This is a genomic window from Streptomyces omiyaensis, from assembly GCF_014650895.1.
Taxonomy (GTDB): domain Bacteria; phylum Actinomycetota; class Actinomycetes; order Streptomycetales; family Streptomycetaceae; genus Streptomyces; species Streptomyces omiyaensis.
Genome location: NZ_BMVV01000035.1, coordinates 1 through 56228 on the forward strand (window position 1 = coordinate 1; position 56228 = coordinate 56228).

Here is a 56228-nt window from a genome sequence, read left to right on the forward strand (position 1 = left end):
CCACCCGCGCCGACCTCGAATCCCAGGCCTTCCTCGACAAGCCCTTCCCCTACTTCGGCGGCCAGCAGGCCAACCGGATCTTCGCCGAATCCGCCCGCAACGTCGGCGAGGACTGGTCCTACCTGCCGTTCCAGGTCTACGCGAACTCGATCTTCAACGACACCGTCGGCAAGGCGTACGTCTCTCCGACGAAGCTCGACGACGGACTGAAGGCCTGGCAGGACGCCAGCGTGAAGTACGGCAACGACCAGGGCTTCACCGTCAACAAGTAGGCCTCACCACCCCGGGGCGGAGCCCAGGCGCTCCGCCCCGCGAGCCTCCGGGAAGGGCTTGCCACACCTCTCATGTTTGCGTAAACATAAGAGGTGACGCCTCGACCCCACACGCCTTCACTTACAGGAGCAAGCAGCGCATGCCCCTTCTCCAGACAGACCAGACCGGATTCCTACTCGACGGAAAGCCCTTCCGTTTCCTGTCCGGCGGGCTGCACTACTTCCGGGTCCACCCCGAGCAGTGGCAGGACCGGCTCCGCAAGGCCCGGCTCATGGGCCTCAACACCGTCGAGACCTACGTCCCCTGGAACCTCCACCAGCCGCGCCCCGACCGCTTCGTCCTCGACGGCGGGCTCGACCTCCCCCGCTTCCTCGACCTCGCCGCCGCCGAGGGCCTGCACGTGCTGCTGCGCCCGGGCCCGTACATCTGCGCGGAATGGGAGGGCGGCGGTCTGCCCTCGTGGCTGCTCACCGAGCCGGACATACGGTTGCGTTCCCGCGACCCGCGGTTCCTGGCGGCGGTGGACGACTTCTTCCGCCGCCTGCTCACCCCGCTCCGGCCGTACCTCGCCTCCCGGGGCGGCCCGGTCCTGGCCGTGCAGGTGGAGAACGAGTACGGAGCGTACGGCGACGACAGCGCCTACATGGAGCACATCGCCGACTCCTTGCGCGCCTGCGGCGTCGACGTCCCGCTCTTCACCTGCGACCAGCCGGTCGACCTGGAGCGGGGCGCCCTGCCCGGCGTCCTCGCCACCGCCAACTTCGGCAGCCGCTCGGCCCACCACCTGGCCGCCCTGCGCGCGCAGCGCCCCGAAGGGCCGCTGATGACCACGGAGTTCTGGATCGGATGGTTCGACCGCTGGGGCGCCCGGCACGTCGTCCGCGACGCCGACGACGCCGCACGCGAGCTCGACGAGGTCCTCGCCGCCGGGGCGTCGGTGAACTTCTACATGTTCCACGGCGGCACCAACTTCGGCTTCACCAACGGCGCCAACGACAAGCACACCTACCGCCCCACCGTCACCTCCTACGACTACGACGCGCCGCTCGACGAGGCCGGGGACCCGACGGAGAAGTACACGGCCTTCCGCGACGTCATCGCCAAGTACGCGCCCGTTCCGGACGCCCCCGTACCCGCTCTGGGCGCCAAACTGTCGCTCCCCGCGGTCGCGTTGACGCAGAGCGCCGAGCTGCTCCCGAGCGCGGATGCCCTGACCTCACGGATCGCATCGCGCCGGCCGCTGACCATGGAAGAGCTGGAGCAGGACTTCGGCTTCGTCCTGTACGAGACCACCGTGCCCGTGCGCGGCCCCGCCCTGCTGGAGATCGAGCACGTCCGCGACCGCGCCCAGGTGTTCGTCGACGGGCAACCCGTGGGCGTCCTGGAGCGCGAGAACCACGAGCACTCCCTGGCCTTCACGGCCCCGCGGGCGGGCAGCGTGCTCTCGATCCTGGTGGAGAACCAGGGCCGGGTGAACTACGGCCAGGGCATCCACGACCGCAAGGGACTGCTCGGCTCGGTCCTGGTCGACGGCGTCGAACCGTCGGCGTGGACGAACCGGCCGCTGCCGCTCGCCACGCTGGAGGACGTCCCCTTCGCGGCGACCACGACGACCCCCGTGGGCCCGGCCTTCCACCGGGGAACCTTCGACGTCACCGACCCGGCCGACACCTACCTGCACCTCGACGGATGGACCAAGGGCAACGCCTGGGTCAACGGCTTCCCGCTGGGCCGGTACTGGTCCCGCGGCCCGCAGAAGTCGCTGTACGTCCCCGCTCCCGTCCTGCGCGCCGGTACGAACGAGATCGTCGTTTTGGAGCTCCACGCCGGCCCCCGGAGCCGTACCGTCGACTTCCGCGCGACGCCCGACCTCGGGCCGACCGAGGAGTAGACCGCCAGAACCGCCCGGCGCCGCCGGGATCGGGCCCGTCCCCCGCGCGCCCGATCCCGGCGCCTCTCCACCCCAGCCCTCCCGGCTTCCGGGAGGGCTTTCGCCGTTTCACCAGGCCGCCCGCCGGGCGCACGCGTACGGTGGGCGGCCGCGACCGGCTATACCGGGGGGGGACGCCCTCCTCGGAGGACCCCCATGTCCGAGTACGCCATCGGGGACGGCGGTCGGCGGGCTCCCCTCACTCGGGTGACCGCGACAATCGCAGGCCGGTGGCGACGGGGGCCGGCGACGTCACCCGGGCAGCCCGGAGACCGCGTGGCCCCTCCTCCGCGCCGATGCGCGGCCGGAGCCGCGGGTTCGGATGTACGACGTGTCCACCACGCCCTTCGCCTCCGCCACCGGCCCCGCCCTTCCGTCTCCTCAACGCCGCGAGGCCCGCTCCCATCGAGGGAGCGGGCCTCGTCCGGGCGCGGACGCACCGGTGTGGCGGGACGGGTCAGTGCGGGAGGCCGACCGCCCGTTCGCCGTTGCGGCGCTGCTGGATCACCACGGCGGCCACGAGCAGGGCGCCCTGAGCGACGTTCTGCCAGAAGGTGTTGATGCCCTCGACCGTGAGACCGTTCTCCAGGGCGCCCAGGAGGGCGACGGCGAGGAGGGTACCGCCGACGCCTCCCTTGCCGCCCTTGAGGGCGCAGCCGCCGAGGGCGGCCGCGGTGATGGCCTTGAGTTCGAGGCCCTCGCTGCCGGAGACGGGCTGCCCGGAGCCGGTGCGGGCGGTGAGCAGGATGCCCGCGACGGCGGCGACGACGCCGATGAGGGCGTACACCGCGACGAGGTACTTGTTGATGTTGATGCCGGCCAGGCGTGCGGCGGTGTCGTTGCCGCCGATCGCGTAGAGGTTGCGGCCGATGTCGGTGTATTTGAGCATCACGTGCACGGCGATCGCGACGACGATGAGGATCCAGACCATGACGGGCAGTCCGGCGATCTTGCCGCGGCCGAGGAAGACGAAGACCGGGTCGTTGAGGACGTACCCCTGGGCACGGCCGTCGGACAGGAGCTGGGCGAGGCCCTTGTAGGCGGCGAGTCCCGCGAGGGTGGCGATGGTCGGGTTGACGCGGCCGTAGACGATGACGAGGCCGTTGAGGGCGCCCACCAGGACGCCGACGCCGACGGCGGCGAGCATGCCGACGAAGGCGCTGGAACCGGTGCTGGTGAAGACCATGGCGCTGACGACCGAGGCGACGCCGACCTGGGAGCCGACGGAGATGTCCAGGCCGCCGCAGATGATGACCACGGTCTGCACGATGGCGAGGAGGCCGGTGATGGTGGCGGCCTCGGCGATCACCTGGAGGTTCGAGAGGCTGAGGTAGTTCTCGTTGAGGGCGCCGAACAGGCCGAGGACGACGACGAGCGCACCGATCAGGCTGAGGTTCTGCCCGCCGAGGGCGGCCAGCGGGGAGCGCTTGCGCGCCGCCGGCGGAGCCTTCTCGGCCTCGGCAGGGGAGGTGGTGGCGGTGGTCATCGGGGGCCTCCATGGGTGGAGTCGGTACGGGGCCGGGCGGCGGCCGGGGTGGGGGCGGGGTCGAGGGGCGCGAGGTCGTCGGCCATGGCGAGGTTGAGGATCGCTTCCTCGGTGGCCTCGGCGCGGCCGAGTTCGCCGGTGACGCGGCCGCCCTGCATCACCACGATCCGGTCGGCGAGACCGAGCACCTCGGGGAGCTCGGAGGAGATCACGAGGAGGGCGACACCGTCCCGGGCGAGGTCGGCGATGATCCGGTAGATCTCCGCCTTGGCACCGATGTCGATGCCGCGGGTCGGCTCGTCGAGGATCAGGACCTTCGGCCGGCGCAGCAGCCACCGGGCGAGGACGACCTTCTGCTGGTTGCCGCCGGACAGTTTGCGGACCTCGTGCTCGATGGACGGGGTGCGCACCCTGAGCCGGTCGGAGAAGTCCTGGGCGGCGGCCTGCTCCTGGCCGCGGCGGACGAAACGCATCCGGCGCAGGCGTTCCAGGCTGACCAGGGAGGTGTTGTCGCGGATGGACCGGTGCAGGAAGAGCGCCTGAGCCTTGCGCTCCTCCGGGGCCAGGCCGATGCCCGCCCGAATGGCGTCCTTCGGGCTGCGCAGCCGCAGCGGACGGCCGTTCAGGGTGATCCGGCCGGAGCGCAGGGGGCGGTCGCCGGCGAGGGCGAGCCCCAGCTCCGAACGGCCGGCGCCCATCAGGCCGGCGAGGGCGACGACTTCTCCGGCCCTGATCCGGAGGCTGATGTCGGTGACGTCGTCGGTGGTGACGCCGTCCAGTTCCAGGACGACGTCGTCGCGGGCGACGTCCTGGCGCACGAAGAGCGAGGAGAGGTCGCGGCCGACCATCATCCGCACGACTTCGCCCTCGGTGGTCGCGGCGGCGTCGAGAACGCCGGCGGAGGTGCCGTCGCGGAGCACGGCGATGCGGTCCGCGAGCCGGAAGATCTCCTTCATGCGGTGGGAGACATAGATGATCGCGATGCCCTGGGCGCGCAGCCGGTCGATGAGGGCGAACAGCGCCTCGGCCTCGTTCTCCGCGAGCGAGGAGGTCGGCTCGTCGAAGGCGATGACCTTCGCGTCGCCGGTGAGGGCGCGCAGGATCTCCACCAACTGCCTCTGTGCGGGTGTCAGTTCGGACCCGAGCTGGTTGGGGTCGATGACCTTCTCGAAGCCGAGCCGTGCCAGGTCCGAGGTGATCCTGCGGTGCAGTTCGGCGCGGTCGAGGCGTCGGCCGGCCTTGCGGGGCAGTGATCCGGCGTAGACGTTCTCCGCCACGGAGACGTGCGGGATGATCTCCGGCTCCTGCGGGATGATGCGGATCCCGGCCCGGCGGGCGTCGTGCGGCGAGGCGAAGGAGACCGGCGCGCCGGCGAGGAGGAGGCGCCCTTCGGTGGGCTGGTGGTCGCCTGTGAGGATCTTCAGCAACGTGGACTTGCCGGCGCCGTTCTCGCCCATGAGGGCGGTGACCTGCCCGGGAGGGAAGGTGAGGGTGACGCCGCTCAGGGCCTGGACGGCACCGAAGCGCTTGGTGATGTTCTCGACGGCGACACCGACACCTGGGGTCGCCTGTGTGGGGGGTGGGGTGCCGGGTGTGGTCATGCTGGCCTCACGTGCTGGAGGGACGGGGAGGGGCCGGTGCGGCGGGCGGGGGCTGTGCGCCGCACCGGCGTCGGGGGGCGGCGCTCAGCCGCAGGTGACTCCGGCGGACTTCCAGGTGGCGGCGTCGACCATGGTGGTCGGGGCGAATGCCTCCTTCGGGAACTCCTTGCCGTTCTTGAGCTTGTCGTACATGGTCTGCACGGCCAGGGCGCCGACGTCCTCGCCGTTGATGAACAGGGCGGCCCTCATGCCGGACGGCTTGCCCGAGCTCCAGTTCTTGCAGGCGAGGTAGGCGCCGAGGCCCACGCCGATGACGTCGTCGGCCTTGAAGCCGGCGTTCTCCAGCGCGGTCACCCCGCCTTGGACGTTCTCGTCGTTGCAGCCCCAGACCACCCAGTGCTTGACGTCCGGGTTGGCGGTGACGGTGGCCGCGATCTTGTCCTGCGCGCCGGTGGGGCTGTTGTCCGTGGGGACGTCGATGTTCTGCACCTTGGCGCCGGCCCCGGCGGCGAAAGCGTCCTTGGCCGCCTTGACGCGGTCGGTGCAGACGGTCACGTCCTGCTTCCAGGCGGAGATGGTGCGGGTCTCCGCCGGGTTCCAGCCGGCCTTCTTGAACTCGGCGGCGGCGCGCTTGCCGACCTCGCCGCCCATCTGGGCACCGCTGAAGCCGATCCGGGGGACGAGGGCGTCGGGGGGACACGAGGACGGGTCCGGTCCGGTCGTGCAGATCTGGTCGTCGGAGGTGAGCAGGGCAACCTTGGCATCCTTGGCGATCTGGGCGACCTGGGGGCCGACGGCCGGGTCGGGGACGACGACGATGAGGCCGTTGCTCTTCTGCGAGATCGCCGACTGCGCCTCGCTGATGGTCTTGTTGGCGTCGGTACCGAGGTTGACGACCTTCAGGTCGATACCGAGTTCGTCCGCCTTGGCCTTGGCGCCGGCCGCCTCTCCGACGAAGTACTCCTGGTCGCCCTGCTTCTGGAGGTACGTCAGCGATATCTTGCCGTCGACCTTGGCGACGTCTCCGCCGCCCCCCGAACCCGACGCCTGCTGGCCACTGGAGCAGGAGGCAAGCGCAAGGACGGTGGCCAGCCCCAGTGCGGTCGCCGCGATCGGGCGCCGGTGGTATTCCGTGAACATGTCATTCCCCTTGCCTGGCGGCCGCGCGCGGCCGACCGATGCGGCGTGGATCAGGTGGTGTCGCAGAGGTCGCCGCGAGGAGAAGGGAACGACGGTTCCGGTCTGGGCGGACGGCCATGCGAGTGAGCGACTGGGGCACTTCAGAAACGTTGAAGTCACCGCAGCGCACCATTAATCAACTAGACACACCACAGAAAAGCGCCGACCTCACCAAAAGTCAACATGCGAGTCCAGGCCCCCCGGATCGATACTGCTCCGTTACCAGGGCCGACATGGGGGGCAACGGCACGCCACCGCCCGCTTGCTCAGCGGCTCAGGGCGCACTGCGTTCACCATGAAGATGTTGAAATTTGTTTGTTCGGCCTCTCGGGGCGGGACGGGCCTCGCCCCTCAAGCCGAAGGCTGGGGCACGCCCCACCGGCGCCGGGCGACGTCGGCGAGAGTGGACGGGAGCCTGCCCGTCACCCGCGCCCCTCGGCGCGGGCTTTGACCCCACGCGTACGGCTCACCGGGCCGAAGACCTCACGGTCGTTGAGGAAACCCTCGAAGGCCAGGGCGGCCGCGCCCCGGCTCACCGCGTCGTGCGGCAACGAGCTGAGCCGAAGCGTGACGGCGCGGAGGGGCTGGGCGAGGGTGTGGCCGGCCAGAGCCGCCCTCGTCTCGGCGAGGAGACGTTCGCCGAGGTGCGCGGCCACCTGGTCGCCGAGGACGAGGGTCTCGGGGTTGAGGAGGTTCACCAGGTTGCCGAGTGCCGCCCCCAGATAGGCGGCGGTCCGCCTGATCACCGCGAGAGCGATCGGATCACTCTCGGCCGCCCTGGCGGCGAGGCCGGTGAGCAGCGACGCCGCGGCGCCGTCGGCCTGGGCGAGCAGGGGGTCGTCGGGGGCCAGCGCACGGAGGGTCTCGGCGATGCCCGCGGTCCCCACGTACGCCTCGACGCAGCCGAGGTTTCCGCAGCGGCACCGTCGGCCCTCGAAGACCAGGCAGCTGTGCCCCCACTCTCCCGCGCTGTTCGTGGCACCGCGGTAGAGCGTGCCGTCCAGGGCGAGACCGGCCCCGACTCCGGAGCGGAGCATGACGACGACGAGGTTGTCGACGTCCCGCCCGGCACCGAACCACATCTCGGCGAGGGCACTGGCCTTGAGCGGGTTGTCCAGGTGGACCGGGAGCTCGAGGCGTTCGGCCAGACGGTCCCGCATCGGCACGTCCCGCCAGGCCCAGTAGGGGGAGTAGGTCGAGACCCCTCGCTCCCGCTCGACGAGCCCGGGGAGACTGATGCCGGCCCCCAGGACACGGGAGCGGGGGGACTCCGCTGCGGCGAGGACGGCGCCCGCGCCCGCCTCGATCAGATCGGCGATCTGATCGGGGGTCACGTCCTCGGGGGTGACGGGCCTTTCGTCGACGGCCATCTTCCCTAGCGCCAGGTCGAACAGCTCGGTGCGGACGGAGGTCTCTCCGACGTCCACGCCGATGAGGGTGCCCCGTTCCGCGTTGAGGGTGAGCAGCGCACGCGGGCGGCCACCGCCGGACTGTGCGTGTCCCGCCTCGACCAGTACGCCCTCGCCGATCAGCTCGGAGGTGAGATTGGAGACGGTCGCGAACGAGAGTGCCGTCTCGGAGGCCAGGTCCTGCCGCGTCCGAGGCCCGCTGGAGGCGTGGAACCGGCGCAGCACCTCGAATCGGTTGAGGCGTCTGATGTCCTGAGCACTGCGGTTGGCCACGACCCGCCCTCTCCGGGGCCACGCCCTCGTGGCCTTCCTCCAACGGTTGCACAATGTACTCCATCCACTATTTACAACAGTTAGAGGAACCGTTAGCTTTCCCAGCGGAAGGGACTCCTCACATGCACCGAACAACAGCCCTGCCCTGTGCCCCCGCCCCCGGACGGCTTTCCGAGGGCCCGGTCTGGGACCACCGCTCGCAAGAACTCCTCTGGGTCGACATCACCGCCGGACTCGTCCACCGCGGGGTCCTCACGCAGCGGGGCGACGACAGCGGTCTGCCGGACATCGCCGTCCGCGACTCCCTCGACCTCGGCGTCACCGTGGGCGCCGTCCTTCCCTCCTGGAACGGCACGCTGCTCGCCCCGGCCGGCACCTCGATCCTCGGCGTGGGGCCGAAGGGGACCGCGACGATCGCCACGCTGCCGGAACGCACCGACCACGTCCGGCGGCGGTTCAACGACGCCGCCTGCGACCCCTTGGGCCGGCTCTTCGCCGGAACCATGGCGCTGAGCACCGATCCCGGCGCGGGGACGCTCTACCGCCTCGACCGGACCGGACTCACTCCCGTCGTCGACCCGGTCACGATCTCCAACGGTCTGGGGTGGAGCCCCGACGGCCGGCTCCTCTACTACGCCGACAGCCCCACCCGCCGGGTGGACGTGTACGACTACGACCTCGTCACGGGCACCCCCTCGAACCGCCGGCCCTTCGCACGTCTCGACCGCGGTGTGCCCGACGGGCTGACCGTCGACGCCCGCGGGAACGTCTGGGTGGCGGTCTGGGGTGCCGGCGAGGTCCGTGCCTTCGCCCCGGACGGGGCCCTCCTCACGGTGGTCGAGGTCCCCACCTCGCACGTCTCCAGCTGCGCCTTCGCCGGACCCGCGCTGGACATCCTCGTGATCACCACCGCGCGGGAGGAACTCGCTCCGGACCAACTGCGCACGCAGCGGGACGCCGGACGCCTCTTCGTCTGCCGGCCCGGCGCCGTCGGCCAGACCCCGCACCTGTACGAAGACCTCACGACGGAGCACACCCCATGACCTCGCTCACGACCGCCCTCGCCGCGACTCCCGTGGTGGCGATCCTCCGATCCGGTTCCGCCGCCCGCTTCCCGGAAGTCGCCGAAGTCCTGTGCGCGCAAGGCGTGCGGGCCATCGAGTTCACCCTCACGACCCCGGGGGTCCTGGACGTGTTGAGGGAGTTCGCCCAGGACCTCCCCGACGGCCTCGCCCTGGGGGCCGGCACGGTCACCACGCCCCGGCAGGCCGAGCAGGCCGTCGCCGCCGGCGCCCGCTATCTCATCACCCCCGCCGTCTCCGCCGACGTCATCAGGGAGGCCCGCCACCTCGGAGTACCGGTCCTCCCGGGAGCCGTCACCCCGACCGAGATACTCGGGGCCTGGCAGGAAGGCGCCACGATGGTCAAGCTCTTCCCGGCCTCCTTCACCGGCGGTCCCGCGTACGTCCGCGCTCTTCGGGCTCCTCTGCCCCACGTGCCCCTCGTGCCCACCGGGGGCATATCGGTCGAGGAGGCGGCTGCCTACATCGCGGCCGGTGCCCAGGCCGTCGGCATGGGCAGCCCCCTCGTGGGCGACGCGTGCGAGGGCGGCGACCTCGGCGCCCTCCGCGAGCGCGCCGCCCGCCTCGTCTCGTCCCTCGCGGGAGCCCGGCGATGACCGACCTCGTGACCCTGGGAGAGGCGATGCTCGCCGTCTCCCTCAGTGAAGCGGGTCCCCTCTTCCCCGGAGCGACCGCTCGCCTGTCGTTCGCCGGAGCCGAGGCGACCGTGGCCATCGGAGTCTGCCGCCAGGGCCACCGCGCCGCCTGGACCGGCGTCGTCGGCGCGGACGCGGCGGGGACGATGATCCTCACCGCCCTGCGCGCCGAGGGCGTCGACGCCACCCACGTGCGCGTCGACCCCTCCTTGCCCACCGGCCTGATGCTCCGCCAGCGCCGTACCTCCGACCGCATCCTGGCCGCCTACTACCGCAAGGGACAGGCCGGAGCCGGCCTGAGCCCCGAGGACGTCGACCCGGACCTCATCGCCGGCGCCCATATCCTGCACGTCACCGGCATCACGCCGGCGTTGGGACCCGGCCCGCTGGAAGCGGTCCGCCACGCCGTGGCCGTCGCCCGGACCGCGGGGACGACCGTCTCGCTGGACGTCAACTACCGCAGCACGCTGTGGTCTCCCGCAGAGGCCACGGCGGTCCTCCGGCCGCTCGCCCAGGAGGCGGACATCGTCTTCGCCGGTCTCGACGAGGCCGGGCTGCTGGTGGAGGCGACGGGCGCCGCCCACACCGCCCGAGCGCTCGCGGAGCTCGGCCCACGGCAGTGCGTGATCAAGCTCGGCGCCGACGGCGCCCTCGCCCTCGTCGACGACGAGGTCTTCGTCCAGGCAGCCGTCCCGGTCACAGCCGTGGACCCCATCGGAGCGGGTGACTCCTTCGTCGCCGGCTACCTGTCGGGTCTCCTGGACGGCGCCGCCCCTGCCGAGAGGCTGCGTACCGCCGCGATCTGCGGCGCGTTCTCCGTGTCCGTGCCCGGCGACTGGGAGGGACTGCCCCGCCGCGCGGAGGGCTCTCTCCTCACGGGAGACGACATCCGGCGCTGACGGTGTCATCCGTCCGCCCCGGTCCAGAACAAGAAGGGACCATTCCATGCAACGCTTCGCTGGCACCACCGCGGTCGTGACCGGCGCCGCCTCCGGCATCGGCGCGGCCAGCGCGCGCCGACTGGCCTCCGAGGGCGCCACGGTCGTCCTGGCCGACATCGCCGACGACGCCGGAGAAAGAGTCGCCGACGGCATCCGCCGGTCCGGTGGCTCCGCCCTCTACGTCCACTGCGACGTCTCCTCGGAGACGGACTGGCTCCGGCTGCGCGAGCGGACCCGGGCCGTCCCCGGCCCGGTCGGCATCCTGCACAGCAACGCCTTCATGCACCGTGACGCCGCGGCACAGGATCTGGACGCCTACGGGTGGGACCGCGAACTCGCCGTCAACCTGAAGGCGCTGTTCCTCGCCGTCCGCACCTTCCTGGACGACCTGCGCGAGACGAACGGCGCGTTCGTCGCCACGTCCAGCGTGCACGCCCATTTCGGTCTGCCCGGCTATCCCGCCTACGCGGCGTCCAAGGGCGGGGCGTGCGCGCTGATGCGCCAGCTCGCCGTCGAGTACGGCCCCGACGTCCGCTTCAACTCCGTCCTTCCCGGCCCGATCCTCACCGAGGTGTGGGACACCGTGTCCGAGGAGGACCGACGGCTCTCCGCGGACGCCACCGCGCTGCGCCGTCTCGGCGCCGCGGACGAGGTCGCCTCTGCGGTGGCCTTCCTCGCGTCGTCGGACGCCGCCTACATCACCGGTACCGAACTCGTCGTCGACGGCGGCTGGTCGGTCAAGAAGGAGTCGAAGTGAAGATCACCTCCCTGCGCACCTACCTCGTCGCCCCCCGCTGGTGCTTCCTGCGGATCGACACCGACGAGGGGATCACCGGCTGGGGCGAACCCGTCGTCGAGGGCCGCGCCCACACCGTCGCCGCCGCCGTCGACGAACTCTCCGACTACCTGATCGGACAGGACCCGATGCGGATCGAGGACCACTGGCAGGTCCTCACCAAGGGCGGCTTCTACCGGGGCGGACCGGTCCTCTCCAGCGCCGTCGCCGGCATCGACCAGGCCCTGTGGGACATCAAGGGCAAGGCGCTCGGCGTCCCCGTCTGGGACCTCCTCGGCGGACCCGTCCGCGACCGGGTCCGCGTCTACAGCTGGATCGGCGGCGACCGCCCCGAGGACGTCGTGGAGCAGGCGCTCGCCCGGAAGGCCGAGGGCTTCACCGCGATCAAGATGAACGCCTCGCCGCAGCTGGAGTTCATCGACACCCCCGCGGCCGTGCACGGCATCGTCGAACGGGTCGCGAGCATCCGGGAGGCGGTGGGCGACTCCTTCGACATCGCCGTCGACTTCCACGGCCGCCTCACCCTCCCGATGGCCCGCCGGATCCTGCCGCTCCTGGAGCCGTACCTGCCCTTCTTCGTGGAGGAACCGGTCGTCCCGGAGATGAGCGACCACATCGGCGAGGTCGTCCGCTCCACCTCGATCCCCGTCGCCACCGGCGAACGCCTCTACTCCCGCTGGGACTTCAAGAAGGTCCTCGGCCAGGGCATCGCCGTCGCCCAGCCCGACCTCTCGCACGCGGGCGGCATCTCCGAGACCCGCCGGATCGCCGCGATGGCGGAGGCGTACGACGTCTCCCTCGCCCCACACTGCCCGCTCGGCCCCATCGCCCTCGCCTCCTGCCTCCAGGTCGGCTTCGCCACGCCCAACCTGCTCATCCAGGAGCAGAGCCTCGGCATCCACTACAACACCGGCTCCGACCTCCTCGACTACCTCGTCGACCCCTCCGTCTTCCGCTACGAGGACGGGCACGTCGCCCTCCTCACCGCACCCGGCCTCGGCATCGAGGTCGACGCGAAGGCCGTGGAGCGGGCAGCCGAGACCGGCCACCGCTGGCGCAACCCGGTCTGGCGTCACAAGGACGGCTCCTTCGCGGAGTGGTGACGAAGACTCGCGAAAAGCTCCGTTCGTCGGCAACAGGGCCTTCAAGCCGCCGGTGCCCCTACCGGCGGCACCGCGGCCCCCTACCAGCCACACAACGGAGACCGCTCATGGACCGTTCTCACGCTACGCAGATGCCTCCCCCTATGGCTCTCCCCGCGGCGCAATCAGGCTGCTTCCCAGAGGCCGGCGTCGAGGATCCGGGCGGCCTTGGTGATGCTGCCCGGCATCAGGTGCCGGTAGGTCAGGTTCGTCTCCTCGACGGACTCGTGCCCCGCCCACTCCGCCACGTCGGTGATGGGGATGCCGTTCCCGAGGGCGTTCGAGGCGAAGTGGTGCCGGAAGCCCTACGTCCCCACCCCCTCCTCCGGCGGGAGGTCCGCGAAGAGCCTCCTCACCCGACGCCGCTCCATGCCCTCGGTGAAGTAGCCGCCGGGGCCGCGCAGCAGGTAGCCGTCCTTCGTGGTTGCGTGCTTCTCCGCGTACCGCTCGATCGTCTCCCGCACCGATCGCGGCAACGGCACCTCCCGGCACTCCCCCGCCTTGCGGTGCTTCAGCTTCGCCGGCCTCAACGTGTTCGAATGAAGAGAGTGCATAGCGCGGTGAACTCCTCTGAGACGACTCCCTGCCTGCTTCGTGCAGGTCAAGGGCGGTTCCGACTGCACACCGGGACGCACCGAACGATCTTTGTGAGGAACGTCGCTCCGGTCAGGCGATACGGTCCCCCACCTGTGCTTTCGCGCCGTCATCGGCGGCCGCTCGGGCAATTCCGAGGGAACGCACTGCGGCCCATGCCGACTCACCTGATGAGCCATCAACCGAGCGAGCTCCTCTGCCTGTCTCCACCCCGTAGACCTGTCGGACACCGATTTCGCGCCATTCGGCGCAAAACGACCCCTTGGCCCGTCGACCGGTCCAGGGCCGCCCCTTGGCGACGCCCGGCAGATGCCGACCGCGGTCCGTGCCTCGTGAGCTCAGCTCGGGGCGATCGTCACGATGTCAGGGGCGATGTCCAGCACCAGGAGCGCCGCCGCCACATGGGTCGGGTTGTCCTCCACCTTGACGGCCGAGAGTTCGTTGGCGCGTGAGACGCGCCGTTCGACGGTGTTGCGGTGCGCGTAGAGGTCGGCGGCCGCCCGGGTGGTGCTGAAGCCGCACTGCACGTAGGTGAGCAGTGCCTGCCGCAGGGCTGTGTCGGCTTCGGCCAACGGCCCGAGGGTGTTGACGACGAACCGGCGTGCGCCGGGCCGGTCCTTCGTGAGCGCGTCGATCAGCTCGACGTCGGCGTAGGCGGTGAACCGCCGCTCGGACCCCAGCCGAATCACCAGCGCCTGGGCCGCGAGGGCGTCCTGGTGGCTGGAGCGGAATCCTTCGAGTCCGCGCCCCGACCTCCCCACCGCCGCGCGCACTTCGTCGGTCGCCGCGAGGTCCTTCTCGACATGGTGAAGGTCCGGGACGGCTTCCCCCGAGAGCCAGATCCACCGCGACGTGGCGCTGGCGCGCGCCACCAAAGCGCTTCGGCCTCCGGCGGAACAGCGCACGGCGGCGATCGCCTCGTCCAGGGCGTCGGCCTCCTGGGGATCGTCGACCCAGAGGACGAGGCCCACGTGCCACCGCGCCATCCGGTAGCGCAGGCGTCCTTCGGCGAGGTCCTCCGCCATCGGCGCCCCACTGGCGATCAGCTGGATCAGTGCGATCCCCTCGGCATCCGTGTTTCCCATCGCCGCGGCGAGGCCGGCCTGCCGCAGGGCCGCGACGGAGTCGAGGGCGTACTGCACCAGCGACTGCGCCGTCACGTCCAGGACCCCCACGAGAAGATCGGGGTCCGCGCAGTCCGCCACGCATTCCTCCAGCCATCGCCGCCAGCCGATCCCCAGGGCCACGCGCCAGGCACCGGCGAAGTCGGGCGCGATGCCCCGGGAGACGAGGTCGTTGATGTACGCCGTGGTCCTCGGGCTGACGTAGGGCTCCACCCTCCGCCCCGGTTGCTGGACGTTCGCGGTCAGCCATTGGACCACCTCGGAGCGGTTGAGCGCGCGATCCTCCTCGACCAGTGAGGCGTCCGCGAGGAGAGCGGGATCGTTCTGGGCGACGAGAGAGGGCCTTGCGAAGGCGTCGATCAGGGCGTCCGTCTCCGTCAGCAGGCGCTGGCACAGGGACCTGATCGCATCGGCGACCTCACGCGAGGGCGGGGGCCACAGCTCTTCCATGTTCTCAGTGTCCCTCTGCTCTCGGGGAGGCGAGGCTCCCGACATGCCGTGTTCCAGACCGATGAAGGGCTCGTCGGCGGCCTGGCCGACGGCGAAGGCGTCGCCTGCCCCCGACCGCTGTTTACTCCCACTAAACGGCGGCAGGTTTACCACGCCCTCGACGGCGCCACAAGGGGCTGGACGCCCCCCTCCCCCTCTGCGAGGGCGCACCGACCGCCCCTGGGGCGCATGCCTTAGCCTCGTGCCACGGAGAGGACTCGTCCGGGTCGGCCCGTCACCTGACAGGCACACGACCTCGGCCTCGGGACGGGCGGTGAGCACACCATGTCCATCGGTGACGACGGGACAGCAGAAGGAGCGGAACGCGGCGCCGCCGCCCTCGAAGCGTCCACGGGTGCGCGGCTGCGGAAGATCAGGCTCGACCGCGGCCTGTCGTTGACGGAGGTCGCGCACCGGGCAGAGGTCACCAAGGGCTTTCTGAGCCAGTTGGAGCGTGGGCTCACCAGCGTGTCCGTCCCGACGTTGCTGCGCGTCTGCGAGGTGCTGCGGATCGGGGTCGGGGAGCTTTTCGCGTACCCCGAAGAGCACGTCGTGGACGGTGGGAACCGGATCGACATGGGCGGTGAGGGCGTGGCCGAGTACCTGCTCACGCCCGCCGGCACCACGGCGTTCCAGGTCTTCCGTTCCGTGATCGAGCCGGGCGGGGGCACCGGAGGGCCCTATCGGCTCGACACCGCCACGGTCTTCGCGATGGGGCTGAGCGGCTCGACCCGTCTGATCGTCGGGGGCGAGACCCGGATGCTGTCGGCGGGGGTGTCCACGTCGTTCTCCGGGCAGACGCTTCACCAGTTCGACAATCCGGGTCGGACGGTGAGCGAGGTCCTCTGGGTCCTGTCGCCTCCCCTGCCGCGCGCCGCGCGAGGGCCCGCCTAGATCCTGTCGTCGCATGCCGGGCCCGCGTCGGGGGTGGTGCGGGGGCGGCGGCCGTTTCGCAGGACCCGGCGGTCTCGTCGTCACGGGTGGCGATCTCGCGCCGCGCCGTCACGGAGCAGGCGTCGCCCGAACCCTCAGGAACCCTCGCGCCTGCCACGGCGGAGCGCCCGCCGGGCCCGTGTCCTGCTGCCGTTGAAGAAGTCGTTGAACCGGTCCAGCCCCCAGACGGCCCGGAGGACGAACGGCCGCAACAGCAGCGACATCGACGACGAGTACTTCGAGGCGTCCGACCAGATGCCGGCGAGGTCGTCCGACATCTCGCCGTCGACGATGTAGTCGGCGAGCTGATGGGTCACGTACGGCACCTGGCAGAGGCCGTGGCCGTTGCAGGCCATCGCGTAGAAGACGTTGTCACCCACCTGCCCGGCGACCGACAGCCAGTCCGGGCTGATGCCGATCCAACCGCCCCAGGCCCGCTCGATGGCCACGTCGGACAGCGACGGGAACCGGTTGGCCAGGTCCTTCCCCATGTCCCGCACGACAGCGGGATCCGGGACCCGGTCCGGGAGCGGGTAGGTCTGGCCTCGCTGCGCTTTGCGGACCCCGCAGACGATGGTGTTGCGCTCGGTGAGCCGGTAGTGGGTCATCAACTGGTGCTGGGTGATGATGCCGGACCGACTGGTCCAGCCGAGCGCGGCGAGCCGCTCCGGCGCGATGGGTTCCGACTCGATCTCGATGACGTACAGCGGCGTCGCGAGGTTCTTGGGCGTGATGTCCCACTCGCCGCCGTAGACGCTGGTCGCGAGCAGCACCTTGCCGGCCCGCACGGTGCCGTGCGGTGTCGTGATCTCGACGGTGCCGCCCGTGCGCCGGACATCGCTCACCCGCGTCCGCTCGAAGACCTTGGCCGGGGACGCGAGCAGTGCGCGGCGCACACCACGGGCGAGCTTGCCCGGGTTCAGCATCCCGCCGATGGATTCCCGCATCCCGCCCACGAAGCCGGCGGGGAGGCCGAGCTCCTCTCTGCTGCCGACGGTCCCGCCCCCACCGAAGGCGCGCAGGATCGCCGCCTGGGTACGCACCCTGAGCATCATGAGGGGGGAGACCGCACCCCACACCAGGCCGTTCGCCACGTAGTCGCAGTCGATGTCGTGCCTCTTGATGAGGTCTTCCACGTAGCGGCCCGCGTGCTCCGCCAGTCTGGCCATGACCGGCATCTTCTTCGGGGACTGGAGGCTGAGCATCCGCAGGTCGCCGCCCGGCGCCCCGGCGATCTGACCGCCGTTGCGCGAGGCCGAGCCGTAGCCGCAGAACTCGGCCTCCAGCAGGACGACGTCCTGGTCGCGCTCCGCGAGGCGCAGCGCGGCCGCCATGCCACCCATGCCGCCGCCGATGACGGCGATGTCACAGGTGAGGTCGCCGTCCAGCGCGGGCTGCACGTCGTCCGGCGGGTCGATCCAGCCGGTGAAGCCGGTGTACTTCGTGCTGTCGGTCCTCATGCTGTCCCGATCTCCTTCCAGGTGGGGCGTCCGCCCCACTTCGTGCTCTCTCAGTCCTGAGAAGTCGTGGCCCCGAGTGAGGCCCGGTCCGCTCGCCGCTCTCCCTTGGCCGCGACCGAACGGACGGGCAGGTCCCCCATCGTCAGGAGACCGGGACGCGCCTCGACGACCGCGGTGGAGGCGTTGACCGCCGCCGCGACGGTGCTGAGGAAGGAATCGAAGCCCACGGAGGAACGGAGGTCGACGACCTGCTCCTCTCCGACGATCCGGTAGTCGTCGCCCGCGGCCACCTCGTCGGCCGGCTCGAAGAACCCGAACGTGATCTCCAGATCGATCACCACCTCGCCCTTGAGCACGCCCCGGGCGGCGTGGGTGACCGCCGCGATCTGCCCCGGTTCGATGCGCAGGTGGTCCCCTACGCGCGGCGAAGTCGTCACGACAGCGGGTTCGACCTCTCCCACGTCCACCGAGTCGAGATCCCATCCGAGCCCTGCCGCGAGCGCCCCGATGGCCTGCTCGAAGCCGTGGTGCCCGACGACCTCGCCCCGGCTGCGAGCCGTCGCGAACTCGCGCATGGTCAGACCGAGGCCGAACTTCGACAGGATCGCGCCGTAGCGTGACATGTTCGTCCGCCGGCGGATCCGCACGCTCTCCACGCGCTGGGTCAGTGCGGTCAGGAGGAGAGGAAGGGTGTCCATCAGGACGCCCGGGTTCGCCCCGCTGCCCAGGACGGTCACACCGTGCGCCTTCGCCGTGTCGTCGAGCCGCCGGGCCAGACCGGGGTGGCTCCGCCATGGATGGGCCAGCTCTTCGCAGATGCTCAGGACGTTGTACGAACGTTCCAGCAGCGGCAGCAGGACGTCGGCCGCCCTGTGCAGATCCGAGACGGTCGCCACGATCGCGAGGTCGGCGGCGGGCAGCTCGGCCGGGTCGCTCACGACGACGACACCGTTCGCGACGCCGCCGAGGAGCACTCCGAGGTCCTGACCGACCACGCGGGGGTGCCGGTCCGCCGCTCCCACGATCTCCACGTCCGCGCGTCGCAGCAAGGAAGAGGCGATGGCCCGGCCAGTGGCACCGAGCCCCACCACGACAGTCCGATTCTTCAACGTCACTCCCTCGGGCGCCTCGGTCGGCCCGCCCGCGACACGGTGCTCGGTGAAACCGGACTTCGCCGGTGGCGGTTGCCTGGTACCCCACTGTCACGGGCCACGGCCGTGGTGAGAACGACACTGGGCACCGGCTTCCTCCGGGGGCGGTGCACGGTGCACAGACCGGCCGCGCCCTTGCGGCTCATGAGCTGACCGGCACGTCGCTCAGAGGCGCTCGTAGACATCCGGTCGGCGCGCGCGCAGGACGAGGGCCTGCACCGCGCCGGCCACGGCCGAGAGGGCGACGAGGCCGCCGATCACCCAGGCACCCGTGGTGGTGCCGACAAGAAGCGGGAAGTTGGCGACCATCATGCAGACCACGCAGGCCAGGCCGAGGAAGGCGACGGCCGGGGCCACGACCGTCCGCCACACCGACGGCCGCCCGTCGGTGCGCCGGAAGAAGCCGACGACGGCGAGGCTGGTGGCCGCCATCAGCAGGACGATGCCGAGCGTGGCGGCGCCGGAGAACCAGGCGTAGAGGTCCCCGATCGGGTCGAGGCCGAGCGAGGCGACGACGAGCGTGGTGACGAACGCGACCGCCGAGGCGACGGCCGAGGACGCCGACGGTGCGCGGTGCCGGGGGTGGACGACGCTCAGCGACGCCGGAAGCGCGCCGGCCCGGGACAGCGCGAACTGGTAGCGCGTCACGACGTTGTGAAAGGCCAGTACGCAAGCGAACTGGCTGGTGATCAGCAGGAGTTGCATGGCGTCGGCCCAGACGGACCCCACGTAGCTCCGCGTCAGCGTGAGGACCAGGCCCTCGGGGTCGGCCTGCGCGGCTCCGACCACCGAGTCGACGCCGGCCCCCACCACGATCGCCCACACGGTGAACGAGTAGAAGGCTCCGATCACCAGGATCGCGATGTACGTCGCCCGCGGGACCGTGACGTCGGGGTCCTTCGCCTCGTGGCGGAACACGGCCGTCGCCTCGAAGCCGATGAACCCGAAGAGGGCGAACATGACGCCGAGGCCCAGGGAGCCGGTGCCCACGATCGAGGGCGACACCGGCTCGGCCGTCAGTCCGTGGGCGCCGCCGTGGCCCACGATGCCGAGGTCCAGGACCAGGAGCAGCAGGGATTCCAGCACCAGCACGGCACCGAGCACCTTGGCGCTCAGTTCGATGTCGCGGTAGCCCAGGAAGGCGATGACGCCCAGCGAGACGAGCGCCCAGGCCCACCACGGGGAGCCGACGTCGGCGTACCGCTCGATGACGTTGCTCGCGGCGACCCCGACATAGGCGTTCACCCCGACGAGAAGCAGCGTGTAGGAGAAGAGTGCGAGGGTCGCTGCCGAGAGGCCGGGTATGCGGCCGAGCCCCGCCTGGACGTAGGCGTAGAAGGCGCCCGCGTCGCGTACCCGTCCGGCCATCAGTGTGAAGCCGACCGCGAAGACCAGCAGAAGCACGGTGGACAGCGCGAAGTACAGCGGCATCCCCGGGCTGCCGCTCACGGCGAGGGCGAGCGGCACCCCGCCGGCCACGAGGCCGAGCGGTGCCGCCGCGGCGACGACCATGAAAACGATCTGCGACACGCCGAGCCCACGGTGGAGCGGGTTGCCCGATCCCGCTTCACCGCCGGGTGCTTCGGCGTGCCCTGTCTTGGAGAGGTCGGTCATCGCGATCACCTTTCGGCTCACGGGCCGGTACCGGCTCGTCATGGGTGGGTGAAGGAGTGCGTGGAGCGGTACGCCTGCGCGAACGAACGGGTGCGGGTCCCTCGCGGTGGCTGGGCCGGGGCGGCAGGAGGTGGCTCCTCCCGCCCGAGAAGACGCGGCCCCGTATGGGTTCCGGGTCGCCGGCCGCTTCCGCTCGGCCGCGATCGGGGGAGTGACGGCGGCGATCCCTCTCCAGCTCGATACGCCTGTGGGCCCCGCTACGCGGCGAGGTCGTGACGACAGCGGGTTTGACCTCTGCACATGACCTCGACCCCGCTGTTTAGTACCACTAAACAGCGGGAGCAAACCTCACCCCCTCGGCCTTGCTCCCGCAATGGTGCGCCAGCAAGACGCCGCTGGACGGTCGTCTCCGACCGCCCTCCCGGAAGGGCCGGGCCGCAGGCTCGACCGGGGTCTCCGCCCGAACGTCGGACACCGTACGGGCGCAACGGCCCGGTCCGCCTGTGCATCGTGCACCGAGCCCTGGCGAAGGAGGTGCCCGCTGTCGTTCTCGCAGGCGGTCGCGGCTCGCGACAGTGAGGTAACCGCCACAGGAACAGCGAGGAAACGCCATGACAGCTGAGGTGTTGGACGCCGTCGAGGAATTCGACGTGGTGATCATCGGAGCCGGAATCTCCGGGATCGGCGCGGCCACCTATTTCAGCCGGGAGCTGCCCGACAAGTCGCTCGCCGTACTGGAAGCGCGCGACGACATCGGAGGCACGTGGGACCTGTTCCGCTATCCCGGCATCCGCTCGGACTCCGACCTCCACACGTTCGGATACGCGTTCAAGCCCTGGCGCCACGAAGCCGCGATCGCCGACGCTCCCCTCATCAAGGAGTACCTCCACGAGACCGTCGAGGAGAACGGCCTGGAGCGCGTCCTCAGGCTCGGCCACCGGGTCGTCCGCGCGGAGTGGTCCACGGCGGACTCACGGTGGACCCTCACCGTCCAGACGTCGGACTCCGCCACGGGAGCGACCCGGACCAGGACGATCCACGCGGGATGGGTCTTCGCCGCCACCGGCTACTACCGGTACGACGAGGGGTTCTCCCCGGAGTTCCAGGGACGGGAGGACTTCGAGGGCCGGATCGTCCATCCGCAGCACTGGCCCGAGGGACTCGACTACAGCGGCAAGAAGGTCGTCGTCATCGGCAGCGGCGCGACCGCGATCACTCTGGTGCCGGCCATGACCACCGGGGCGGGCGCCGCCCGGCACGTGACGATGCTGCAGCGCACCCCCACCTACGTCATGGCGCTCCCCCGCGTCGACAAGGTCGCCCTGGCGCTCACGAAGCTGCTCGGGGAAGAGCGCGGGTACGCCGTGACGCGGTTCAAGAACATCTGGACCGAACACGCCGTCGTGAAGGGCCTGCGGACCTTCCCCGAGGCAGGACGGGCCTTCATCCGGCGCGAGAACGTCAAGCGCCTTCCCAAGGGGTTCGACGTCGACAAGCACTTCAACCCGCCGTACGACCCGTGGGACCAGCGGGTGTGCGTGGCACCGAACGGCGACTTCTTCGACGCGATCAAGGACGGAAGGGCCTCCGTCGTCACCGACGCCGTGGCGCGGTTCAGCAAGCGCGGCATCGTCCTGGCGTCGGGCGAGGAGTTGGAAGCCGACATCATCGTCACCGCGACGGGGCTGAACCTGCGGCTCTTCGACGGCATGCCCCTCGTGGTCGACGGGCACCAGGTCGACATCGCGGACGCGCTCTGTTACCGCGGCATGCTGCTGAGCGGGATGCCTAACTGGGCGATGGCGATCGGCTACACCACCTCGTCCTGGACGCTCAAGGTGAGCCTGATGTGCCGTTACTTCATCGATCTCGTCAGGCACATGGACGCCCGCGGATACGACACGGTGGTTCCGGTCGCGCCGCCGGGAACGGACCGCAGGCCCGTCATGGACCTCCAGGCCGGGTACGCCAAGCGCGGCGAGAAGCTCCTGCCCAAGCAGGGCCCCGAGAAGCCCTGGCGGATGGCGATGTCCTACCCCGAGGACGCCAGGGCGCTGCGCGGCCCGGTGGCCGACGAGAACCTCCGGTTCGGCGCCCGCCGGGCGGCCGCGCCGGCGTCCGGCGGGAGGCGAGCCACCCGTGCCTGAGACGAGCGCCGTCGAGAGCGCCGACCAGTACGCGACCCTGCCGTCCGGGATGACGATCTGCTTCCGGGACCACGGCGACAAGGACGACCCCGTGATGCTGCTCATCGCGGGCCTGGGCGAAGACCTCACCTTCTGGACCGACTCGTTCGTCGGCTCCCTCGTCGCCCACGGTTTCCGGGTCGTCGCGATCGACAACCGTGACGCGGGCCAGTCGACGTTCGTCGCCGCGCCCCCGCCCGGGACCTGGCGTCAGATCGCCGCGCGTCCGCGCGGCGACGCGTACACGCTGGCCGACATGGCCCAGGACGCCGTCGGCGTACTCGACCACCTCGGGATCGCGCGGGCGCACCTGGTCGGACGGTCGATGGGAGGGATGATCGCGCAGACGATCGCGGCCACCGCACCCGAGCGGGTCCTGTCGCTGGCCTCCCTCTACTCCACGACCGGGGCGCGCAAGGTCGGTCAGCCGGCCCTGTCGACGATCCGGCTCCTCGCCGCCCCGCCGGCGAGGAACAGGACCGCGGCGGTCCGTGCCCACCTGAGGCTCACCCGGCACGTCGCGGGAACGGACCACCCCATCGACGACGCGGCCGAGGCGGCCATCGCGGCGCGCGGCTGGGACCGCAGCGCCGGCGACCCGGCGGCCGGCACGGCGCGCCAGATCCAGGCCATCCAGCGCTCCGGGGACCGGACGGCCCAGCTGAGCCGGATCACCGCCCCGACGCTGGTCGTCCACGGCGCCCGGGACCCGCTGGTGCACCCGAGCGGTGGCGCCGCGACCGTCAGGGCGATCCGCTCGGCCCAGCACGTGGTCATTCCCGGCATGGGCCATCACCTCCCCGAGTCCCTCGTCGGCCCCGTCACGACCTACATCGCGCAACACGCGAACCGCGTGGGTGAAGGAGGCAGCCATGTCCGGATCTCGTGAGCCCCGCTCCGGGAACACCACGGTCGACGTCGTGGTCGTCGGTGCCGGTTTCGCCGGTCTGAGCGCGGCGGAGCGGCTGGTGAGCACGGGGCGGTCCGTCCTGGTCGTGGAAGGCCGCGACCGGGTCGGAGGCCGCTCGCTCTCCGGCGAGGTGGCCGGCGTGAAGGTCGACCTCGGAGCGACCTGGGTGGCCCGGCGCCACACCGCCGTCCGGGACCTCGCGAGCCGGGTGGGGTGCACCACCACCGACCAGTTCGCCCAGGGGCGCAACGTGCTGTGGATGGCGGGCCGGCGCCGCACCTACAGCGGCACCATTCCCAAGGTCTCCCCCGCGGCCCTGGTGGACATGGCGCGCATGCAGGCGGCGGTGAACAAGCTGGTCGCGACCGTCGACGTGGACGCGGCGTGGGAGACGCCGGGGGCCGGCCGCCTCGACGCCCTCTCGTTCGGCGAGTGGCTCGACCGGAAGAACGCGCTGCCCGGCACCCGCGCGCTGATGACCGTCATCAGCAAGGTGCAGTGGGGCTGCACCCCGGGAGACGTCTCCCTGCTGCACGCACTGCGCTACATCCGTTCGGCGGGCGGGCTCGACCACATGCTGGACGTCGAGGGCGGCCAGCAGCAGGACCGGATCGTCGAGACCACCCAGGAGATCGCCCGGCGGGTGGCGGAGCGGCTCGGCGACCGCGTGCGCCTGGAGACACCGGTGCGCCGCATCGCACAGGACGACGACGGCGTCACCGTCCGCACCGACTCCGGCGAGATCCGGGCCCGGTACGCGATCGTCACGGCCTCGCCGGCGCACCGCGCCGCCATCGCCTTCGAGCCCGCTCTGTCCGAACGGGGCGAAGGGCTCACGCGGACCTGGCGCATGGGCGTGCTGAGCAAGGCGTTCGTGGCCTACGAGAGGCCGTTCTGGAGGGCGGAGGGCTGTTCCGGTGAGGCGGTGACCGACACCGGGACCGTGTTCATCACCTTCGACGTGTCCCCCGCCCCCGGCGGACCGGGCGTCCTGATGGCCTTCTGCGATCCGCGCGTCTTCGACGGCTTCGGCCCCGGGGCCCGGCGCGACCGGGTGGTCCGGCAGCTCGCCGACCTCTACGGTCCGCGGGCGCTCGCCCCGATCGACTACGTGGACCACTGCTGGGGAGCGGAGCCCTTCGCCCCGGGCGGCCCCAATCCCGCCGTCGCCCCCTACGCGACCACGAGCTTCGGCAAGGCGCTGAGCGAGCCCCACGGGCGCGTCCACTGGGCGGGCTCCGAAACCGCCGGCGAATGGGCCGGAACCATGAACGGCGCGGTTCTGACGGGCCAGCGCACCGCCGAGAGCGTCCTCACCCTGCTGACTCGCGACGTCCGAGAGGGGGCGTCCCGATGAAGGAGACGCTGTTCCTGCTGGCCGACCTGTGGATGATCTTCGCCGGTTACTTCTACGGCTGGAGATTCATCCGCCGCTACGGCAACTACCTCCTGGGCCTCGAATGGATGGTCGTCGCCACGTCGGGCACCAACTTCCTGCTCTGGTCGCTGCTCGGGGCCAAGAGCGACAGCGTGCTGTACGACGTGGCGTACTTCTTCGACGCGTTCTCCAGGTCGGTCGGCATCACCCTCATCCTGGTCCTGGGCCTGATGAAGGTCACCCATCGCTACAAGCCGAGCCGCGGCGTCGACGTCGCCGTGTTCGGGGTCGCGATCGTCGCCGCCCTGTTCCTCCGCCCCTTCCACGGCGCGGATCTCCACGCCGACCGCGGTGCGTTCTGGGTCTCCGCGTTCTACGTCGTCGTCAACCTGCTCACGGCCGCGTTCCTCTGCTTCTTCGTCAAACGGCTCTGGAGCGCGGGCGCGAGGTGGCCGGCGGTCTGGACCGGACTGGTCACGGCCGCCGGGACCACCATCGCGGTCACGTACGACTTCTTCCCCCTGCCGTTCGACGACGTGAACCGCACGATCTTCTACACCGCCGCGCTGGCGACCTGGGGCACCCAGGGATTCGTCTACTTCCGCGCCTACCGCGCGCTGCACGACCGCGACGCGGCTCTGGACCCGTACCCGGCCCGCACGGCCGGGGCCCCCGCATGAACCCGAACCACGACGAAGGAGTCAGCATGGCGAAGAGGCACGTGTACGCGGTGGTGGACCCCGCCAGCGGCAAGCTGGTCAAGGAGTACCCCACCGCGACGGACGAGACCGTCGACGCGGCGCTCGACGCGGCGGCGGAGGCCTACGCGCAGTGGTCGAGGCAGACCTCCGTGGAACAGCGCGGCCAGCTGTTGCACGCCGTCGCCACCCTGCACGACGAGCGCAGCCGGCAGCTCGCCGAGATCATCCACCGGGAGATGGGCAAGCCGGTGGAGGAGGCCGTCGGGGAAGTCGAGTTCAGTGCCTCGATCTACCGGTACTACGCCGAGAACGCGGAGAAGTTCCTCACCGACGAGCCGATCGAGCTCCTGGAGGGAGAGGGCACCGCCTTCGTCCGCCGCCAGCCGGTCGGCGTGCTGCTTGGGATCATGCCCTGGAACTACCCGTACTACCAGGTGGCCCGGTTCGCCGCGCCCAACCTCGCGCTGGGCAACACCATCGTGCTCAAGCACGCGTCGCAGTGTCCGGAGTCGTCCGCGGCTCTCCAGCAGCTGTTCACGGACGCCGGCTTCCCCCAGGGCGCTTACGTCAACGTCCACGCCACCGGGGAGCAGATCGGCCGCGCCATCGCGGACCCCCGCGTGCAGGGCGTCTCCTTCACCGGTTCGGAGCGGGCCGGCGCGGAGGTCGCCGAGAAGGCCGGGCGCAGCCTCAAGAAGGTGGTGCTCGAACTGGGCGGCTCGGACCCGTTCATCGTGCTGTCGACCGACGACCTCGACGCCACGGTCCAGGCGGCGGTCGAGGCGCGGTTCGAGAACGCCGGGCAGGCGTGCAACGCCGGGAAGCGCTTCATCGTCGCCGATGACGTCTACGACGCCTTCCTCGCCATGTTCACCGAGAAGGTGCTCGCGCTGACCGACGGACTGGCGCCGCTCTCCTCGGTCGCCGCCGCCGAGTACGTCGAGGAGCAGGTCGGGCGAGCCGTCGCCGAGGGGGCGACCTTCGTCTCCGCACGGCAGCGCGAGGGGGCGTACTTCCCGCCCGGCGTGCTGACGGGCCTCTCCCCGGCGTCGCCGTCGGCCGCCGAGGAGCTCTTCGGCCCCGTCGCGACCGTCTACCGGGTCGCCTCCGAGGACGAGGCCGTCGAGCTGGCGAACGACACCCCGTACGGGCTTGGCTCCTACGTGTTCACGACGGACGCCGAGCAGGCGCTGCGCGTCGCCGACAGGATCGAGGCCGGCATGGTCTTCATCAACGGCGTCGGCCTCGACGGCGCGGAACTGCCTTTCGGTGGCGTCAAGTTGTCCGGCTTCGGCCGCGAGCTCGGCCGGGCGGGAATCGACGAGTTCGCCAACAAGAAGCTCATCCGCACCGCTCGGACGTGACCGCCCCACCACACGGAAGGAAGACTTTCATGACGATCGAGTTCGACGCCGCCGTCTTCAGGACGCCGAACGAACCGCTGACCATCGAGCGAGTGACGATCCCCTCGGCGCCTCCGCCCGGCGAGGTGCTCGTGCGGCTCCGGGCGAGCGGGGTGTGCCACAGCGACCTCCACGTCCTCCTGGGCGAATGGGAGGTTCCTACGCCGATGATCCTCGGCCATGAGGGAGCCGGGATCGTCGAGAGCGTCGGCGAGGGCGTCACGACGCTCAAGAAGGGCGACCACGTCGTGCTGTCCTGGACGCCCTCGTGTCGCCGCTGCCGCTACTGCATCAGCGGCAGGCCCGTCCTCTGCGACATGGTCAGACAGCACTCGGCGAACCACCTGTCGTTCGACGGCCGGTCCCGGATCACGTCCGCCGACGGGGGCGCCGTGCTCAGCTTCGCGGGCCTCGGAACGTTCGGCGAGTACGCCCTCGTGCCCGAGTCGGGTGCGATCGCCGTCCGGGACGACGCCCCGTTCCCGCAGGCGGCTCTGGTCGGATGCGCCGTCACGACCGGTGTCGGCGCGGCCGTCAACACCGCCAAGGTGCGGCCGAGCGACACCGTGCTGGTCCTCGGCTGCGGCGGCGTCGGCCTGAACGCGATCCAGGGGGCCCGGCTCGCCGGCGCGCGGAGGATCATCGCCGCGGACATCTCCGACGAGAAGCTGGAGCAGGCGCGCGTCTTCGGTGCGACCGACCTGATCAACAACGGTCGCGAGGACTTCGCGGACCGGGTGCGACAGCTCACCGACGGACGCGGTGTGGAGATCGCCATCGAGGCCATCGGGCTGCCCCGCACCATCGAGGCGGCCTACGAGGTCCTGGCCCGGGGCGGCACGGCGGTGGTCGCCGGGCAGGTGGCGGACGGCCTGAAGGTCTCCATCGACCCCTTCGTCATGTCCGATCAGGAGCTCTCGCTCATCGGCTCGAACTACGGCTCCAGCAAGCCTGCTTCCGACTTCCCGCTGCTGATCGACCACTACATGAACGACCGCATCGATCTCGACTCCCTGGTGACGAGCGTGATCGGTCTGCAGGACGTCAACGAGGCGTTCGACCGGATGAAGCGCGGCATCGGCATCCGCTCGGTGATCACGTACTGAAAGGCAGGGGCGATCTCATGGCCCTGGAATCATCCCGCTCGGCCTTCGAGCGAGCCCGCCGCAGCGTCGGCGGGGGTGTGGGATCGGGCCTGCGCGCCGCGATGCCACCCCATCCGCTCTTCGTGCGCGAGGCGCGGGGCGCACACGTCTGGGACCTGGACGGCGACCGGTACGTCGACTACGTGATGGCCTGGGGGCCGCTCGTCCTCGGTCACGGTGACCCGCGCGTGCTGTCAGCGGTGTCCGAGGTCGCGACGAGGATGCAGGTCGTCGGCACCGGCCACCCGCTGGAGTACCTCGCGGCGGAAGCGGTCCTCGAAGCCGTGCCGCACGGCGAGCGGCTGCTGTGGAGCAACACGGGGACCGAGGCGGTGCAGGTGGCGCTGCGCCTCGCGCGCGCCGCCACCGGACGGCGCCGCGTCCTCAAGTTCGCCAAGAGCTACCACGGCTGGCACGACACCGTGTACGCCGGGATGGCCGAGGACGACTGCGATCGCCCCGCCACCCCCGGTGGGGCGGGACAGTCGGCCAGCGTCCTCGACGACCTGGTCGTGGCGCGCTTCAACGACGTGCGGCTGGCCGAACGTCTGCTGGGCGAGGCCGTCGAGCGCGACATCGCGGCCGTGCTCGTCGACCCGGTGATGAGCAACGCGGGCGTCGAAGCGCCCTCGCCGCAGTTCCTGTCGACACTGCGGACCCTCTGCGACCGGCACGGCGTCGTCCTCGTCTTCGACGAGGTGATCGCCGGGTTCCGGATCGCCCGGGGAGGGGCGGCCGAGAAGTACGGCGTCCTTCCCGACCTGTCCGTCTTCGGGAAGGCGATGGCCGGCGGCTTCACCCAGAGCGCCGTCGTCGGCCGGTCCGATCTGATCGACCAGGTGACCTCCGGTGTCGTGCACGCCGGAACCTTCAACGCCAACCCGATCGCGCTGGCGGCCGTCACGGCGACGATGCGCGTCCTGGCCGATCACGCGGTCTACGAGCAACTCGAAGGGGTTTCCTCCGAGTTCGAAGCCCTCGTCGGCGCCGTTCTCGGTTCGTCGCCCGACTTCGGCAGCTTCAACCGGGTCGGCTCGCTCCTCCAGTACGTCCCCGCCGGTGGCGCGACGGGGCTGCACGGAACGAGCGGGCTCTGGGCGGTGATCCTCGAAGGGATGCTGCGGCAGGGCTTCCTTTTCATGCCGTCCGGCAAGGTCTTCCTCAGCACGGCGCACACCACCGCCGACGTCGAGGCGACGGCCGAGGCCCTCGACCGGCTCCTGCGGACGCTGTGACGTCCGCGTCGAGCCACGCGTAAACCCCCACCCGCTCCGGGCCAGGCCGCGTGTTCTGTTCCTCCGCGGCCTGGCTCGGCCCACCTTCCCGGAAATGACACCATGCTGAACCTCTCGGTCCTGCTCGAGGACTCCGCCCGCACGCACCCGGACCGGGACGCGGTCGTCCTCGGCACGACGCGTCTCACCTACGCCCAGATCGACGCCGCCGCCAGCCAGGTCGCCAACCTCCTGGTGGACCGAGGCGTCTGGCCCGGCGACAAGGTCGCGCTCAGTTGTCCGAACGTGCCCTGGTTCCCGATCGTCTACTACGGGATCCTCAAGGCCGGCGCCGTCGTCGTACCGCTCAACGTCCTGCTCAAGGGCCGGGAGGTCGCCTACCACCTCGCCGACTCGGGGGCTAAGGCGTACTTCTGCTTCGAGGGCGGCGAGGGCCTGCCGATGGGTGCGGAGGGCCACGCCGGGTTCGCCGGGACCCCGGGCTGCGAGCACTTCTTCCTCATCACCGCCGATCCCGCGGCGGAGAGCCCGATCGAGGGCGTCGAGACCATGGGCGCCGCGCTGCGGGGCACCGCGGCGACGTTCGACAGCATCGGGACGTCGGGGGACGACCCGGCCGTGCTGCTCTACACGAGCGGTACGACCGGGCAGGCGAAGGGCGCCGAACTCAGCCACGCCAACCTGGTACTCAACGCCCTCGCGGTCAACCAGCTGTTGGAGAACCGGCCGGCGCTGGACACCCATCTGGTCGTGCTGCCGCTGTTCCACTCCTTCGGCGCGACCGTGCAGTTGAACGCCGGCTTCTCGACGGCGAGCACGCTGGTGCTGCTGCCGCGGTTCGACGCCCGGCAGGCGGTGTCCCTGATGCAGCGGGAGGACATCACCGTCTTCGCGGGTGTCCCCACCATGTGGTGGGGCCTGTTGCAGGCGCTCACCGAGGACGTCGACGTCGAGAGGATCGCGAGGAACCTGCGCGTCGGCGTCTCCGGCGGCGCCGCGCTCCCCGCGGAACTCATCAAGCAGGTCGGGGAGCGACTGGGCGTCCAGGTCCTGGAGGGCTACGGCCTCTCCGAGACCTCGCCGGTGGTGACCTTCAGCGATCCGGCGCGGGAGCCCCGTCCCGGGTCGATCGGCGTGCCGGTCTGGGGCGTCGAGGTCAAGCTCGTCAACGCGGACTGGTCGGAGGTCGAGGACGACGGCACGGGCAGCGCCGTCGGGGAGATCGCGGTCAAGGGACACAACGTGATGAAGGGCTACCACGGCCGCCCCGAGGCCACCGCCGAAGCCCTCAGGGACGGCTGGTTCCGCACCGGCGACCTGGCCCGCAGGGACAAGGACGGCTTCTACTACATCGTCGACCGGGCGAAGGACCTGATCATCCGCGGTGGCTTCAACGTGTACCCGCGCGAGATCGAGGAGGTCCTGATGACGCACCCGGCGGTCAGCCTGGCCGCGGTCGTCGGCGTGCCGCACGAGAGCCACGGTGAGGAGGTCAAGGCGTTCGTCATCCTCGACCGCGGCGCCGAGGCCCGTCCCGACGAGCTGGTCGCCTGGGGCAAGGAGCAGATGGCCGCCTACAAGTACCCGCGCATCGTGGAGGTCGTGCAGACCCTGCCGATGACGTCCACCGGAAAGATCCTCAAGCGCGAACTCACGTGACCGGCGCGCCGAGCGCGTGGACGCGGATGGGAAGGACAGCAGATGACAGTGGATGACGGCGGGCGGCGGGACACGTCCCCCGACGGGTCCGGTACGGGGCCGGACACGACACCCGGCTCGCTCGTGGCCGCCTGGAAGGCTCGCGTGGCGAAGAACCCGGACGGGATCGCGCTGCGCTACTTCGACGGCGTCCTGTCGGCGCGCGAGGTGGACGCGGCGTCGGACGCCCTGGCCGCCGCGTTCGAGGCCCGCGGAACCGGCCGGGGCGACCGCGTCGGGGTGTACCTGCAGAACGTTCCGCAGTACGCGCTGGTGCTGCTGGCCCTGTGGAAGCTGGGGGCCACGGCCCTGGGACTCAACCCGATGTACCGGGGCCGGGAACTCCGCCGGATCATCGAGGACTCCGGGGCGGTCGGCGTCGTCTGCGCGGACGAGGACGTCCACGAGACGCTCGGCACACTGGCGGGGAGTTCGGTGCGGTGGCTGATCAGCACGTCGGCGCTGGACTGCCAGTCGAAGAACGACCCACGGGTCTTCGCGACGACGGAACGCCACGCCCCGGCCCCGGACGGCGACCTGGTGGCCCTGATCGGCGAGTTCGCGGGCCGCGGCCCCTCGCCCGTGGAACCGACCCGCGACGACGTCGCGTTCCTGACGTACACCTCGGGAACGACGGGCCCGCCGAAGGGCGCCATGAACACCCACGGCAACGTCCTGGGCGTGGTGGCGACCTGCGCGTCGTGGATGGGCGTGGGCGACGGGGACGTCGTGCTCGCCATGGCCCCGCTGTTCCACATCACCGGCGCCGTGGTCAACGCGACGATCTCCCTGCTCACCGACACCACCCTCGTCCTGGCGGGCCGCTTCCACCCCGAGGTCGTCCTGGAGGCGTTCGCCGAGCACCAGGTGACCTACACGATCGGCTCCATCACCGCGTACAACGCGATCTACGAGCTGCCGCAGGCCGGACCGGAGCACTTCGCGACGGCCAAGGCCCTGTACTCCGGGGGCGCGCCGATCCCGCCGGCAACCGTCGAGCGGTTCCGGGAGCGGTTCGGCGTCTACCTCCACAACGGCTACGGGATGACCGAGACGACGTCCGCCGTCATCGCCGTGCCGCCGGGTGAGCGGGCGCCGGTGCACCTGCCGAGCGGGACGCTGTCCGTCGGCAAGCCGCTGCCGCACCTCACCGCGCGCGTCGTCGACCTGCACGGCGATCCAGTGCCCTGCGGTCAGCAGGGTGAGCTGGAGCTGAGCGGGCCGCAGGTGGTGCCCGGGTACTGGGGCAAGCCCGAGGCCACCCGTCGGGCGATGCCGGAGGGCCGGCTGCGTACCGGTGATGTCGCGGTGATCGACGAGGAGGGCTGGGTCTACCTGGTGGACCGGCTCAAGGACCAGATCAACGTGTCCGGGTACAAGGTCTGGCCGCGCGAGGTCGAGGACGCGCTGTACGAGCATCCGTCGGTCCTGGAGGCCGCGGTCGTCGGGCAGCCGGACGCGTACCGCGGTGAGACCGTCGTCGCCTACGTCTCGCTCAAGGCGGGTCTGAACGCCACGGCGGAGGAACTGATCGCCTTCTCCCGCGAGCGGCTGGCCGCCTACAAGTGCCCCCGCACGGTCCATTTCCTGTCCGACCTGCCCAAGACCCAGAGCGGCAAGATCCGGCGCGCCGAACTCCGCGACGTGGACGGCACCGGGCCGGATTCTCCTTCGAAGGACTGATCCATGAGCAAGAACCACACCGGCCGATTCTCGGGACGCACCGCCGTCATCACCGGGGCGAGCCGGGGCATCGGTCTCGCCGTCGCCGAACGGCTCGTCACCGAAGGGGCGCGCGTGTGTCTGACCGCGCGGAAGGCCGGTCCCCTCGAAGAGGCGGCGGCCTCCCTCCCCCCGGGCAGCGTCGTCACCGTCGCCGGCAGGGCGGACGATCCCGACCACCGCCGCGAGGTCCTGGACACCGTCGCGCGCGAGTTCGGCGGGCTCGACGTCCTCGTGAACAACGCGGGCATCAACCCTGCCTACGGCCCCGTCGTCGGCCTGGAGCTCGATGTCGCCCGCAAGGTCCTGGAGGTCAACGTCCTCGCCACCCTCGCCTGGGTGCAGGACGCGGTGGCCCACCCGAAGCTCGGTTTCACCGAACGTCGGGGCGCCGTCGTGAACCTCTCCTCCGTCACCGGCGACACCCCGTCACCCGGCATCGGGCTCTACGGCGTGAGCAAGGCGGCGGTGTCCCACCTGACCCGGACCCTGGCCGCCGAACTCGGCCCGGAGATCCGCGTCAACGCCGTGGCCCCCGCCGTGGTGAAAACCCGGTTCGCCGAAGCCCTGTACGAGGGCAAGGAGGCCGAGGTGGCCGCCGACTACCCGCTGCGCCGCCTGGGCGAGCCGTCGGACGTCGCCTCCGCCGTGGCCTTCCTGGCCTCGCAGGACGCCTCCTGGGTCACCGGCCACGTCCTGACCGTCGACGGCGGCCTCGCGGTCGCCGGCGGGACCGCGTAACGACCGCGCCACCCCCGAAAGGATTGCCATGACTTTCCCTCCTCTTCCGCCCGAGGTGGCGGAACTCGCGGAGCGCACGCGCCGGTTCATCCGCGAGACCGTCGTCGACGCCGAACCCGCCCCCGGCGGACGTCTCGACCAGGCCACCCGCGACCGGCTCCAGGCCGCCGCGAAGGAGGCCGGTGTCTTCGCGCCGCTCGTCCCGAAGGAGTACGGCGGGCAGGGACTGCCCATCGAGCACTGGTCGCCGGTCCTCCAGGAGGCCGGATACTCGCCGATCGGCCCCAGCGTGCTCAACTGCATGGCCCCCGACGAGGGCAACATGCACATGCTCCACCTCATCGCCACCGAGGAGCAGAAGAAGCGGTACCTCGTGCCTCTGGCGGCCGGCGACGTCCGGTCCTGCTTCGGCATGACCGAGCCCCACCCCGGAGCGGGATCCGACCCGGCCGCGCTGCGGACCACCGCCGTACGCGCCGCCGGCGGCTGGATCATCGACGGCCACAAGCGGTTCACCAGTGGTGCCGTGGGCGCGGCGTTCTGCATCGTGATGGCACGGACGCCGGCGGTCGACGGGGCTCCCGAGGGGGCCACCATGTTCCTCGTCGACATGACGAACCCCGGGATCCGGATCGGCGAGGCGATCCACACCGTCGACCGCGCCATCGACGGCGGCCACCCGCACCTGTACCTGGAGGACTGCTTCGTCCCCGACGACGCGGTCCTCGGCGAGGTCGGACTCGGCTTCCGGTACGCGCAGGTGCGGCTCGGGCCCGCGCGGCTCACGCACTGCATGCGGTGGCTGGGACTGGCCCGGCGGGCGCACGACATCGCGCTGGACCGGGCCGCGAAACGGGAGCTGTTCGGCGGTCCGATCGACTCGCTCGGCCTGGCCCAGCACCTGATCGCCGAGTCCGTCATCGACATCGAGACCTCCGACGCGATCATCACCAAGACCGCCACCCTGCTGCACGACGACCCGAAGGCGGGCTCGGCGATGTCCTCGGTCGCCAAGGTCCACTGCTCCGAGGCGATCTACCGGGTGATCGACCGCGCCGTCCAGATCTGCGGCGGCGACGGCGTCTCCGACGGGCTCCCGCTCGCCCAGTACCTCAACGAGGTCCGCCCGTTCCGCATCTACGACGGCTCCAACGAGACCCACCGGTGGGCCATCGCCCGCCGCGCCTCGGCCGGCCGGCGGGCCGCCGTCCAGGCCGGTGAGCGATACCGGGGCGACGCCGTCGTCGGCCGGGACGGGGGCGCGTGATGCACACCGTCCCCGACGGCGTGGAGGTCGTCGCGAGCCGCGAGCGGGCCCGTCATCTCGACAGCCCCCCGCTCCTGGTCCTCGACGCGGTCGCCGGCTTCCTCGACGCGCACGGCATCGGCAGCGGTCCGCTCGCCTGGCAGCGCATCGGCGACGGCCAGTCCAACGTCACCTACCTGATCGAACGCGGCCGCGAGTCCGTCGTCCTGCGCCGCGGCCCGCGCCCGCCGCTGCCGAAGTCGACGCACGACATGGTCCGTGAAGCCCGCGTCCAGAAGATCCTCCACGGGCACGGGGTCCCGGTGCCGGAGATCCTCGCCGTCTGCGAGGACGAGGCCGTCCTGGGCGTGCCGTTCTACCTCATGTCCCGGCTCGACGGCACGGTCGTCACCGACACCATCCCGCCCCACCTCTCCCCCGCCGACCAGCGCCGGCTGACCAGCGAAGCGGTCGTCGACACCCTCGTCGCCCTGCACGGCATCGATGTCACCGAAGGGGAACTCGCCTCCCTGGGCCGCCCCGAGGGGTACCTGCGTCGGCAGGTCGAGCGGTTCCGCGGCCTGTGGGAGGTCAACACCACCCGCGGCCTGCCCGCGGTGGAGCGCATCGCGGACTGGCTCGCCCAGAACCTGCCGACGAGCCAGTCGGCGTCGGTGGTGCACGGCGACTACCGCATGGGCAACCTGATGTTCGCCCCGCGGGCCCCGGCCGAGGTCCTCGCGATCCTCGACTGGGAGATGGCCACGCTCGGCGACCCGCTCGCGGACCTGGGGTACCTCACCGCCACCTGGTCCGAGGCCGGCAGCCCTGCCACCCCGCTCGAACTCACCAAGGTGACCCGTTCACCCGGCTACCTCACCCAGCGCCAACTGACAGAGCGCTACCAGCGCCGCACAGACCTCGATCTCACCCCGCTCCCCTGGTACCAGGCCCTCGCCCTCTGGAAGGCGGCGATCTTCTGCGAGGCCATCCACACCCGCTGGCTGCGCGGCGAGCGCCCCCACGACACCACCTTCGGACCGTCGCTCGAAACAGGCGTCCCCCGGCTCCTGGAGCGGGCCGGGCACTACGCCGGCCTGACCGCGACCAGCCGCCGCTGACGCCCGACGCCGCGGTGCGAGGCGCTTCACCAGTCTCACCGCGGCCGGGCCGTCGTGCTCTGACGTCACGCCGAGGCCGCCGTTCGCCGTGGAGCCGGCGCGACCTCCTCCGCGGACGCCGCGCCACCGTCGAACCCCGGCGGTCACAGGCATGGCTTCCGACCGGTACGGAGCACGGCTGCCCGGCTCCCCCGCCCGTCCTCGACGGCTGCGACCGTCCCCCGCCCCCTCGCACCGAGTCCGTCTTCCCTGTCCTTCCAGAGAGAGGTCCCGTGCCCTCCGATTCCTCCCGGCATTCCCCCCGTGACACACGGATGCTGGTCACCGTCAACGCGCTGCCGCTCGCCGTCGGCGTCCTGCTCTCCTGCTCCACGACTCTCGGAGAGATCTCCGTGTACGGCCGTCTCACCCTCGCCATCACGTGGGCATTCACCCAGCTGGTCGTCCTCGTCGGCGGGACCTGGTGGTACGAGAACCGGGCCGTGTCCTCCTTCGAACCGGCCTCGGCGACGACTACCGCCTCCCGTCCGGCCGGGGGCGCGTGGTGACGACGCACCTCCTGAGCGTCGGCGCGCCCGATCTCATCGGCACCGCCGCGAGGGGCGCGGTCATCAGCGCCTTCCTCGTCTTCATCGGCCTCTGCCTGCTGTGGGTCTTCACGCTCGCCACGCAGGACGACGACCCGGAACGCCTCTACGTCGCCGGCCGGTCCCTCCCGCCCGTCTTCAACGGCGTCGCGATGGCGGGAGAACAGATCACGGTCGTCATCCTGGTCTCGCTGCCGGGAGCGATCGCCCTCTTCGGCTACGACGGAGTCTCGACCGCCGTCGACAGCGCCCTCGCACTCGGCGTCTTCCTGCTCCTCGCCCCCAGGATTCGCGCGACCCGCCGCTACACCCTGGGCGAACTGTTCTCCCTGCGCGCCGAGGGGCCGGGAGTACGGATCGCGGGTGCCGTGGTGACGCTGTGCATCGCCGTGCCCCTGCTCATGGTGCAACTACGGGCCGGCGGCATCACCACCGCCCTTCTCATCGGCATGCCGAGCGAGCGGGCCCAGGTGGTGTGCACGGTGCTGATGGGATTCCTGGTCACGTGCTTCGCAGGGGTGGCCGATCTGCGCGGCACCAGTTTCGTGCAGGTCGCCAAAGTGCCCGTGGCCCTGGTGACGCTCGCCGCGGTGACCGTGCTGGCGCTCCGCTTCTTCGACTGGAGTCCCGGATCCCTGCTGTCGGCCGCCCTGGACAAGAGCGTGTCACCGGGCGGATACCTCAGCCCAGGACTGTGGGAGCACTCCGCCGGAGGCGGACCGCTCGGCACGCTCAGTGACCACATCGTCGTCATCCTCGGAACCGCGATGATGCCCCACCTGCTCCTGCGCGTCAGTGCCGGCCGGGACGTGCCCGCCGCCCGGCGCTCACTGAGCGTCGCCGTCGGGCTGACCGGCCTCTTCTACCTGCTGCTGATCACGACCGGCTTCGCCGCGGCCGCGGTGGTGGGCAGCGGCCGGATCGGGGCGGTCGACGCGAAGGGGCAGGGAGCCCCCATCCTCCTGGCGTCGGAGGTCCTCCCCCACCACTCCACCGGCCGGGTCGTGCTCATCACCCTCGTGGCCTGTGTCGCCTTCCTCGCCGTGCTCACGGCCGTGGCGAGCGTGACCTTCGCCGCCGCCGTCTCCGTGACCCGCGACCTGCCCGGACGGAAGGGCCGTGCCCGGATCGGGATCGGAGAGCCGGCGGTCCTGCGGCTGGCCGTCGTCGCGCTCTGCGTCGCGAGCCTTCTCCTCACCACCGCCGTACACCGCTATCCCATCGAGTTCCTCCTCGCCTTCTCGCTGGGCCTCGCGGCCACATGTGTGTTCCCCGCGGTCGTCTACTCCTTCTTCTGGACCGGCTTCAACCGCCGCGGACTGCTGTGGCTCGTCTACGGAGGGCTGTCCCTGTGCACCCTCCTGACCCTCGCCTCCCCCGCTGTGTCCGGGACGAGATACGCGCTGCTGCCGGAGCAGGACTTCAACCTGTTCCCGCTCCACACCCCCGGCCTGATCTCCGTACCGGCGGCCTTCCTCCTCGGATGGCTCGGCAGCACGCGCCCCTGGGAGCGGACCACACACCGCCGGCACACGGCGCCGGGTCCCGCTTCCGCCCGTAGCGCCCCCGCAGCTCGCGTCGACTCCGGCAAGGACGCCGTGAGCGGATAGCTCCGCCGTGCCCGCGACCGGACGGTGCATCGTGCACCGGGCAGGGGCGAAGCAGGTGCCCGCTGTCGTTCTCGCCTGCGGTACCGGCTGGCGACAGTGAGACGACCACCACAGGAACAACGCGGAAACGCCTGACCACCGAGCCCGCCTGATCAACCGCGCTTCGGATCGAGGAAGAGGACACGCATGACGACCCAGAAGAAGACCCAGGCGCTGACGTCCGTGGCGAACGACACGCCTGCAAAGGAGATCCTCGAGATCGTGACGCGTGACGGCGGCGTCATGATCGAGGGCTTCCTGACGCAGGAGCAGATCGTCCGCTTCAACGCCGAGATCGAGCAGCCGCTGCGGGCGCTCGCCCCGGGGTCCCTCCACGAGGACGAGATCGTGGCCGCGTTCCACGGCAGCAACACCAAGCGCCTCACGAACCTGGTGACGCACAGCGCCACGTTCCGCAGCGAGGTCGTCGACCATCCCCTGGTCCACGAGATCAGCGACCTGGTCTTCCTCCAGGAGTCGGGCACGTACTGGATGACCACCGCCCAGGTGATCGAGATCGGCCCCGGCAACAAGGCGCAGATGCTCCACCGTGACCTGGAGAACTGGTTCCCGTTCATCGGCATGGGGCCCGGCGGGCCGGAAGTCACCATCAACTTCCTGGTCGCCCTGACCGACTTCACGGAGGAGAACGGCGCCACCCGCGTCATCCCCGGAAGCAACCACTGGAGCGACTTCGAGGACCGCGGGACGCCCGAGCAGACGATCCCCGCCGTCATGAACGCCGGGGACGTCCTTCTCTTCAGCGGCAAGACCGCGCACGGCGGTGGGGCGAACCGGACCGGCCACGAGTACCGGCGTGGCCTCGCCTTCGCGTTCAACGCGGGCTTCCTCACCGGTGAGGAGGCGTACCCCTTCCTGGTCGACAGGGAGCTCGCCAAGACGCTCTCGCCGCGCGTCCAGCGCATGCTCGGCTTCCGCTCCCAGTACCCCACGGGCTCTCCCGGCCTGTGGCAGGTCGACTACGCCGACCTGGGCGACCACCTCGGCCTCTGAGAGCCGGGTCGATCAGAGGCCGCCACAGCCGTCCGAGGAGCGCACGCCATGGCTTTCCCGTACATTCGCACTATGGGAACCGAGGTCGATGCGTTCCTTGGTCAGCTGGCCCGCCGCCTCAGACCGCAGGTGAAGAAGCTGGCCGGCCTGCTGCTCCAACGCCTGAACGGCGAGCTCCCCGAGCTGTGGGAGAACGCAGACATCGAGGCCTTGACCCTGGAGGAGACGGCCCAGCACGTCACCGCCCTGCTGGACCTCCTGGAGGCCCGCCCCGGCGCGAGCGCGCCGGAAGCTCCTCCGGCCGCCTTGGACATCGCCCGCCTCTACGCCCGGCGGGGGATCCCGGTGAGCCGGCTCCTCCGTGCCTACCGGCTCGACCACCTCAGCCTGCTCGAACAGCTGCAGGCCGAAGCTCCCCGCCTCACCGACGACTGGCACATGATCAACCAGGCCACGATGAGGCTGGTCGCGATCGGTTTCGACTACGTGGACCGTTCCTCGGAACAGGTCGTCGCCGCCTACCAGGAGGAACGCGACCGTCTGCTGCAGCGTCGGCTCGCCCTCACCGACAGGGCGAGCAAGCGGATCGGAACCACGCTCGACATCTCCCGCACCGCGGAGGAGCTGACGGAGGTCTGCACCGAGGACTTCGCCGACCTCGTCACCGTCGACCTCTTCGACTCCGCACTCGACGAGACCGGCACCGGTCCGCCGGAGGCCCTGACGCAGCGCCGCGTCGCCCAGCGCTCCGTCCTCGACGGCTGTCCGGAGTCCCCGCTCCGCGTCGGTGGGACCCACACCTACCCCGACGACTCGGAACCGGTTCGCGCGCTGACCACCGGACGGTCCGTCCTGCACCACATCACGGGCACCGAGATGCCCACGTGGGTGGCGCCGTCGGAGTCCCACGGCCGGGTGCTGCGCGGCCTCGGGCTTCACTCCGTGCTCCTCGTGCCTCTGCACGCCCGCGGGGAGATCCTCGGCCTGGTGCAGTTCGTACGCCATCGCACCTCGGCCCCCTTCGACGACGACGACCTCCTGCTGGCGCAGGAGATCGCCTCCAGGGCGGCGGTGTCCATCGACAACGCCCGCCGGTACACCCACGAGCGTTCCACCGCGCTCGCCCTCCAGCGGGCCCTGCTGCCGCGGAACACGGTGGAACACGCGGCCGTCGAAACCGCCTCGCGTTACCTGCCCGCCGGGTCCCGCGCCGGCGTGGGCGGCGACTGGTACGACGTCATTCCCCTGTCGGGGGCCCGCGTCGCGCTGGTCGTCGGCGACGTGGTCGGTCACGGTCTGCACGCCGCCGCCACCATGGGCCGGCTCCGCACGGCCGTCCGCGCCTTCGCCGACATCGACCTCATGCCCGACGAACTCCTCACCCATCTGGACGACGTGGTCATCCGCATGCAGCGCGAGGAGTCGGCGGACGAGGGCGAGACCAGTGCCACCTGCCTGTACGCGGTCTACGACCCCGTCTCGCGCAGGTGCTCGCTGGCCAGTGCCGGCCATGTCCCGCCGACCGTGGTGACCCCCTCGAAGATCAGCGGGGCCTTGCCGGAGGTACCGATCGGACCGCCTCTCGGCCTGGGTGGACTCCCCTTCGAAACCGCGGAGTTCGAGCTGCCGGAGGACAGCCTGCTGGTCCTGCACACCGACGGGCTGATCGCCGGCCGCGCGCGTGACGTGGACCGAGGACTCGCCACACTGCACGACGTCCTCACCTCGGCGCCGGACTCGCTGGAGGAGATCTGCGACCGACTCCTGGACGCAGTGCTGCCCGGCCGCCCCGCCGACGACGTCGCCCTGCTCGTCGCCCGGACCCATGCCCTCGACCCGGACCACGTGGCCACGATGGACCTCCCGTCCGATCCGGCGGCCGTGTCCGGGGCCCGACGCTTCGCCTCCGACGTCCTGACGGCCTGGGGGGTGGAGGAGCTTTCCTTCACCACGGAGCTGGTCGTCAGCGAACTGGTCACGAACGCGATCCGCTACGGCAAGAGCCCCGTCCAGCTGCGGCTGATCCTCCAGTCGACGCTCACCTGCGAGGTCTCCGACGCCAGCAGCACCGCCCCGCATCTGCGCCGCGCCCGGATCTTCGACGAAGGCGGCCGCGGCCTGCTCCTCGTGGCCCAGTGCGCGGACCGCTGGGGGACGCGACACGGTCGCGAGGGAAAGGTCATCTGGGCCGAGCAGGCCCTTCCGTGGACAACGCGTCGACCGCCGAAGTGACGTGACGCCTGGTCCGGGCCGACTTGATCGATCGACTAAGTCGATATAGTGGACGTATGGCTCATGTTTCCGCGGCGGAGCGCCGCCCTCAGTTGATCAAGGCGGCCATCGACCTCATGACCCGGGAGGGCGTCGCCGCGGGGAGCACCCGCGCCATCGCCGCGGAGCTCGGTGTCGCGCAGGCCACCGTCCACTACACCTTCGGTACGAAGGAGGACCTGTACCGAGCCGTCATGGACCAGATCACCGACGAGCTGGTCGCGCAGGTGCGGCGGGCGGCGCCGGAGGACGCGGGCTTCGAGGAGACCTTCAGCGCCCTGGCGGGGGCCCTGTGGGGCACCGTGCGCGAGCCGACGTCGCACCACCAGCTGCTCAGCGAGCTGACCATGTTCGCCCTGCGCGTACCCGGCCTCGACGAGGCCCGGCAGAGCCACTACCGGCGGGTCATAGAGGTGACCGCCCAGGTGATCGCGGAGACGGCCGGGAGGACGGGTCAGGAACTGGCCGAGTCCCCGGAGACGGTGGCCCGGTTCTTCCTCTCCGGCTTCGACGGACTCACCATGCAGGTCCTCCAGTGCCTGCCGGACGAGGCCACCGAGCGGACGGGGCTGAGGGCGCTCGTGGGCGCGACCGTGGCGCTGGCCAAGGGGGCCCTCGACCTGCCTGACGTACCGATGGCCTGACACGACGCGAGAACGGTTGTGGGCGCACCTTTCCAGGTGCGCCCACAACCGTTTCTTCCTCCTTGCGAGAATCAGCCGGCCCAGACGTCCTCGACGTAGCGTCCGGACCCGACGAGCGCGGCGAGCCACGCCTCGGCCCGCTCGTCGCTCTCACCGGTGCGCTCGCGGTAGATCGCCATGAACGCCTCCCGTACGGCGGGTGCCATGCGACGGCCGTCGCCGCAGATGTAGACGCGCCCACCGGCTTCCAGGACCGACCACACCTCCTCGCTCTCGCGGGCGATGCGCTCCTGGACGAAACGGGCGCCGTTCTCGGGCGCGTGCATGAAGGTGGGACGCATGCTGACGGCGCCGGCGGCCTCCGCCTCCTCGAACTCCTCCCGGTGCAGGAAGTCCACGTCCGGGTGGTCGCAGCCGAAGTAGCAGAGCAGGGTGCCGGTCGAGCCCGCGTGGTGGCGGTCCAGGACGGCTCCGCGGAAGGGCGCGAGGCCGGTGCCCGCGCTGACCAGGATCACCGGCACGGAGGTGTCCTCGGGGAGGCGGAAGGACTCGCTGCACGGCAGGACCCGGGCCTGGATCACGTCGCCCGCGTTCACGGTCTGCAGGAAGTGCGAGGCGATGCCCCGGAAGGTGCCCTCGCCCGACCGGTGGGGCGCTGCGAGCAGCGACACCATCAGGTCGGCCTCGCCGGGCCGGGCCGCGGCGGACGACGAGATCGAGTAGTGCCGGGGGCGCAGGACCGGGAGCAGTTCCAGGAAGCGCTCGAAGGGCAGCTCGCACGCGCGGTAGCGCTCCAGGAGGTCCAGGACGCCGAGGCCCGCGACGGTCACCTGCTCCCGGAAGGTCTCGGGATCGGCGGTGGCGAAGGCGGTGAGCGGCTGCTTCTCGGGCGGGCAGTCGGTGTGCTCGGCGAGCACCGCGACCTGCTCCCGGGTGGCCGCGTCCTGGAGCTCGACGAAGTCGGTGAGCAGGCGGCGCAAGGTCAGCGGCCGGTCCACGGGCAGGGCGCCCCGGCTCCGGCGGCGGGCGCGCAGCCGGACGGTGCGGTCCAGGTCGAGGCCGAAGCGGTCGGCGACGCGCCGGACGAGGTCCTCGGGGTTGCCGGGCAGGACGGCCAGGTGGTCGGCGGTGCGGTAGGTGACGCCCTCGGGCAGCCGGAGCCTCAGGAACCGCTTGGAGCGGCCCAGCTCGTGGTCGGTGTCGACGAGTTCGTACGCTTCGAGGACCTCCATCGGCTGGACGCCGTGGCGCTCGGCGAGACCACCGAGGACCGACTCCGAGGTGTCCTCCAGCTCGTACAGTCCCTCCCCGTCCGCCACGGGTGCGGGGGCGGCCGCTTCACCGGCGACCGCCTCGCCGTACTCCTCCAGGAGCGCCTTCCACAGGTCTTCCGTCCACTGGTCGACCGCTCCGCCGAAGTCGCCGGAGGCGTCGGCGCTGCCGCGCTCCAGGAGCGGGACGGCGCCGGCGGCGGTCAGGCGCTCGTCGATCAGGGTGGGGATCCGCTGGTACGTGGCGGCCCAGTTGCGGTCGCCGACACCGAGGACGGCGTACCGCAGCCCGGTGAGCGAGCCGGGGGCGAGGTTCTCCAAGGAGGCGACGAACTCGGCGGCGTCGTCGGTCGGGCGGCCGTTGTAGGAAGCGGCGATGATGACGACGGGGCCCTTGGAGCCGGCCAACCTCTCCGTGTACTGGTCGAGGGAGGCGACGGTCGGGGCGAAGCCGTGCTCCTCGCCGTCCGTGCCGAGGTCGCGGGCGATGCCGGCGCAGGTGCCGAGGTTGGAACCGTGGAGCAGCGTCAGCGCGGTGCCGCTCGCCCGGCGCGTCACGGCCGCGGTCCGGCCCGCGGCGGGGACCGCCGCCGCGGCGGCGGGCAGGCGTCGTTCGTCGCTGGTGCGGCGGGCGAGCCTCAGGCTGAACCCGTCGGGCTTGATGGTGAGGGTCGACTTGATCTTCATCTGGTAGTCGGTGTGGTCGATCAGGCGGTAGCGGTGCACCAGCAGGCCGAGCAGCAGGGTGGCCTCGTGCAGCGCGAACTGCCGTCCGATGCAGGCCCGTTCGCCGTTGCCGAACGGCTTGAAGGCGTGGACCGAGCGGGCCGCCTCCCGCTCGGGCGTGAAGCGCTCGGGATCGAACAGCTCGACGTTCTCCCCCCAGGCCGCGTCGCGGTGCAGGGCCGAGGCGATCACCATCAGCGACTCGCCCTTGCGCACGGGGTACTTGCCGCCGATGACGGTGTCCTCGATCGGCTCGACGGCGTACGCGGGCGCCGTCGGCCACAGCCGCAGGCTCTCGTTGAGCACCTGGCGGATGTACGCGAGCTTGCCGATGTCGCCGTACTGGGGATCCGGGGACTCGGTGTCTCCCCACAGGGCGTCCACCTCGGCCTGGGCCCGGGCGAGCACCTCCGGATGCTTGGTCAGGTAGTACAGCGCGAAGGAGAGCGCACTGCTCGTGGTCTCGTGGCCGGCGATCAGGAAGGTGATCACCTGGTGCCGGATGTTGACGTCGTCCAGGAGCTCGCCGGTGACGGGGTCCTTCGTGTGCAGCATCAGCCCCATCAGATCGTCCGTGCTGGTGTCGCCGGAGGCGCGGCGCTCCCTGATCACGTCGTCGACGAGCTCCGTCATCAGGTCGATGTCCGCGCGGAACTGCTCGACCTTCTTCCTCTTGAACAGTTCGGAGCCCGGGATGGACTCGCCCTTCTCCTGGGCGAAGACGAGGGCCCGGGACATCGCCTCGACGAACGGGTGCAGGTCGTCGCGGCGGAAGGACTCGAAGTCGTAGCCGAAGCCGCACAGGCCGATCGTGTCGAAGGTCAGCCGGGTCATCTCGTCGGGCACGTCCACCGACTGCACCCCGGCCAGCCGGTCCCACTTGCCGATCAGCGACCGGGCGACCTGGAGCATGGGGGCGTGGTAGCTGCGCATCGAGCCGAGTGAGAACGCGGGCATCAGGATGTCGTGGGCCTTGCGCCAGTTCGGCTCGTGGTTGTAGGCGGTGAACAGACCGTCCCCGGCCAGGGCCCGGACCTCGACCAGGTCGGCGTGGACGTGCTTGCGGAAGCGGGTCTCGTCCGACAGCTCGGTCACGAGGTCCAGACCGCCGACCATGACGGTGTCCCTCCCGAAGAGCCGCAGCCGGTACACGGGCCCGAATTCCCTGAACTCCTTCAGCAGGTAGGCCAGGAAGTCCGCGCCCGCCGGAACGTTGAACGCGTGGCCTACGAGGGGCAGCGGGGGGCGCTCGGGGATCGCCCGCGCCGCGCCTACGGACACCTGAGTCATGAGCGTGCCTTTCGTTGCACTCCAGCAGTCACCAGCCAACATACACACGACTTTGTCAGGCGAACATGTCGAATGACTGTACTGAACGACACAGTCACAGGACGGAACTCGGAGCATGCCGTGAACGTCCGGCGGGAGCGGCTTGACAGATGACACCGTCAGTAGACACGGTTAATCGACATGGTCAGTCGACCATGTCGAGCGCCTGAGCTACGCACGCGCTTCCTTCATCGAGCACATCGAGGTCTCCGCATGAACACCATGCTGGCCGGGCGGCTGCGCCTGGACACCCGTACCTTCGCCGTCGAAGAGGTCCCGATCCCGGTCCCCGGCCCGGGCGAGGTCCTCGTGGAGGTGCGGGCCGCCGGCGTCTGCCTGTCCGACATCCATCTGATCGACGGCAGCCTGAGCCCCTTCTTCCCCACCGACGCCGTCACGAAGGCGGGCGCCGTCACCCTCGGCCACGAGGTCGCCGGAGTCGTCCACACCCTCGGCCCGGACGTGAAGGGCGACTGGGCGCCCGGACAGCGCGTGGTCCTCCAGGCCGGCGAGGCGTGCGGCGACTGCGGCGGCTGCCTGCGACGGATGACGTGCCACCGGCCGATCACCCGCGGCCTGGACTACGACGGCGGCTGGGCGCAGTACGCGATCGCCCGCGAGGGCACGCTGCTGCCCATACCGGACGACCTGCCCTTCGACCAGGCCGCGATCATCCCCGACGCGGTCTCCACCCCGTACGCCGCGATCGTGGGAACCGGCGCGGTCCGCCCCGCCCAGTCGGTCGGCATCTGGGGCGCGGGCGGCCTCGGCGCCCACGCCGTGCGCCTCGCCCGGATGGTCGGCGCGGCCCCGATCCTCGCGATCGACCCGCTGCCCTCGGCCCGCGAGCGGGCCCTCCTCTTCGGCGCGGACGTCGCCCTCGACCCCCTCGCCCCGGACTTCGCGGAGGCGGTGCGGGAGGCGACGGCCGGGCGCGGCCTCGACGTCGCGTTCGACTTCGCCGGCGTGGGCGCCGCCCGCGCCCAGGCCGCGTCGGTCCTCGGTCCCTTCGGTTCGCTCGTCCTCGCCGGACTCACCCCGGAGCCGGTCGCGATCGCCGACAGCATCGGATTCTGCTTCAACGTCAACCAGGTCCGCGGCCACTACGGCTCCGAGCCGGAGCACGTGGAGCAGCTCGTCGGACTGGCCGCCGCCGGACGGATCGACCTCGGCCCCTCCGTCAGCGCCCACGTCCCGCTGGCGGAAGCCGCGGAGGCCGTCGCCCGGCTGGAGAAGAAGATCGGAGACCCGATCCGCCTCGTACTCACCCCCTGAGCACGAGGGGCGGTGGCCGGCTCACTCCGCACGCGCGGACGAACCGGCCACCGCCCCACCATCGCCCGAGGACCGACGGCACCTGTCAGACGCCCTGCCCACCATCCAGCGCCGCGACCATGCCGGCCACGATCACCGTGTTGAAGACGAACGCGATGGTCGCGTTGGCCGCCACCGTCCGGCGCATCTCCCGCGACATCACCGTGACGTCCGTCGTCCCGAACGTCGTCATGACCGACAGGGCGAAGTACACGTAGTCGGCCCAAGCCGCCGTCTCCCCACCCGGGAAGTCCAGCGCCGCCTCGTCCTCCACGAGGTTGTCGGCATGGAACGCGACCGTGAAGGCGACCAGAACGCAGATCCAGGCGACGACGACGAGACCGAGCGCCATCAGAACCCGCGCGGTCGCCGGGAAGGCGGAACCCAGATGCCCGGGACGCCACACCGCCGACACCACGAGCGCCGCCGACGCGATGAGGACCGACACGCCGGGGCCCGGCGCGGTCCCCAGAAGGTAGCGCTGCAGCACGGTGCCCCGCGCCTCCCGCCGGGCCCAGGCGCGGATCCGTTCCGGCGGCGCGTTCGAGAAGGCCCTCAGCGTGACCACCAGGTAGCAGAGCAGGTAGGCGAACAGCGCCACCACGCCCAGATCGGCACTGGAGGCGGACACGGCCCCCGGCGCGAGAACTCCCAGCAGGCCGAGGAGCACGGCGACACAGGCCCCGACGACCGTACTCACCGCGGACCGGCGGCGCTCGGAGAGCCACGAATGCACCGGCCGTGCCTCCTCGTCGAACGTCCCCGCGCACGCGAGGACGACCGCCCGGCCCCCGCAGAGGAATCCGGACAGAACGTGATCGTACGAAAGGGCGGCCGTCCCAGGCCGCCGTCCACCGAACGACGCGCTGGTGGTGTGCACACGCTCCCCGCCCCGCCGCGCTTCCCCCTCCTGCGGACGCGTCCGCCGCCCATCCGCTCGGCGGGCATGCCTGGGAAGGTGCGGCCGGAGGCTCCCTCCTCGTCCAGGAACCCGGCCGGTTCGGTCGTCGTCGTCCGCAGGACGGTCAGCGGGCCGAGGCGCCGGCCTCGGCCGGGTGGTCGAACTCGTCGTGGAGTCCGAAGCCGGGATGGACCCGCCGCCCCGCACGCGTCGGAACTTGCGGCCACCTGACCCCGGCGCCTTCCGCTGGTCGCAGGAGCCGCCGGCGGGCTCGTGGGCGTGGGCCTCGGTCGCGGATGTGCGCGAACGGGGAGGCGCTGCCCGTGGAGAGGCCGTCGGCGCTGGACGCCGGCCCGTGCGCTACCGCGTGGGCGGCCGCCAGAGTCGCCCCCTGGCCGGCGAGCACGGTGGCCGCGCCGGTGCGGGACGGCGCCGAGACGGTCGCGGCGCCGTCGGTCGCGGCGCCCGGCAGCGGTTCCCGGACGCGGGCCGCGGACCGGCCGTGCGGGCGGCGGCCCGGGCGGTTTCTCGCCGGCTCTCGCAGGACGGTGGCCGTACCGCCCCCCGTCGAAGGCCTGGAGAGCCCTCGCGAGCCGGGGCCGGCCCTCAGGCGGACAGCTCCTGCTCGACCCAGATGGTCTTCCCCGTCGGTCCGTACCTGCTCCCCCACCGGCGGCTGAGCTGAGCCACCAGGAACAGTCCCCGTCCCCCTTCGTCGCCGACGCGGGCGCGGCGCATCCGGGGCTGGGTGTTGCTGGGGTCCGTGACCTCGCAGAAGAGGGCTTCGTCGCGGACGAGACGCAGGCCCACGGGGCCGCCCGCGTACCGCACCGCGTTGGTGGCGAGTTCGCTGACGATCAACTCGGTCACGAAGGAGTTCCCCTCGAGTCCCCATGCGGCCAGCTTGCCCGTCGCCGCCTCCCTCGCCGAGGCCACCGCCCGGGGATCCGCGGGAAACGTCCAGTCGGCGACGGAGTCCTCCCCCAGGGGGGCGGTGCGCGCGAGCAGGAGGGCCGCGTCGTCGCGCGGGGGGCCCGATCCGGAGCCGCTCATGAGCGCCCGCGCGATCGCGGTGAGGTCTCCGTCGGCGGGCCGGAGCCGTGTCAGCAGGTCGGTCACCGCGCGGGCGGGGTCGTCGGCGCCGTAGTGCTGGAGCAGGCCGTCGGTGTGGAGGGCGAGGACGCTGCCCGGGGGCACGTCGACGGTCGTCGCCTCGAACGGGAAGCCGCCCACGCCGAGGGGAGGTCCCGGCCGCACGGCCACCGGCGCGGCCCGTCCCCCGGGCGGGGCCAGGAGGGGCGGAGGGTGCCCCGCGGAAGCCATCGTGCAGCGTCCGGCGACAGGGTCGTGCACGGCCACCAGGCAGGTCGCGCCGACCACGTCGTGCTGCGCGGGACCGGACTAGCCGGCCAGCCGGGACACCAGGTCGTCCAGGTGGGCGAGCAGTTCGTCGGGGGGCAGCTCCAGGTCCGCAAGCGTCTGTACGGCCGTGCGCAGCCGCCCCATGGTGGCGGTGGCGTGCAGACCGTGGCCGGTCACGTCCCCGACGACGAGGGCGGTGCGCAGCGAGGGGAGTGCGATCGCGTCGAACCAGTCCCCACCGATCTCGGCACCCCCCGACGCGGGCACGTAGGCGCCCGCGGTCTCCATGACCCGGGTGGAGGTGACGGCCTGGGGCAGCAGGCGCCGCTGGAGGGTCACGGCAGCACGGTGCTCACGGGTGTAGCGGCGGGCGTTGTCCACTCCGAGGGCGGAATGCGCCGCGATCTCCGAGAGCAGGATCGCGTCCTCCTCCTCGAAGGGCTCGGGTCGGTCGGTACGCCAGGCGGCCACCAGCCCCAGCACCAGGCCGCGCGCGAACAGCGGGGCAGCGATCATCGAGTGGCCGTCCTCGGGGGCCGCGAGCCGCAGGTGGTCCGGGTCCGCCAGGCCTCGTCCCAGGGTCTCGCGGTCGGTCACGATCGTGCGGCCCTCCTGGAGCTCGCGCACCATGGCCAGGTCGGGGAAGGGCGGGACGGGAGCGCCGGGCGGGAGCAGGCCGGAGGGCCACGTCCCCCTCGCGGAGCGCACCGCCGCCCTGCGCAGGTGGAGATCGCCGCCGCCGAAGGTCTTCGGCGGCTCCTCTCCCGCGAGGGCTGCGTCCGCCAGATCGACCCACGCGACGTCGGCGAAGTCCGGGACCAGCGCGTCGACGACCTCCTGGGCCGTCCTGCCGATGTCGAGCGTGCTCCCGATCCCCGCCGACGCGCGGTGGCGCAGCTCGCGCCGCCGCTCGGCCCGCCAGTGCCTCGTGGCGTCGGTGAACAGGACGGCGACGCCCGTGGGCCGTCCGTGCGCGTCCTGGGTCCGTACCGCGGACACGGAGAAGGACCATTCTTCGTAGGGGGGCCGTGCGGACCTCACCCGCTGTTCGTGTCCGGCGAGGGGCACACCCGTCTCCAGCACGGCCCGCAGCCCCGCTTCGGCCTCGGCCGCGTCGGGTGGGCGCATGACGTCGGAGAGCCGGCTGCCCACGGGGAGCGGCGGCCCGACGTGCGCGCCCCGCGCCAGGTTGGTCCGTACGACGGCGAGATCGGTGTCACGGAGGACGAAGCCGATGCGTTCCTGCGCGAGCAGGGCCCGGGTGAGGGCCGCGTCCCACTCCGCTTCGGCCGGCCGGTCGGCGGCGACGGCCAGGATCAGCGACAGTTCCGGGCTCCGCAGCCCGTCGGTTCGGTAACGCACCGTGACGGTCTTGCCTGAGCCGCACCGCAGCCTGGCCGTCCCGCGGTCCGGCAGTCGTCCGGCGGGAACCGCGCCGCGGTCGGCCAGCAGCCGGAGGACGGAACGGTGCATCACCTCCGGCGCGGGCCGCTCGACGAGCCGTTCCGCGGCGTGGGACCAGCCGATCACGACGCCCCGGCGGTCGACCAGCGCGGCTGCCACCTGGGGCGGCGGAACGCCCTCACCGGCGTCCTCCGCTTTCGTGCTCATGGCCACCGCCTCCCAGCGGGTCGGTGAACCCATCATGTCGCGGCGCCGGAATCCTCGCCTTCCAGCGAGGAGGGGGCGCCGGGGACGGCGGCCCCGATCCGCCCGTACCCGGCGGGGGCCGGTGAACCACGCCTGCGCGGCGGGACCCGCGAGTCCCGTGGCGCGCCCCCCGGCGTCCGGGAGGCGCGTACGTCCTACGGCCGGTGCTGGACCGTGGAGTGTCCCAGCATCTCGGACATGGCGCGGGTAGAGCTCAGCAGTTCCTCCGAGAGGCGGGCCACGTCCTGCTCCGTGACGCCCCGCGCCGGCATCACGAGGGTGACGACGAGGGGGAAGGACTCGCCGGCCGTGAACACGGGGGCCGCCAGGGAGGTGACGCCGGGAATGACGCCGCCGACGGTGGTGGACACCCCCTCGCGCAACACCTCGGCCCGGATCCGGTCGACGCGGTCCCGGGTGGCCGCGTCCAGGGTCTCCGTCTCCAGCTGTCCGCGCAGCACCGGCTCGGTGAGCCGCTCGGGCAGGTGCGCGAGGAACGCCGCTCCCATCGCCGAGTTCAGCAGCGGCATGGTGGCGCCGACGCGGACCGTGATCGGCAGGGCGTGGGCGCCGTACTCCCAGCGCACGACGACGGGACCGTGATCGCCCCACACCGCCAGGTTGACCGCGTGCGAGGTACGGTCCCTCAGCCCCGGCAGGTGTTCGCTGACCAGGGCCACCTCGTCCATCCTGCGCAGCGACTCGACCCCGAGCCGTCGCATGGCCGGCCCCATGTCGTAGTGCCCGGAGCTGGGCGACTGGGTGACGAGGCCGACGCGGGTGAGGCTGACGAGGTAGCGGTGGGCCTTGCTGGGCTGCATGCCGCTGGCGGCGGCTATCTGCGTCAGGCTCATCGGGCCCCGCCCCTCTTCGAGGGCTTGCAGGACGGTCATCGCCAGCTCGACGGATTGGATGCCCTGCCGGGCCGGCGACGTCTCGCCGGCCTCGGAGCCGGAAGGATGGGGTGTCTTCACGGACGCGATCATAGTGACCGGCCCGACGGGGCCGTCGGAAGCCGACCGGCCGGGGTCGCGCCCTCGGAGCCGTGCGACGGCGGCATCAGGCGTCCCTCCCCACCTCCGGGGCGCCCGCGCCTCCGTGGACCGCGGCCAGCAGCTCGGCCGCGAGGCCGGTCACCGCGTCGGAGCCGGCGGCCGTGCCGTACATGTAGAAGTCGGGCCGGACGACGACGGCCGAGCAGCCGAGCTCGGCGAACCAGGCGCGGTAGGTGCCGTCCACGTCCCGCACGACGGTCGCCGACGGATGCGTCGCGGCCCGCTCGCCGAGGGCGACGACGCGCACGCCGGCCGCGGCGAGGCCGTCGAGCAGCCGGTCGTCCTCGAGCGCGGGCAGGTGGTCTTCGGCGACGAGCAGGTGGAACCCGCCCCCCACGATCTGGTCGAGGCGGTCGCGTCGGGTGCCGTCGTCCACGAAGCCCTGCACCGACAGCTGTCCCCGGCCCGCGACCGTGCTCTCGGCGAACAGGCCCTCGGTGAGGTCCGGGAAGCGCATGGGCTCGGGAGCGGCGGACTCCGCACGGCGGGCCAGCAGCGTCCGGTCGCGGTCGCTTCGGTGGCGCCCTCGATCCAGGCCGCGGTCGCCCGCACGAACCGCTCCGGCGAAAGCGGCTCGGCGCTCTGGAGCGGGTTGAGCAGGATCAGGGCGAACTCCTCCGGCAGGCGCGCCGCGAGCCGGGCGCGGACCTCGCCGACCAGGTGGGCGCCGAGCAGGGCGAGCACCACACGGGCCGCGCGCTCGGCCTCCTCCACGGTGTCGTACCTGCCGCGTTCCTTGACGTCGTCGAGGAACGCGGCGTGTCGCAGGGTCATCTCGGCCGCCACCCCTTCATCTGTTCCACGGACTTCCCACGGGGCGCGGAGGACGGGAAGGAGGGGGGAGATCGGGTGCCCGCCCTCCGCGCAGGTCCGGCCGGTGTCAGCCGGAGATCTCCTTGCGGCCGGATCCGGCGCCGATGGTGATCTTGCGGGGCTTGGCCCGCTCGGCGATCGGGATGCGCAGGGTGAGCACGCCCGCGTCGTAATCGGCCTGGATCCGCTCGGTGTCGAGGGTGTCGGCGAGCACGATCTGGCGCGAGAAGACGCCCAGCGGCCGCTCGGACAGCTCCACCTTCACGCCGTCGGCCTTCGCCACCGGCCGCCGCTCGGCCTTGACGGTGAGCATGTTCCGCTCGACGTCGATGTCGATCGCGTCCGCGGTCACGCCGGGGAGGTCGAAGGCCACCACGTACCAGTCGCCCTCGCGGTAGGCGTCCATCGGCATCACCGACGGCTTCGACCACGTACCGGGGCCCACCAGCTGCTGCGCCATGCGGTCCAGCTCACGGAAGGGGTCAGTGCGCATCAACATGGTGAGAACACCTCCAGCGGGTTTGAGCGATTGCTGCCAATGCGCTGCACGGAAACCGTTGTAACATGTCATCCGATGGATGACAAACACGGCGTCGTCCACTGGATGACTTCTTGAGGGAGGTGCTCGTGACCGCAGCCGACCGGCCGTCCACGACGCGCACCGACGCCCGGAGCCCGGCGTCCTTTCTCGCCGCCACGGCGGCCCTCACCGCCATAGACGACGCGCTGCGCGAGGCCCGGCAGGAGAGCTCCGACACCACCGGGCCCGGGCCCGAACAAGCCCTGGCCTCCCTGATGCTGCTGCGGCAGGTGCGTGAGCAGCTCGCCGGGTGGGAGACCGACCTGATCGAGACCGCCCGCGACGCGGGCGCCAGCTGGGCCGATCTCGCCGCCCCCCTCGGCGTCGCCAGCCGGCAGGCGGCCGAACGGCGCTACCTGCGCGGCCGCCCCGGCACCGGCACAACCGGCGAGCAGCGGGTGACGGCCACCCGTCAGGCCAGGGCCGCCGAACGCGCCACCGCCACCTGGGCGCGCGCCAACGCCGCCGACCTGCGCCGCCTCGCGGGGCAGATCACCGCGCTCGCGCAGCTCGGGTCCGAAGCGCGCCCGGCCCAGGACGCCCTGCACGCCGCGCTCGGTGCCGCGGACGCCGCCGCGCTCCTCGCCCCCCTGGCCGATGTGCGACCCCACCTCGACGCCCGCCACGCCGGCCTGGCCGCATCGCTCGACGTCCTGGAGGACCGGCGGACGACGGCCCTCGGGGAGAACGCCTGACCGGCCTCCTGGGACGCCGCGCCACGCCGGGCGCCGCGGTCGCGGCTCGTCAGGAGCGCCACCGCGGCGGGCGGGAGCCTCTCGCCGCGCCCCTCCGCATCCGCATCCGTTCACGACCCCTTCATGACATTCCCACAGAAAGAGATCCGCATGGGCAGCAGTGTCGAGACGCTGGAGTTCCAGGCCGAAACACGCCAGTTGCTCCGACTGGTGATCCACTCGATCTACTCGAACAAGGACATCTTCCTGCGCGAGCTGATCTCGAACGCCTCGGACGCCCTGGACAAGTTGCGTCTGGAATCGCTGACGGACCCCGACCTCGCCGGGACCGATCCCGCCGCCCTGGGCATCTGGCTGGAGACCGACGAGGACGCCCGGACCCTCACCGTCCGCGACAACGGGATCGGCATGACCCGGGACGAGCTCGTGGAGGTGATCGGCACGATCGCCAAGTCGGGCACCGCCGGCCTGCTGGAGAAGATCAAGGAGTCCAAGGACGCCTCCGGCACCGAGGGTCTGATCGGACAGTTCGGCGTCGGCTTCTACTCGGCGTTCATGGTCGCCGACAGGGTCACCCTCCTCACCCGGCGGGCCGGCACCGACTCGGGCACCCGGTGGGAGTCCGACGGCGAGAGCACGTACGAAATCCAGTCCGTCGACGGCCTGCCCGTGGGCACCTCCGTCACCCTGCACCTCAAGCCCGCCGACGGCGAGGACGGACTGGCCGACTACCTCTCCGAACCGAAGATCCGTCAGGTCGTCAAGCAGTACTCGGACTTCATCCGCTGGCCGATCATGCTGACCGCCCGGCGGACCGACGCCGAGGACGGGACCGCGGCCGCCCCCGACACGATCAACTCGATGAAGGCGCTGTGGGCCCGGCCGCGCAACGAGGTGACCGAGGACGAATACCACGAGTTCTACCGGCAGATCAGCCACGACTGGCTGCCGCCGGCCGAGACGATCCACATGCGCGCCGAAGGCACCTTCGAGTACGAGGCGCTGCTGTTCATCCCCTCGCAGGCGCCCTTCGACCTGTTCTCCCGCGAGACCAGGCCCGGAGTGCAGCTGTACGTCAAGCGGGTGTTCATCATGGACGACTGCGAAGCGCTCATGCCCGACTACCTGCGCTTCGTCAAGGGGGTCGTGGACGCCCACGACCTGTCCCTGAACGTCTCCCGGGAGATCCTCCAGCACGACCGGCAGATCCGCGGGGTGCGCCGACGGCTGGTGAAGAAGGTCCTCGGCGCCCTCAAGGACATGCGGTCCAAGGACGCCGAACGCTACGCGACGGTATGGGCGCAGTTCGGCCGCGCGCTGAAGGAGGGACTGGTCGAGGACACCGACAACACCGAGGCCCTGCTCGAGCTGGTGTCCGTCGCCTCCACGCACGACCCGCAGGGGACAACCACCCTGCGCGAGTACGTCGAGCGCATGAAGGACGGACAGGACGCCGTCTACTACCTGACCGGCGAGACCCGAGCGACGGTGGAGAACTCGCCGCACATGGAGGCCTTCGCCGCCAAGGGGTACGAGGTCCTGATCCTCACCGACCCCGTCGACGAGGTCTGGGTGGAACGGGTCCCGGGCTACGACGGCCACCGCTTCCAGTCCGTCGCCAAGGGCCTGGTCGACCTCGACGGGCCCGGCGAGGGCGACCCGGAGGCCGAGGCCGAGAGGGCGCGGCGGGACCAGGACTTCGCCGCCCTGCTGTCCTGGCTGACCACCACCCTGTCCGAGCAGGTCAAGCAGGTCCGGCTGTCGTCGCGCCTGACCACCTCGGCGGCCTGCGTCGTCGGCGACGCGCACGACGTGACGCCCACCCTGGAGAAGATGTACCGGGCGATGGGGCAGCAGATCCCGCCGGTCAAGCGGATCCTGGAACTCAACCCCGCGCACCCCCTCGTCACGGCCCTGCGCACCGCGCACGCCGCGGGCGCGGACGATTCCGCCCTGGCGGAGACGGCCGAGCTGATCCTCGGCGGCGCGCTGCTCGCCGAAGGCGGCGACCTGCCCGACCCGGCCCGTTTCACCCGTCTGCTCACCGACCGGCTGGCCCACACCCTGTGACCGGCCGGCCATGTGGTCGCGCCCGTCACCACGCGGACCGACGGGGAACGGTCACGACGCGGCGAGGGGCCGGGCGCCGGGCGTCCTCGGCCGGAGCCTGACGGGCGCGGGCGGGAGGAGGACTCCCGCCCGCGGAGCGCCCGCGCCGGGGCGGCGCGAGCCTCTTCGCCCGTCGGCGGCGCACGGGGCGGTCCGGGGACGCCCGGGGCATCGGGGAACACCCGGTGGGCGCAGGCCGGGGCCGGGGTGCCGTCAGGGGTTGCGGGCACGGATGACCACCAGTTCCTCCCGCCGCTCGTCGGGGGCCGCCAGGCCCCGCCGTTCCAGCCAGGCCTGCCGCGAACGCAGCACCGGCCCCCACGGGACGAGGGCACGCGCCGTGACCTCGGCGGACAGGCCCTCGCCGGCCAGCCGCTCCACGGTCGCCCGCGCCCCGCACATGCCCGAGTGCACCATCAGCAGCACACCACCGGGCCGCAGCAGACCGGCGGCGGCCGCGCAGACCCGGTCGATCACCAGACGCCCGTCGGGACCCGCGTCCCAGGCCCGCTTCGCACCCCGCGGCGGCGGCCCGGCCCCCGGCGCCGGGACGTAGGGAGGGTTGGTGACGACCAGGTCGAAGCGCCGCCCCTCCGTCCGCGCGGCGAAGTCGCCGTGCAGGACGCGCAGGGGCACCCGGTGGAGCAGCGCGTTCACCCG

General features: G+C 71.5%; 41 protein-coding genes and 4 pseudogenes. 28 read left to right on the forward strand and 17 right to left on the reverse strand.

Features of this window, described 5'->3' with window-relative positions:
• Both IE287_RS34235 and IE287_RS34240 read left to right on the forward strand, forming a co-directional pair.
• A pseudogene (locus tag IE287_RS34235) lies at positions 1-272 on the forward strand (sugar ABC transporter substrate-binding protein); the annotation flags it as partial.
• Between the two features lie 140 nt (positions 273-412).
• Positions 413-2164, forward strand: coding sequence for a glycoside hydrolase family 35 protein (locus IE287_RS34240; protein ID WP_189853182.1), 1752 nt, complete (start codon positions 413-415; stop codon positions 2162-2164).
• A gap of 496 nt (positions 2165-2660) precedes the next feature.
• Here the strand turns inward: IE287_RS34240 and IE287_RS34245 are convergent, their stop codons facing one another.
• From IE287_RS34245 to IE287_RS34260, 4 genes are all read right to left on the reverse strand, one after another.
• Positions 2661-3689: an ABC transporter permease gene (locus IE287_RS34245; RefSeq protein WP_189853183.1), complete on the reverse strand. Its 1029-nt coding sequence runs from the start codon at positions 3687-3689 to the stop codon at positions 2661-2663.
• Entirely contained in the window at positions 3686-5290 is a 1605-nt protein-coding gene (locus IE287_RS34250) for a sugar ABC transporter ATP-binding protein (RefSeq protein ID WP_189853185.1), read from the reverse strand. Before IE287_RS34250 ends, IE287_RS34245 begins: the two co-directional genes overlap by 4 nt.
• 84 nt (positions 5291-5374) lie before the next feature.
• Complete coding sequence (locus IE287_RS34255) at positions 5375-6430, reverse strand: substrate-binding domain-containing protein (protein ID WP_189853186.1); 1056 nt, start codon at positions 6428-6430, stop codon at positions 5375-5377.
• Positions 6431-6891: 461 nt separating this feature from the next.
• A complete protein-coding gene (locus tag IE287_RS34260) occupies positions 6892-8151 on the reverse strand; it encodes an ROK family protein (protein ID WP_189853187.1) in 1260 nt (419 codons plus the stop codon).
• 122 nt (positions 8152-8273) lie between these two features.
• Here IE287_RS34260 and IE287_RS34265 point away from each other — a divergent pair, with 122 nt between their 5' ends.
• Genes IE287_RS34265 through dgoD form a run of 5 tightly spaced genes read left to right on the forward strand, consistent with a single transcriptional unit; the run spans position 8274 to position 12708 of the window.
• A complete protein-coding gene (locus tag IE287_RS34265; protein ID WP_189853189.1) occupies positions 8274-9194 on the forward strand; it encodes an SMP-30/gluconolactonase/LRE family protein in 921 nt (306 codons plus the stop codon).
• Positions 9191-9829: a bifunctional 4-hydroxy-2-oxoglutarate aldolase/2-dehydro-3-deoxy-phosphogluconate aldolase gene (locus tag IE287_RS34270; protein WP_189853191.1), complete on the forward strand. Its 639-nt coding sequence runs from the start codon at positions 9191-9193 to the stop codon at positions 9827-9829. Before IE287_RS34265 ends, IE287_RS34270 begins: the two co-directional genes overlap by 4 nt.
• A complete protein-coding gene (locus tag IE287_RS34275) occupies positions 9826-10767 on the forward strand; it encodes a sugar kinase (RefSeq protein ID WP_189853192.1) in 942 nt (313 codons plus the stop codon). The genes IE287_RS34270 and IE287_RS34275 overlap by 4 nt, the downstream gene beginning before the upstream one ends.
• 46 nt (positions 10768-10813) lie before the next feature.
• Positions 10814-11566, forward strand: a complete 753-nt coding sequence (locus IE287_RS34280) for an SDR family NAD(P)-dependent oxidoreductase (RefSeq protein ID WP_189853194.1) — start codon at positions 10814-10816, stop codon at positions 11564-11566.
• Positions 11563-12708 (forward strand): galactonate dehydratase, encoded by a 1146-nt coding sequence (dgoD, locus tag IE287_RS34285; RefSeq protein WP_189853196.1) that lies wholly within the window; start codon positions 11563-11565, stop codon positions 12706-12708. Before IE287_RS34280 ends, dgoD begins: the two co-directional genes overlap by 4 nt.
• A gap of 164 nt (positions 12709-12872) precedes the next feature.
• Here the strand turns inward: dgoD and IE287_RS39565 are convergent.
• Both IE287_RS39565 and IE287_RS34295 read right to left on the reverse strand, forming a co-directional pair.
• Positions 12873-13292, reverse strand: a pseudogene (locus tag IE287_RS39565) (tyrosine-type recombinase/integrase); the annotation flags it as partial.
• A 387-nt stretch (positions 13293-13679) separates the two neighbouring features.
• Entirely contained in the window at positions 13680-14915 is a 1236-nt protein-coding gene (locus IE287_RS34295; RefSeq protein ID WP_189853199.1) for a PucR family transcriptional regulator, read from the reverse strand.
• A 324-nt stretch (positions 14916-15239) separates the two neighbouring features.
• Here IE287_RS34295 and IE287_RS34300 point away from each other — a divergent pair, with 324 nt between their 5' ends.
• Complete coding sequence (locus tag IE287_RS34300) at positions 15240-15848, forward strand: helix-turn-helix domain-containing protein (protein ID WP_189853201.1); 609 nt, start codon at positions 15240-15242, stop codon at positions 15846-15848.
• 134 nt (positions 15849-15982) lie between these two features.
• Here the strand turns inward: IE287_RS34300 and IE287_RS34305 are convergent, their stop codons facing one another.
• The 3 genes from IE287_RS34305 to IE287_RS34315 all read right to left on the reverse strand — a co-directional run bounded on the left by IE287_RS34305 (position 15983) and on the right by IE287_RS34315 (position 20112).
• Positions 15983-17347 carry an NAD(P)/FAD-dependent oxidoreductase gene (locus IE287_RS34305; protein ID WP_189853203.1) on the reverse strand — a complete coding sequence of 455 codons (1365 nt, stop codon included), beginning with the start codon at positions 17345-17347 and terminating at the stop codon, positions 15983-15985.
• 50 nt (positions 17348-17397) lie between these two features.
• A complete protein-coding gene (locus tag IE287_RS34310; RefSeq protein ID WP_229883919.1) occupies positions 17398-18396 on the reverse strand; it encodes a dihydrodipicolinate reductase in 999 nt (332 codons plus the stop codon).
• 267 nt (positions 18397-18663) lie between these two features.
• A complete protein-coding gene (locus IE287_RS34315) occupies positions 18664-20112 on the reverse strand; it encodes an APC family permease (protein ID WP_189853204.1) in 1449 nt (482 codons plus the stop codon).
• A 611-nt stretch (positions 20113-20723) separates the two neighbouring features.
• Between IE287_RS34315 and IE287_RS34320 the strand changes: the two genes are divergently transcribed.
• The 17 genes from IE287_RS34320 to IE287_RS34400 all read left to right on the forward strand — a co-directional run bounded on the left by IE287_RS34320 (position 20724) and on the right by IE287_RS34400 (position 41763).
• On the forward strand, positions 20724-22259 hold the full coding sequence (locus tag IE287_RS34320; protein ID WP_189853205.1) for a flavin-containing monooxygenase: 1536 nt from the start codon (positions 20724-20726) through the stop codon (positions 22257-22259).
• Complete coding sequence (locus tag IE287_RS34325; protein ID WP_229883920.1) at positions 22252-23187, forward strand: alpha/beta fold hydrolase; 936 nt, start codon at positions 22252-22254, stop codon at positions 23185-23187. The genes IE287_RS34320 and IE287_RS34325 overlap by 8 nt, the downstream gene beginning before the upstream one ends.
• Positions 23171-24565, forward strand: coding sequence for a flavin monoamine oxidase family protein (locus IE287_RS34330; protein ID WP_189853206.1), 1395 nt, complete (start codon positions 23171-23173; stop codon positions 24563-24565). The genes IE287_RS34325 and IE287_RS34330 overlap by 17 nt, the downstream gene beginning before the upstream one ends.
• On the forward strand, positions 24562-25266 hold the full coding sequence (locus IE287_RS34335; RefSeq protein ID WP_189853207.1) for a transporter: 705 nt from the start codon (positions 24562-24564) through the stop codon (positions 25264-25266). The genes IE287_RS34330 and IE287_RS34335 overlap by 4 nt, the downstream gene beginning before the upstream one ends.
• A gap of 26 nt (positions 25267-25292) precedes the next feature.
• On the forward strand, positions 25293-26651 hold the full coding sequence (locus IE287_RS34340) for an NAD-dependent succinate-semialdehyde dehydrogenase (RefSeq protein ID WP_189853208.1): 1359 nt from the start codon (positions 25293-25295) through the stop codon (positions 26649-26651).
• A gap of 29 nt (positions 26652-26680) precedes the next feature.
• Entirely contained in the window at positions 26681-27796 is a 1116-nt protein-coding gene (locus IE287_RS34345) for a Zn-dependent alcohol dehydrogenase (protein WP_189853209.1), read from the forward strand.
• A gap of 17 nt (positions 27797-27813) precedes the next feature.
• Positions 27814-29070 carry an aspartate aminotransferase family protein gene (locus IE287_RS34350; protein WP_189853211.1) on the forward strand — a complete coding sequence of 419 codons (1257 nt, stop codon included), beginning with the start codon at positions 27814-27816 and terminating at the stop codon, positions 29068-29070.
• A 102-nt stretch (positions 29071-29172) separates the two neighbouring features.
• On the forward strand, positions 29173-30729 hold the full coding sequence (locus IE287_RS34355; RefSeq protein ID WP_189853212.1) for a long-chain-fatty-acid--CoA ligase: 1557 nt from the start codon (positions 29173-29175) through the stop codon (positions 30727-30729).
• Between the two features lie 42 nt (positions 30730-30771).
• On the forward strand, positions 30772-32451 hold the full coding sequence (locus IE287_RS34360; protein WP_229883921.1) for a class I adenylate-forming enzyme family protein: 1680 nt from the start codon (positions 30772-30774) through the stop codon (positions 32449-32451).
• A gap of 3 nt (positions 32452-32454) precedes the next feature.
• The gene (locus IE287_RS34365) at positions 32455-33231 is read left to right on the forward strand and encodes an SDR family oxidoreductase (RefSeq protein WP_189853213.1); all 777 of its coding nucleotides are present in this window, start codon (positions 32455-32457) and stop codon (positions 33229-33231) included.
• A gap of 28 nt (positions 33232-33259) precedes the next feature.
• Complete coding sequence (locus IE287_RS34370) at positions 33260-34498, forward strand: acyl-CoA dehydrogenase family protein (RefSeq protein WP_189853215.1); 1239 nt, start codon at positions 33260-33262, stop codon at positions 34496-34498.
• Complete coding sequence (locus IE287_RS34375) at positions 34498-35598, forward strand: phosphotransferase family protein (protein WP_229883922.1); 1101 nt, start codon at positions 34498-34500, stop codon at positions 35596-35598. The genes IE287_RS34370 and IE287_RS34375 overlap by 1 nt, the downstream gene beginning before the upstream one ends.
• A 314-nt stretch (positions 35599-35912) precedes the next feature.
• Positions 35913-36146 (forward strand): hypothetical protein, encoded by a 234-nt coding sequence (locus tag IE287_RS34380; RefSeq protein WP_189853218.1) that lies wholly within the window; start codon positions 35913-35915, stop codon positions 36144-36146.
• Positions 36143-37795 carry a sodium:solute symporter family transporter gene (locus IE287_RS34385; protein WP_229883923.1) on the forward strand — a complete coding sequence of 551 codons (1653 nt, stop codon included), beginning with the start codon at positions 36143-36145 and terminating at the stop codon, positions 37793-37795. The genes IE287_RS34380 and IE287_RS34385 overlap by 4 nt, the downstream gene beginning before the upstream one ends.
• Before the next feature lie 186 nt (positions 37796-37981).
• Positions 37982-38848, forward strand: a complete 867-nt coding sequence (locus IE287_RS34390) for a phytanoyl-CoA dioxygenase family protein (RefSeq protein WP_189853222.1) — start codon at positions 37982-37984, stop codon at positions 38846-38848.
• A gap of 48 nt (positions 38849-38896) precedes the next feature.
• On the forward strand, positions 38897-41080 hold the full coding sequence (locus tag IE287_RS34395) for an ATP-binding SpoIIE family protein phosphatase (RefSeq protein WP_189853224.1): 2184 nt from the start codon (positions 38897-38899) through the stop codon (positions 41078-41080).
• A 56-nt stretch (positions 41081-41136) separates the two neighbouring features.
• Positions 41137-41763: a TetR/AcrR family transcriptional regulator gene (locus tag IE287_RS34400; protein ID WP_189853226.1), complete on the forward strand. Its 627-nt coding sequence runs from the start codon at positions 41137-41139 to the stop codon at positions 41761-41763.
• 71 nt (positions 41764-41834) lie between these two features.
• Here the strand turns inward: IE287_RS34400 and IE287_RS34405 are convergent, their stop codons facing one another.
• Positions 41835-45050, reverse strand: a complete 3216-nt coding sequence (locus tag IE287_RS34405; protein WP_189853232.1) for a bifunctional cytochrome P450/NADPH--P450 reductase — start codon at positions 45048-45050, stop codon at positions 41835-41837.
• 252 nt (positions 45051-45302) lie between these two features.
• Between IE287_RS34405 and IE287_RS34410 the strand changes: the two genes are divergently transcribed.
• A complete protein-coding gene (locus IE287_RS34410; RefSeq protein ID WP_189853233.1) occupies positions 45303-46364 on the forward strand; it encodes a zinc-binding dehydrogenase in 1062 nt (353 codons plus the stop codon).
• A gap of 85 nt (positions 46365-46449) precedes the next feature.
• Here the strand turns inward: IE287_RS34410 and IE287_RS34415 are convergent, their stop codons facing one another.
• The 6 genes and pseudogenes from IE287_RS34415 to IE287_RS34440 form a co-directional block, all read right to left on the reverse strand.
• Positions 46450-47139 carry a DUF1345 domain-containing protein gene (locus IE287_RS34415; RefSeq protein WP_189853248.1) on the reverse strand — a complete coding sequence of 230 codons (690 nt, stop codon included), beginning with the start codon at positions 47137-47139 and terminating at the stop codon, positions 46450-46452.
• A gap of 771 nt (positions 47140-47910) precedes the next feature.
• A pseudogene (locus IE287_RS34420) lies at positions 47911-50277 on the reverse strand (SpoIIE family protein phosphatase).
• A 194-nt stretch (positions 50278-50471) separates the two neighbouring features.
• Complete coding sequence (locus IE287_RS34425) at positions 50472-51290, reverse strand: IclR family transcriptional regulator (protein WP_229883924.1); 819 nt, start codon at positions 51288-51290, stop codon at positions 50472-50474.
• 85 nt (positions 51291-51375) lie between these two features.
• Positions 51376-51828 (reverse strand): hypothetical protein, encoded by a 453-nt coding sequence (locus IE287_RS34430; RefSeq protein ID WP_189853250.1) that lies wholly within the window; start codon positions 51826-51828, stop codon positions 51376-51378.
• 44 nt (positions 51829-51872) lie between these two features.
• Positions 51873-52145, reverse strand: a pseudogene (locus tag IE287_RS34435) (DUF2267 domain-containing protein); the annotation flags it as partial.
• Positions 52146-52251: 106 nt separating this feature from the next.
• On the reverse strand, positions 52252-52683 hold the full coding sequence (locus tag IE287_RS34440; protein WP_189853237.1) for an Hsp20/alpha crystallin family protein: 432 nt from the start codon (positions 52681-52683) through the stop codon (positions 52252-52254).
• 128 nt (positions 52684-52811) lie between these two features.
• Between IE287_RS34440 and IE287_RS34445 the strand changes: the two genes are divergently transcribed.
• Positions 52812-53459 carry a type III effector protein gene (locus tag IE287_RS34445; RefSeq protein ID WP_189853238.1) on the forward strand — a complete coding sequence of 216 codons (648 nt, stop codon included), beginning with the start codon at positions 52812-52814 and terminating at the stop codon, positions 53457-53459.
• Positions 53460-53609: 150 nt separating this feature from the next.
• Positions 53610-55529 (forward strand): molecular chaperone HtpG, encoded by a 1920-nt coding sequence (htpG, locus tag IE287_RS34450; protein ID WP_189853240.1) that lies wholly within the window; start codon positions 53610-53612, stop codon positions 55527-55529.
• Positions 55530-55781: 252 nt separating this feature from the next.
• Here htpG and IE287_RS34455 read toward each other — a convergent pair.
• Positions 55782-56228 (reverse strand): class I SAM-dependent methyltransferase (locus IE287_RS34455; protein ID WP_189853242.1); only part of this gene is annotated, 447 nt, incomplete at its 5' end.

Excerpts from the sequence above, each read along its gene's own strand:
- IE287_RS34240 (WP_189853182.1), top strand. The coding sequence starts at position 413 with ATGCCCCTTCTCCAGACAGACCAGACCGGATTCCTACTCGACGGAAAG.
- IE287_RS34245 (WP_189853183.1), bottom strand. The coding sequence starts at position 3,689 with ATGACCACCGCCACCACCTCCCCTGCCGAGGCCGAGAAGGCTCCGCCG.
- IE287_RS34250 (WP_189853185.1), bottom strand. The coding sequence starts at position 5,290 with ATGACCACACCCGGCACCCCACCCCCCACACAGGCGACCCCAGGTGTC.
- IE287_RS34255 (WP_189853186.1), bottom strand. The coding sequence starts at position 6,430 with ATGTTCACGGAATACCACCGGCGCCCGATCGCGGCGACCGCACTGGGG.
- IE287_RS34265 (WP_189853189.1), top strand. The coding sequence starts at position 8,274 with ATGCACCGAACAACAGCCCTGCCCTGTGCCCCCGCCCCCGGACGGCTT.
- IE287_RS34270 (WP_189853191.1), top strand. The coding sequence starts at position 9,191 with ATGACCTCGCTCACGACCGCCCTCGCCGCGACTCCCGTGGTGGCGATC.
- IE287_RS34275 (WP_189853192.1), top strand. The coding sequence starts at position 9,826 with ATGACCGACCTCGTGACCCTGGGAGAGGCGATGCTCGCCGTCTCCCTC.
- IE287_RS34280 (WP_189853194.1), top strand. The coding sequence starts at position 10,814 with ATGCAACGCTTCGCTGGCACCACCGCGGTCGTGACCGGCGCCGCCTCC.
- IE287_RS34295 (WP_189853199.1), bottom strand. The coding sequence starts at position 14,915 with ATGGAAGAGCTGTGGCCCCCGCCCTCGCGTGAGGTCGCCGATGCGATC.
- IE287_RS34300 (WP_189853201.1), top strand. The coding sequence starts at position 15,240 with ATGTCCATCGGTGACGACGGGACAGCAGAAGGAGCGGAACGCGGCGCC.
- IE287_RS34305 (WP_189853203.1), bottom strand. The coding sequence starts at position 17,347 with ATGAGGACCGACAGCACGAAGTACACCGGCTTCACCGGCTGGATCGAC.
- IE287_RS34315 (WP_189853204.1), bottom strand. The coding sequence starts at position 20,112 with ATGACCGACCTCTCCAAGACAGGGCACGCCGAAGCACCCGGCGGTGAA.
- IE287_RS34320 (WP_189853205.1), top strand. The coding sequence starts at position 20,724 with ATGACAGCTGAGGTGTTGGACGCCGTCGAGGAATTCGACGTGGTGATC.
- IE287_RS34330 (WP_189853206.1), top strand. The coding sequence starts at position 23,171 with ATGTCCGGATCTCGTGAGCCCCGCTCCGGGAACACCACGGTCGACGTC.
- IE287_RS34335 (WP_189853207.1), top strand. The coding sequence starts at position 24,562 with ATGAAGGAGACGCTGTTCCTGCTGGCCGACCTGTGGATGATCTTCGCC.
- IE287_RS34340 (WP_189853208.1), top strand. The coding sequence starts at position 25,293 with ATGGCGAAGAGGCACGTGTACGCGGTGGTGGACCCCGCCAGCGGCAAG.
- IE287_RS34345 (WP_189853209.1), top strand. The coding sequence starts at position 26,681 with ATGACGATCGAGTTCGACGCCGCCGTCTTCAGGACGCCGAACGAACCG.
- IE287_RS34350 (WP_189853211.1), top strand. The coding sequence starts at position 27,814 with ATGGCCCTGGAATCATCCCGCTCGGCCTTCGAGCGAGCCCGCCGCAGC.
- IE287_RS34355 (WP_189853212.1), top strand. The coding sequence starts at position 29,173 with ATGCTGAACCTCTCGGTCCTGCTCGAGGACTCCGCCCGCACGCACCCG.
- IE287_RS34360 (WP_229883921.1), top strand. The coding sequence starts at position 30,772 with ATGACAGTGGATGACGGCGGGCGGCGGGACACGTCCCCCGACGGGTCC.
- IE287_RS34365 (WP_189853213.1), top strand. The coding sequence starts at position 32,455 with ATGAGCAAGAACCACACCGGCCGATTCTCGGGACGCACCGCCGTCATC.
- IE287_RS34370 (WP_189853215.1), top strand. The coding sequence starts at position 33,260 with ATGACTTTCCCTCCTCTTCCGCCCGAGGTGGCGGAACTCGCGGAGCGC.
- IE287_RS34375 (WP_229883922.1), top strand. The coding sequence starts at position 34,498 with ATGCACACCGTCCCCGACGGCGTGGAGGTCGTCGCGAGCCGCGAGCGG.
- IE287_RS34380 (WP_189853218.1), top strand. The coding sequence starts at position 35,913 with ATGCTGGTCACCGTCAACGCGCTGCCGCTCGCCGTCGGCGTCCTGCTC.
- IE287_RS34390 (WP_189853222.1), top strand. The coding sequence starts at position 37,982 with ATGACGACCCAGAAGAAGACCCAGGCGCTGACGTCCGTGGCGAACGAC.
- IE287_RS34395 (WP_189853224.1), top strand. The coding sequence starts at position 38,897 with ATGGCTTTCCCGTACATTCGCACTATGGGAACCGAGGTCGATGCGTTC.
- IE287_RS34400 (WP_189853226.1), top strand. The coding sequence starts at position 41,137 with ATGGCTCATGTTTCCGCGGCGGAGCGCCGCCCTCAGTTGATCAAGGCG.
- IE287_RS34405 (WP_189853232.1), bottom strand. The coding sequence starts at position 45,050 with ATGACTCAGGTGTCCGTAGGCGCGGCGCGGGCGATCCCCGAGCGCCCC.
- IE287_RS34410 (WP_189853233.1), top strand. The coding sequence starts at position 45,303 with ATGAACACCATGCTGGCCGGGCGGCTGCGCCTGGACACCCGTACCTTC.
- IE287_RS34430 (WP_189853250.1), bottom strand. The coding sequence starts at position 51,828 with ATGCGCTTCCCGGACCTCACCGAGGGCCTGTTCGCCGAGAGCACGGTC.
- IE287_RS34440 (WP_189853237.1), bottom strand. The coding sequence starts at position 52,683 with ATGTTGATGCGCACTGACCCCTTCCGTGAGCTGGACCGCATGGCGCAG.
- htpG (WP_189853240.1), top strand. The coding sequence starts at position 53,610 with ATGGGCAGCAGTGTCGAGACGCTGGAGTTCCAGGCCGAAACACGCCAG.